Origin of the sequence: Candidatus Pantoea gossypiicola, from assembly GCF_008632075.1 — a bacterium.
Taxonomy (GTDB): Bacteria; Pseudomonadota; Gammaproteobacteria; order Enterobacterales; family Enterobacteriaceae; genus Pantoea; species Pantoea gossypiicola.
In genome coordinates this window covers 54,484-112,154 of the sequence record NZ_VWVM01000006.1, presented here as the reverse complement: position 1 = coordinate 112,154, position 57,671 = coordinate 54,484, and the positions used below count along the sequence as shown (strand labels likewise).

The window sequence follows — 57,671 nt, the reverse complement described above, 5'->3', positions numbered from 1 at the left end:
GGTCTGCGCGTGCCTGGCGCGTTTGACGCTTTCGAGCTGGGCGTGCGTGCCATTATCGGTCAGCAGGTAACGGTCAAAGCGGCCACCACGGTCAGCAGCCGTTTTGCCGCCGCCTTCGGCGAACCTTGCGAGACGCCTTTTGCCGATCTCACCCGTTACACCGCGCTTCCTGAACGTATCGCCGGACTGACGGTGGACGATGTTGCACCGATGGGCATTGTCAGCGCCGCGCGTTCCCGCGCCATCATCGCTTTTGCCGGCGCCTGCGCCAGCGGCGACCTGCGCCTCAGCGCCGCTCAGCAGCCTGACGAGGTGATAAAAAAGCTGATCAGCCTGCCGGGCATTGGTCCCTGGACTGCGCACTATATCGCGATGCGCGCCCTGCGCTGGCCAGATGCCTTTCCCAAGGAAGATATCGCCATCCGTAATAACCTGGGCGGGATGTCATCGAAAGAAGCGGAAGCGCGTTCGCAATCCTGGCGTCCCTGGCGCAGCTATGCGGTGATGCATATCTGGGAGAGCCTGGCAGTGGCGAAGGTGAAGAAAAAGGCGTGAGGATGAGTACAGGGCAACTCTCCCCGCAAAGCATAAGCAACAGCAAAACGAGCAGTTAATACGCTCAGAAGAAGAAAGCGTCCTGCGCAATTATCGCCAGCAGCGCTTTTAGATGGCTGAGAAAGCTAAATCAGCTTTAATCCTCCAGCAACAATTAAGCCCGATGCGCAGGGAACACGGTAAGAGGAGGAAAGCGTCCCGCGCCAGGACGGCGCGGGCCGAGCAGGTCATGGATGACGGCTTTTGCGTCTTTCCGATCTGACCGTGTTCTCTGCGCAGGCTGGATCTCTCAGCGAACTCAGCCAGACTTTGCCCACTACCTCAAACGCCAGTAACTTTATACATTTAACGTGAGCCAGATACCGCAGAAACGAAAAAAGCGCCCAAAGGGCGCTTCTTTCTTAATTGGTGGGTCATGCAGGATTGCCTGGCGATTCAGTCGAACCTGCTGCAGGTTCTCACCCTGCACGGTGAATACCGTGCCCTGAAAACGAAAAAAGCGCCTTAAAGGCGCTTCTTTCTTAATTGGTGGGTCGTGCAGGATTCGAACCTGCGACCAATTGATTAAAAGTCAACTGCTCTACCAACTGAGCTAACGACCCGCTGAGGGCTTACAACCGTTCAGCGCGACAGGCGGCTGAGATAAGATGGTGGGTCGTGCAGGATTCGAACCTGCGACCAATTGATTAAAAGTCAACTGCTCTACCAACTGAGCTAACGACCCATCTTAGGTTGTGAAGCAATGCTGAAGTCTTCTTCTTAAAACAGCGCGTTAAAAGCGCGTCTGAAGGAGATGGTGGGTCGTGCAGGATTCGAACCTGCGACCAATTGATTAAAAGTCAACTGCTCTACCAACTGAGCTAACGACCCATCTTCAGGCTTGCCAGACACTTTGCAATGTGCCCCGGCAACGGCGGCATATATTACTGATTTAGCGGGGTAGCGCAACTCTTATTTCTGCTAAATGCTTCAGTTGCTTACCTTTCATACGGCAAGACCAGAAATCACACGATATCTGGTCTGAACCGGACAAATTACAGGCTTGCCAGACGTTTCTGCGCCTGTTTAGCAGAGTCGGTGTCTGGATAAAGTTTGATCACCTGCTGGAAGACCGCTTTGGCTTTCGCCGTGTCTTTTTTCTCCTGCATGATGACACCCACTTTCAGCAACGCTTCTGCAGCTTTCGGCGACTTCGGATAATTCTTCACCACCGTGGCGTAATAATACGCCGCGTCGTCCTTTTTGCCTTTGTTGTAGTTCAGCTGACCCAGCCAGTAATTCGCATTCGGCTGATAGGTCGAATCCGGGTAACGTTTTACCCACGCCTGAAGCGCGCTGATCGCCTGGTCATACTGTTTCTTCTCCAGAATCAGCGCCACAGCCGCATTGTAATCGCTGTTAGCATCGCCGGTCTGCGCGGGTGCGCTCTCCGTGGATGCTGCTGCGCCTGCGGTGGCTGCTGCGCCGGTATCTGCTGCGGCATCGCTGCCTGCTGCCTGTTGCCCGCCGCTGCTGGCGCTGCTCAGGCTGTCAATCTGCTGGTAAAGCTGCTTCTGCCGCTCAACCACCTGATTCAACTGATACGAGTTTTGCTGGATTTGCCCACGCAGCGCGTCGATATCACGCTGGTTATCGCTCATCTGCTGCTGCAGTTGCTGCATCAGTTGTGCCTGGGCATTAGAGATTCGTTCAAGAGTGGTGACACGGTCTTCGACCGAGCCGGAGCCAACGCTACTGATTGACGCTTGGGCATTAGCGGCCCAGGGGGCCGCTACGCCAATCAGTAACGACAGACTCAACAGATGACGTCTGAAGTTACTAACCATGTGATTCTCTTAGTAGACCAGTACGGCACGACGGTTTTTAGAATACGCTGCTTCGTCATGACCCAGAACGGCTGGCTTCTCTTTACCGTAAGAAACGATAGACATCTGATCAGCCGACACGCCTTTACCCTGCAGGTACATTTTAACGGCATTAGCACGACGTTCGCCCAGGGCGATGTTGTATTCCGGCGTACCGCGCTCATCCGCGTGACCTTCGATGGTCACTTTGTATGATGGGTTGCTGCGCAGGAAAGTCGCGTGCTGATCCAGCATCTGTGCGTAATCAGACTGAACGTCATACTTGTCCAGGCCGAAGTACACGATGTTGTTCTGCTGCAGCTGCTGCATCTGCAGACGCGCCTGCTCGTCAGAAGACATGTTGCCGCCGTTACCGTTCATGCCAGAGTTTGCACCGTAAGCGCCATCAGCGCCCATGCCAGTCTGGTCATTGTTGTTGTTTTTGTGTGAGCTACAAGCCGCTACTGCCAGAACCGGCAGAGCCAGCATCAAACCCTTCAGCACTTTGTTCAGTTGCATTTCAAAAATCCCATTATTGTTTATTGTTTGCGATGTCTGAACGGTCAGACATTACAGATACGGCGACCAGGCAGGAAATTTGACCTGTCCATCAGTTGCCGGAAGACGCGCTTTGAAACGACCGTCGGTTGAAACCAACTGCAGCACGGAACCCATCCCCTGAGTAGAGCTATAGATTACCATTGTGCCGTTTGGTGCCAGGCTCGGCGTTTCATCCAGGAACGTGTCCGTTAACGTTTGAACGGCTCCCGTTTCCAGATCCTGTTTGGCGACGTGCTGTGAACCACCGCTGGTGCTAATCATCACCATGGATTTGCCATCGGTTGCGACATCCGAATCCTGGTTCTGACCACCTTCCCAGGTAATACGTTGTGGCGCGCCGCCATTAATTCCTACTTTATAAATCTGAGGTGCACCCGCCTGATCCGAGGTGTAAGCCAGAGTCTGGCTGTCCGGGAACCAGGTCGGTTCAGTACTATTATAACGACCATCCGTCACCTGACGCGTCTGACCTGAGGCCAGATCCATCACATAAATGTTCAGGCTGCCCGTTTTAGAGAGCGCGAAAGCGAGTTTAGAGCCATCTGGCGAAAACGCTGGTGCACCGTTGTGGCGTGGATAAGAGGCAACCTGACGGATAGCACCGTTAGACAGCGTCTGAATCACCAGCGCAGATTTACCGCTTTCAAAGGTTACGTAGGCCACTTTGCTGCCATCCGGAGACCAGGCTGGCGACATCAGTGGCTGTGGTGAACGGTGTACCACGAACTGATTGTAACCATCGTAGTCAGCGACGCGCAGCTCATACGGGAACTGACCGCCATTGGTCTGCACGACATAGGCGATGCGGGTACGGAAAGCGCCTTTAATGCCGGTCAGCTTCTGGAACGTTTCATCACTGGCCGTGTGGGCGGCATAACGCAGCCACTGTTTAGTCACTTTATACGAGTTCTGTGCCAGTACGGTACCTGGCGCAGCGCCGGTATCCACCAGCTGATAAGAAACCTGATAGCTGCCATCCGGGTTAGAGGCAACCTGTCCGACGACAACGGCATCAATGCCGAGCGCGCTCCAGGCGGCAGGCTGAACTTCCTGCGCACTGGCAGGCTGCTGTGGCAGACGCGAGCGATCCAGTGGATTAAATTTGCCACTGTTGCGCAGGTCAGCCGCTACGATGCCGCCGACATCTTCTGGCGCGGCACCTGCACCCGCCCATTTAAACGGCACCACGCCAATCGGGCGCGCGGTGTTGACACCCTGGGTGATCTCAATTCGAACTTCTGCATGCAGCATGGCTGCCCACAGCAGGATAAAAAAGCCTAACGTAACGCGAAGAGCTTGCTTCATTTTATCTCCCTTATCTGAACCTCAGTCCACGATAATTGGCACTGTTCCTGGAAACCACGAGTACAACTTAAGTACGGCAAGCTAAACATAGAACAACTTGCCGCCCGTTACTGCATTATTGCGGTTTAAAACGCATTGGGGCGTTTTTAAACACTTCGTAGACCGCCTGCGAAGGCGGCTTCGGAATACGTGCCTGTTTAGCGGCAGCAATCGCAGCCTGACAGAGCGCGGGATCGCCACCCTCTGACTTAACATCAATTAACAAGCCATCCGGCGCAAGTTTAATCCGCAAATCACAGGTTTTTCCGCGATACAGATCGGCATCGTAGAATCTGCTCTGAATCGCACTGACGACCTGTCCCATATAGGAGTTGATTTCCGCGCCTGTTGCGCCCGCTTTCTTCTGGTTTCCCTGCCCTGCTGCTGCGCCAGAGGTGCCGCTTTTCGGTGCATTTTTGCCGGAAGCGAGTCCACCCAGTAAATCATCGACATCGCTGTCGTTGGCGGCATCAGCGGCGGCTTTCGCTTTCGCATCTGCTTTGGCCTTAGCAGCAGCATCCGCTTTTGCTTTGGCTGCCGCATCGGCTTTGGCTTTTGCCGCGGCATCCGCTTTTGCTTTAGCAGCGGCTTCTGCTTTCTCTTTCGCCGCTTCTGCAGCTTTCTCTTTCGCTGCCTCGGCTGCTTTTTCTTTGGCTTCAGCCGCTTTCGCTTTTGCCTCCGCCGCCGCTTTCGCTTTGGCTTCTGCCGCCGCTTTCGCATCTGCTTCAGACTTTGCCTTCGCTTCCGCTACAGCTTTCTCTTTTGCCGCAGCGGCCGCGGCGGCTTTCGCCTGCTGATCAGCCTGCTTTTTTGCGTCTGCTGCGGCCTGCTTCGCCTGCTCAGCCGCGGCTTTTGCCTGTGCATCCGCCTGGGCTTTTGCATCTGCTTTGGCTTTGGCTGCGGCCGCTTCCGCCGTTTTCTGTTGCTCCTGAGCTTGTTTCGCGGCCTCTTCGGCGGCTTTCTGCTGCTCAGCCTGCTGTTTGGCCTCTTCTTTCGCCGTTTCCTGCGCGGCCAGACGCTCTTTTTCCAGCGCTTTCAGACGCTGCTGTTCAGCGGCCTGTTTCTGTTGCAGCTCTTCAGCCTGCTGCTGCGCCTGCTTTTTACGCTGCTGCTCAGCCCGCTGACTGTCACTCTGCTGATTCTGCTGACGATTGTACTGGCTGACGACGGCACCGGGATCGACCATCACTGCATCAATATCACTGCCACCGCCACCCGCACTGCTGGGGTCAACATGCTCATTAAACGAGCTCCATACCAGCAGCGCGATCAGCACGATATGCAGAATCACCGAAATGATTATCGCGCGCTTTAACTTCTCGTTTTGCTCGGTTGCCTTCGACACACTCGGTTCCCAAAAAACGGTTCGATTTTAAATCGGCTGCGTCATCAAACCGACAGATTTAACACCCGCCTGATGCAGCAGGTTGAGCGCTTTAATAATTTCATCGTAAGGCACCTCTTTCGCGCCCCCGATCAAAAAGACCGTCTTAGGATTCGCTTCCAGTCGACGCTGCGCTTCGCTGATCACCTGCTCAGGCGGGAGTTGGTCCATACGGTCGTGATCCACGACCAGGCTGTACTGCCCTACGCCCGCCACTTCGACAATTACCGGCGGATTATCATCGCTGGAAACCGTTTTAGAGTCGGTCGCATCAGGCAGATCCACTTCCACGCTCTGGGTAATAATGGGTGCCGTCGCCATGAAGATCAGCAACAGCACCAGCAGGACGTCCAGTAGCGGAACGATGTTGATTTCCGACTTCAGGTCGCGGCTTTTGCGACCACGTACTCTGGCCATCATTAACCTCTATTTACTTAGCGCTATCGCTGGAGAAAGCCTGGCGATGCAGGATGGCAGTGAACTCTTCCATAAAGTTGTCGTAGCCCTGCTCCAGTTTGTTCACGCGCTGGTTCAGACGGTTGTAGGCCATGACCGCCGGAATCGCGGCAAACAGACCGATAGCGGTCGCAATCAGTGCTTCAGCAATACCCGGTGCCACCATCTGCAGTGTCGCCTGCTTCACCGCGCCCAGCGCGATAAAGGCGTGCATAATTCCCCAGACGGTACCAAACAGACCGATGTAAGGACTGATTGAGCCGACCGTTCCCAGGAATGGAATATGGTTTTCCAGTGCTTCCAGCTCGCGGTTCATTGAGATACGCATAGCACGACTCGCCCCGTCAATGACCGCTTCCGGCGCATGATTATTGGCGCGATGCAGGCGGGCAAACTCTTTGAAGCCGGAATAGAAAATCTGCTCCGAGCCGCCCAGTTCTTCCCGGCGCTCCTGGCTCTCCTGATACAGGCGCGAGAGTTCGATGCCAGACCAGAATTTGTCTTCAAACGCCTCCGCTTCTCTTCCCGCCGCATTCAGAATACGTGTGCGCTGAATAATGATGGCCCAGGAGGCAATAGAAAAGCCGATCAAAATCAACATGATAAGTTTGACCAGAAGGCTCGCCTTCAGGAACAAATCAAGAATGTTCATGTCAGTCACTGCTTGAACTCCGCGACAATAGACTTGGGAAGCGCAATCGGCTTCATCAGATGTGGGTTAATGCAGGCAATCAGGACTTCTGCCTCATTGAGCACTTTGCCTTCAGTATTCACGATACGCTGCGTGAACGTCATGGTCGCCCGGGTCATTGATGTGACCTCACTCTGGATCTCCAGAAGGTCATCAAGACGCGCCGCCGCAAGATAGTCCACCGATATGCGCCGTACCACAAAAGCGATCTGCTGTTCTAACAGCGTCTGCTGATTGAAATGGTGCTGTCGCAACATTTCGGTACGTGCTCGTTCATAAAAAGCGATATAGCTGGCGTGATAAACCACACCACCGGCATCAGTATCTTCGTAGTAGACCCGAACCGGCCAGCGAAACAGCGTTGTACTCACTCTACATCCCGGCCTCGTTTTAAACGTTGCTACTATACGCAAGAGAATTGGGGTTGGGAATGGGTCGCCAGAGCCAGGCGAAAATAATTATCGCTCCGTAACAAACGGAACGATTTCAGAGAGATTTATTGACCCGGCGCTGACAAATATTCACTGACAGCGCGGGTAAGGCGGGGGATTAAAGGTAATAACGGTAAAGCGCAATAAATAACACCAGCAGAGCCGGTAACGGCGTAAACAGCGCCTGCCATCGGGTTTTCCGTGGCCGGAAACCCACACCGTGGATCACTCCGCAGCAGACCGCCCAGATCAGCACCAGCCCCTGCAGAGCAGGAAGCTGACCCGCCTGATTGGCAAAACGGGTCGGATCCCACATCACGCCGCCCGCCGTCAGCAGCGCCAGCAGCATTGAAAGGGCCCGTAACGAGCCCTTATCCATCAGATCATAGAGCATCCGAACTGGCGTGCGCATCAGTGCGTCTCATCCTGCGCTTCAACGTGTTCAATCGCCAGCGCGGTCACGATACCAAAGGCACAGGCCAGCAACGTGCCGAGAATCCAGGCAAAATACCACATGCGACATCTCCTTTATTAATAGAGTGAGTGACTGTTGCTTTCAATCTGCTCTTTGGTAATACGGCCAAACATCTTCCAGTAGCACCAGGTGGTGTAAATCAGAATGATTGGGACAAAGATAGCGGCGGCCACGGTCATGGTTTGCAGCGTCAGCAGACTGGACGTGGCGTCCCACATTGTCAGGCTGGTCCCCGGCACGGTGCTGGATGGCATGATGAACGGAAACATCGCAATACCCGCGGTCATGATGACGCAGGCCAGCGTCAGTGAGGAGAACAGGAACGCCCATGCGCCCTTCTCAACCCGCGAGCAGAGTACGGTTAGCAGCGGCAGCACCGAACCAAGCAGCGGGAACAGCCACAGTACAGGATGGTTCTGGAAGTTGATCATCCAGGCACCCGCTTCCCGCACGACAGTTTTTCCCAGTGGGTTCGAGGCGGCGAAGTGATCCATTGTGCTGGTCACCACATAGCCATCGATACCATATTTCACCCAGACACCCGCCAGGATGAAGCAAACCATCATCACCAGCGCGGCAAGTTGTGCAGCGGTACGCGAACGCAGATGCAGTTCGCCAGTAGTGCGCATCTGCAGGTAGGTTGCGCCCTGGGCCAGAATCATCGCCACACTGACCACACCCGCCAGCAGGCCAAACGGATTCAGCAGTTGGAAGAAGTTGCCGGTGTAGAACAGACGCAGATACTCATCGGCATGGAACGGCACACCCTGTAACAGGTTGCCAAAGGCCACGCCAATCACCAGCGGCGGCACGAAGCTGCCAATGAAAATGCCCCAGTCCCAGGCACCACGCCAGCGGTTATCTTCAATCTTCGAGCGGTAATCGAAACCGACCGGACGGAAGAACAGCGACGCGAGCACCAGAATCATCGCCACGTAAAAGCCGGAGAAGGCCGCCGCGTAAACCATCGGCCAGGCAGCAAATAGCGCGCCACCCGCGGTGATCAGCCAGACCTGGTTACCGTCCCAGTGCGGGGCGATACTGTTAATCATGATGCGACGTTCAGTATCGGTGCGGCCCAGAATGCGCGTCAGCATCCCGACGCCCATATCAAAACCATCTGCGACAGCAAAGCCAATCAGCAGCACGCCGATCAGTAGCCACCAGACAAAGCGCAGAACTTCATAATCAAACATGGTCGCTCTCCTTATCCCTGAACCGGCTGAGTGGTTGCCGTAATCTGCTCATGATGATAACGCCCGGTTTTCAGGCTGCTCGGCCCAAGGCGGGCGAATTTGAACATCAGGTACATCTCTGCCACCAGGAACAGCGTGTAGAGTCCGCAGATCAGGATCATCGAGAACAGCAGATCGCCAACAGTCAGCGAGGAGTTGGCCACCGCGGTTGGCAGGATTTCACCAATAGCCCAGGGCTGACGACCATACTCGGCTACGAACCAGCCTGACTCGACGGCAATCCAGGGTAAGGGAATACCAAACAGTGCCGCTTTAAGTAACCAGCGATTTTTGCCCACGCGATTGCGTATTACGCTCCAGAAGGAGAGTGTGATAATGCCCAGCAGCAGTACGCCACACAGCACCATAATACGGAACGCGAAATAGAGCGGCGCTACGCGCGGGATAGAGTCCTGCGTTGCCTGTTTAATCTGCGCTTCGGTCGCATCCGCCACGTTGTCGGTATAGCGCTTCAGCAGCAGACCATAACCGAGATCCTGCTTGTGGCTGTTGAACGCGTCACGCACTGCGGGATCCTGACTGCCGCTGCGCAGCTCATTCAGCAGGGTGTAGGCTTTCATGCCATTACGGATACGCACTTCATGCTGAGCCATCAGATCTTTCAGGCCGGTGACCGGCTTATCGATGGATCGGGTCGCGATCAGGCCCAGCAGCCACGGGATCTGCACGGCATATCGGTTCTCCTGCGTTGCCTGATCGGGCAGGCCAAACAGCGTAAATGAGGCGGGTGCTGGCTGGGTTTCCCACTCTGCTTCAATAGCGGCCAGCTTGGTTTTCTGCACGTCGCCCATTTCGTAGCCTGACTCATCGCCCAGCAGAATCACGGAGAGCACTGCCGCCATACCAAAGCTGGCCGCGATAGCGAACGAGCGTTTAGCAAAAGCAAGGTCACGCCCTTTCAGCATGTACCACGCGCTGATACCCAGAATGAACATCGCGCCGGTGGTGTAACCGGCCGCAACGGTGTGAACAAATTTCACCTGCGCCACCGGGTTCAGTACCAGCTCTGAGAAGCTGACCATTTCCATGCGCATGGTTTCGAAGTTGAATTCAGAGGCGATGGGGTTCTGCATCCAGCCGTTAGCGACCAGAATCCACAGCGCAGACATGTTCGAACCCAGCGCCACCAGCCAGGTCACCGCCATGTGCTGCACTTTACCCAGCCGATCCCAGCCAAAAAAGAACAGGCCGACAAAGGTCGATTCAAGGAAGAACGCCATCAGACCTTCAATGGCGAGCGGCGCGCCGAAGATATCGCCGACGTAGTGAGAGTAATATGACCAGTTTGTCCCGAACTGAAATTCCATGGTCAGGCCGGTGGCGACACCCAGCGCAAAGTTAATACCAAATAACTTGCCCCAGAACTTCGTCATATCTTTATAAATTTGTTTACCGCTCAGGACATAAACCGTTTCCATGATCGCCAGCAAAAACGCCATACCCAGCGTTAAAGGGACGAACAGAAAATGGTACATCGCCGTTAAGGCAAACTGTAACCGCGATAGCTCGACGATATCTAACATAAGGACTCCTTGCTCCTCGCTTTGTCTCCGTCACGCGCGCGATCAGAATCGAACGTAATCAGAGTCAGGAACGACTGTTTATTGATTCCAGTTTTTTTATTACCCGCAGAACAGATCTGTGAGCTGCCCGAACAGGCGAGTCGCGAATGAAGCAGCTCTGAAAATTTTCAATCCGCGCTTTCATTAACGCGTGCTTTAACAGGAGGAAAGCGGGTGTCATCCCAGGTTGAGCAGACGTTTGAAAATTTGTGTAAAAGGCTGGATTGATGCAGCGCAATTTACGCTCTTAGCGTTGCGCTTTGCCAGCGATATAGTTGGATATAAATCGTGATTAATTGATCTGGATTAACGCAATAAGTTTCCAGATAAAGTCAGGTGGGTTTCTTGTTAAGAGGATGTCATTAATGAAATAAGGTGCGGAAAAATAGTTTACCTTTGCTACTTTTTATTAACGAAACTAATACCAGAATGGTTATCTGACTTTGCCCTCTTCTCTTTAATTGTCTGAGTTATGTCTGTGCGTTACCGACATAAAAAAAGCCACCCGAAGGTGGCTTAGTCTCAGATGACGCCGACTTATTTGGCCGGTAATACGGCTTTAACCGCGTCACCGATGTCAGCCAGGCTGCGTACGGTCTTCACACCTGCCGCTTCCAGCGCAGCAAATTTCTCATCTGCTGTACCTTTACCACCGGCAATAATGGCACCCGCATGGCCCATGCGCTTGCCTTTCGGCGCAGTTACGCCAGCAATGTAGCCCACAACCGGCTTGGTCACGTGCTCTTTGATGAAGGCTGCGGCTTCTTCTTCTGCGCTACCACCGATTTCACCGATCATCACGATCGCTTCAGTCTGTGGATCATCCTGGAACATTTTCAGGATATCGATGAAGTTAGAGCCTGGAATCGGGTCACCACCGATGCCGACGCAGGTTGACTGACCATAGCCGATGTCAGTGGTCTGCTTAACCGCTTCATAGGTCAGGGTGCCTGAACGGGAAACGATACCGACGCGGCCGGGCTGGTGAATATGGCCCGGCATGATGCCGATCTTGCATTCGCCTGGTGTGATCACGCCCGGGCAGTTTGGACCGATCATCCGCACGCCCGCTTCATCCAGCTTCACTTTCACGGTCAGCATATCCAGCGTCGGGATACCTTCAGTGATGGTGATGATCAGTTTGATACCTGCTTCAATCGCTTCCAGGATGCCATCTTTACAGAAAGGTGCCGGAACGTAGATCACGGTGGCGGTTGCGCCAGTCGCTTCTACCGCTTCGCGTACGGTGTTGAACACCGGCAGGCCGAGATGCGTCGTGCCGCCTTTGCCTGGCGTCACACCGCCAACCAGCTGAGTGCCGTAAGCCAGCGCCTGCTCAGAATGAAAAGTCCCCTGGCCACCGGTGAAACCCTGGCAAATGACTTTCGTATTTTTGTCGATCAGAATGGACATTATTTACCCTCCGCGGCAGCAACAACACGCTGTGCGGCGTCTGTCAGGCTGGTTGCTGCAATGATGTTCAGACCGCTGTCCGCCAGTTTCTGGGCGCCCAGCTCGGCGTTGTTACCTTCCAGACGTACCACTACTGGCACGTTGACACCCACTTCAGCTACTGCGCCGATGATGCCGTCGGCAATCAGGTCACAGCGTACGATACCGCCGAAGATGTTAACGAAGACGGCTTTAACCGCATCGTCAGACAGGATGATTTTGAAGGCTTCTGTCACGCGCTCTTTCGTTGCGCCGCCGCCGACATCAAGGAAGTTGGCTGGCTGACCGCCATGGTGCTTAACGATGTCCATGGTGCCCATCGCCAGACCTGCGCCGTTAACCATACAGCCGATGTTGCCTTCCAGCGCAACATAATTCAGTTCCCACTGTGTTGCGTGCGCTTCACGGGGATCTTCCTGGCTTGGATCGCGCATTTCGCGCAGCTCTGGCTGGCGGAACAGGGCATTGCCATCGGCACCCAGTTTGCCGTCGAGGCAGATCAGATCGCCCTGTTTGGTGATAACCAGCGGGTTGATCTCAACCATCGCCAGATCGCGCTCCAGGAACAGCGTTGCCAGACCCATAAAGATCTTGGTGAACTGGCCAACCAGCTTACCGGTCAGGCCCAGTTTGAACGCCAGCTCGCGGCCCTGATAAGGCTGCGGACCAGTCAGTGGATCCAGTGCCATTTTATGGATCAGGTGCGGGGTCTCTTCCGCCACTTTTTCGATTTCCACGCCGCCTTCGGTTGAGGCCATGAAAATCACGCGACGCGTTGCGCGATCGACCACTGCGCCCAGGTAGAGCTCCTGATCGATGTCGGTTGCCGCTTCAACCAGAATCTGGTTTACCGGCTGGCCATTTGCGTCTGTCTGATAGGTCACCAGACGTTTGCCCAGCCAGTTTTCAGCAAAAGCACGGATATCTTCTTTGCTGTTAACCACTTTCACACCGCCCGCTTTACCGCGGCCACCGGCATGAACCTGACATTTAACTACCCACGGGCCTGCGCCAATTTTAGAGGCTGCTTCTTCCGCTTCACGTGGTGTAGTACAGGCGTAACCCGTTGGTGCCGGCATGCCATACCGTGCAAACAGTTGTTTCGCCTGGTATTCGTGTAAGTTCATGATGTTCTATCCATTCAGGTCTGAAAAGAGTAATGAGGTTGGGCGCACGCGAAGGTGCGCCCGGTGAAAATCAGACATCCAGCAGCAGACGTGCTGGATCTTCCAGCATCTCTTTCACTGCAACCAGATAACCCACAGATTCACGGCCATCGATCAGGCGGTGGTCGTAGGAGAGCGCCAGATACATCATTGGCAGCACCACAACCTGACCATTGACTGCCATCGGGCGATCTTTGATAGCGTGCATGCCCAGGATGGCGCTCTGCGGTGGGTTAATGATCGGGGTGGACATCAGGGAACCAAAGACGCCGCCATTGGTAATGGTGAAGTTACCGCCGGTCAGATCCTCAACTGTCAGCTTGCCGTCACGGCCTTTCACTGCCAGCTCTTTGATTTTCTTCTCGATGTCCGCCATGCTCAGCGCATCGACGTCACGCAGCACTGGCGTCACCAGACCGCGCGGCGTGGAGACCGCAATGCTGACGTCGAAGTAGTTGTGGTAAACCACATCTTCGCCATCGATAGAGGCGTTCACTTCCGGATAGCGTTTCAGCGCTTCAACGACCGCTTTCAGGTAGAAGGACATGAAGCCCAGACGCACACCGTGACGCTTCTCAAAAGCCTCACCATACTGCTTGCGCAGATCCATGATGGGCTTCATGTTGATTTCGTTGAAGGTGGTCAGCATCGCGGTGCTGTTTTTCGCTTCCAGCAGACGCTCAGCAACACGCTTACGCAGACGGGTCATCGGCACGCGTTTTTCGCTGCGATTCGCGATCGGCTGCGGCGCGGCAGCGGCTTCAGCGGCCGGTGCGGCAGCTTTGGTATCCTGCGGCTTGCTGGCAAGATGTTTTTCAACATCTTCACGGGTCAGACGTCCGCCCACACCGCTGCCTTTGATCTGCGAGGCATCCAGGTTGTGCTCAGCAATCAGACGGCGGATAGCCGGGCTGAGCGCATCGTTGCTCTCTTCTTCCAGCGACGCGGTCTGACGCTGAGCCGGAGTCGACTCTTTGCTTTCAGACTTCGCGCTGGTCTCTTTACCGGCGCTGTTGCCCTCTTTCAGGCGGCCCAGGATCTGGCGTGAAGTGACGGTGGCGCCCTCTTCTTCCAGTACGGCTTCCAGGATACCGTCAGCCGCCGCAGGCACTTCCAGCACCACTTTGTCGGTTTCGATTTCAACCAGCACTTCATCGCGAGTGACGGCATCGCCTGGTTTTTTGTGCCAGGTTGCCACTGAGGCATCGGCAACCGATTCAGGCAGGTCGGGAACGAGAATATCTACGCTACTCATTATCTTTCCTTTTAATTAATTAACGTTCAGCGCGTCATTAACCAGGTCTTGCTGCTGTTGTTGGTGTACGGACATGTAACCCACGGCCGGTGAGGCGGATGCCGGGCGGCCTGCATAACGTAAGGTCGCGCCGAACGGCACAACTTCACGGAAGTGATGCTGGCTGCAATACCAGGCGCCCTGATTCAGCGGCTCTTCCTGACACCAGACAAAATCCTGCACGTGAGAATACGCTTTTAATGCTTCCTGTACCGCCTGATGCGGGAAAGGATAGAGCTGCTCGATGCGCACGATGGCCACATCGGTCTGCTCGTTTTTACGACGCTGCTCCAGCAGGTCGTAATAGACTTTACCGGAACAGAGCACGACGCGTTTCACGCCCTGCGGATCGAGATTGTCAATTTCACCAATCGCCGGCTGGAAACTGCCGTTTGCCAGTTCATCCAGCGTCGAGATCGCCAGCGGATGACGCAGCAGTGATTTCGGTGACATCACAATCAGCGGACGACGCATACCGCGCAGCGCCTGACGACGCAGCATGTGGTAAACCTGCGCCGGGGTTGAAGGCACGCAGACCTGCATGTTCTGCTCAGCGCAGAGTTGCAGATAACGCTCCAGACGCGCAGAGGAGTGCTCCGGCCCCTGACCTTCATAGCCGTGCGGCAGCAGCATCACCAGACCACACATGCGGCCCCATTTCTGCTCACCGGAGCTGATGAACTGATCGATAACCACCTGTGCGCCGTTGGCGAAGTCACCAAACTGCGCTTCCCAGATGGTCAGGATGCGCGGTTCAGCCGTCGCGTAGCCATATTCAAAGGCCAGCACCGCCTCTTCGGACAGCACGGAGTCCCAGACCTTGAACTGGCCCTGACCACTGTGCACATGGTGCAGCGGGGTGTAGGTGGAGCCGTTCGCCTGGTTATGAATGACAGCGTGACGGTGGAAGAAGGTGCCGCGACCAGTATCTTCACCTGAGAGACGCACCGGAATGCCTTCATCGACCAGTGTGGCGTAGGCCAGGTTCTCTGCCCCGCCCCAGTCGAAGGCTTTTTCACCTTCGGCCATCAGGCGACGATCGTTGTAGATCTTGGCAACACGCGACTGTACCTCGACTTCTTCAGGCACCTGGCTGATACGCAGCGCCAGTTCCTTCAGACGTTTCATGTCGACCTGAGCCGGGTAAGGCTCATCCCACTCATGGTTCAGGTAAGGTGACCACGTAAAGGAGTGCAGACTCATCGGACGCCATTCCGGCACCACGCATTCGCCCGCATCCAGCGCATCACGGTAAAGATTGACCATTTCGGTCGCATCTTCCTGCGTGGCAACGGCTTCACCTTCCAGACGGTCGGCGTAGATTTTACGCGGCGTCGGGTGTTTTTTGATTTTCTGGTACATCAGCGGCTGGGTCGCGCTTGGCTCATCCGCCTCGTTGTGACCATGACGGCGATAGCAGACCAGATCGATAAACACATCGCGTTTGAAGGTGTTGCGATAGTCGAGCGCCAGACGGGTTACAAAGGCGACCGCTTCCGGGTCATCAGCGTTGACGTGGAAAATCGGTGCCAGCACCATTTTGCCGATGTCGGTGCAGTAAGGGGTTGAACGCGCATCTTTCGGGTTGGAGGTGGTGAAACCAACCTGGTTATTGATGACGATGCGAACCGTACCGCCCACTTCATAACCGCGTGCCTGTGACATATTCAGGGTTTCCTGAACCACGCCCTGGCCAATCACCGCCGCGTCACCATGGATGGTGATCGGTAAGACTTTATTGCTGGCAGGCTCGTCCAGACGATCCAGACGGGCACGCACTGAACCCATGACGACCGGGCTGACGATCTCCAGGTGTGACGGGTTAAACGCCAGCGCCAGGTGAACCAGGCCACCTTCGGTTTCCACGTCAGAAGAGAAGCCCATGTGGTACTTCACGTCACCGGTACCCAGATGCTCTTTATGCTTACCGGCGAACTCGTCGAACAGATCCTGCGGCTTTTTACCCAGCACGTTGATCAGTACGTTGAGACGACCACGGTGCGCCATACCCAGCACGACTTCACGGGTACCGCTCTTGCCGGCGTGACGGATCATTTCGCGCAGCATGGGCACCAGCGCATCGCCGCCTTCCAGCGAGAAGCGTTTGGCACCCGGGAATTTCGCCCCGAGATATTTTTCCAGCCCTTCTGCCGCGGTCAGCTCTTTCAGGAAACCTTTCTTCTCTTCGTTGCTGAACGCTGCACGGCCCGCTACAGACTCAAGACGCTGCTGGATCCAGCGCTTCTCATCGGTGTTGTTGATGTGCATATATTCTGCACCGATTGAGCCACAGTACGTCTGCGTCAGCGCGTCGAAGAGGTCGGCCAGCTTCATGGTCTCTTTACCGATGGCAAAAGAGCCTACGTTAAAGCTTTCCTGAAAATCAGCCTCGGTCAGGTCATGAAAAGCGGGATCAAGATCGGCGACCCGATCCTGTTTCCACAGGCCAAGCGGATCGAGATTGGCGTGCTGATGACCGCGAAAACGAAACGCGTTGATCAGCTGCAGCACTTTCACTTGCTTGGAGTTGGTTTCCGGATCGGAGACAGATGAGGTGTAACGAGATGCGTCTTTCGCCAGGCGACGGAAGTATTCACGTGTGGTGGAGTGAAACTGCTCAGGTTTCATTCCGGTGCCCGGTAACTGTTGGAACATCGAGCGCCACACTGCATCGACAGAGTCAGGATCGGTCAGGAAATCCTCATAGAGCTGCTCTATGTAAGACTGATTCGCGCCGGCCAGCCAGGAAGAGTCCAGCCAGGGCTTCATCGCGCTGTTCTGCATTGTGATCCCTTAAGCATTGCTATGCTTTTTTGAGGTTTCATTTGTTGCCGCTTTCGCGGTTTGCCGTAGTGAGTTCAGCGATACGAGCACTTTGCGCAGCGCGCGTGGCCCGTAAGGGAACCTTTGTAAACGTGGTCATCACCGCGCTTACAGAGGCTTCCGTTAAAACACCGGGAACCTGAGGTTCCCGGCAGAAACTGCTTATGCGCCGCGCTGTAGCAGCATCGACTTGATATGGCCGATGGCGCGCGTCGGGTTCAGCCCTTTCGGACAGACGCTCACACAGTTCATGATGCTATGGCAGCGGAATACGCTGAAAGCGTCATTCAGATTGTCGAGACGCGCATCCGTTTCGGTGTCGCGGCTGTCAATCAGGAAACGGTATGCCGCCAGCAGGCCGGCAGGACCGATGAACTTCTCAGGATTCCACCAGAATGATGGGCATGAGGTTGAGCAGCAGGCACAGAGAATACATTCGTACAGGCCATCCAGGTGCTCGCGCTCATCCGGTGACTGCAGATGCTCACGTGCTGGCGGATTTTCCCCATTATTCAACAGGAAAGGCTTAATTTTCTCATACTGCGCATAAAACTGGCTCATGTCTACGACCAGGTCACGCACAACGGGTAAACCTGGCAATGGACGGATAACGATTTTCTGTTTGCCGTTGCCCAGTGCCGAGACCGGCGTAATGCAGGCCAGTCCGTTTTTACCATTCATATTGAGGCCATCAGAGCCACAGACGCCTTCACGACACGAGCGACGAAACGCCAGCGTCGGATCTTTCTCTTTCAGGCGAATCAGCGCATCCAGCAGCATCATGTCGCGACCATCTTCCGACTCCAGGGTGTAATCCTGCATGCGCGGCTTGTCATCGACGTCCGGATTGTAGCGATAAATTGAAAACTCGAGTCTCATGATCGTCTCCGAAATTAGTAGGTACGCACTTTCGGCGGGAACGCCGCGCGCAGTTTCGGCTGCATGTTCACCTCACGGCGCGTCATGCTTTCGGTTTCCGGGACATAGAGACTGTGGCACAGCCAGTTTTCATCATCACGATCCGGGAAGTCGAAGCGACTGTGTGCACCGCGGCTCTCGGTGCGATAGTTAGCCGCTACCGCCGTGGCAAAAGCCGTCTCCATCAGGTTATCCAGCTCCAGACACTCAATGCGCTGGGTGTTGAAATCCGGTGAGCGGTCATCCAGACGCGCTGATTTCAGACGCTGGCGAATGTCTTTCAGCTCTTCCAGACCCTGCGCCATGGCGTCGCCTTCGCGGAATACAGAGAAATTGTTCTGCATGCAGCGTTGCAGCGCTTTACGAATCTCAACCGGATCTTCACCAGTGGTGTTGTTTTCCCAGCGGTTGAAGCGCGCCATCGCAACGGCGATTTCATCTTCCGTGGCGTCACGCAGTTCGCCCTGCTCCTGAATACTCTCCAGCAGATGCAGACCCGCTGCGCGGCCAAAGACCACCAAATCGAGCAGTGAGTTACCGCCCAGACGGTTGGCACCGTGTACCGATACGCAGGCAATTTCGCCGACAGCGAACAGACCAGGAATCACCACATCTTCACCCTGCTCATTCACACGCAGTGCCTGGCCGGTCACTTTGGTCGGAATACCGCCCATCATGTAGTGGCAGGTCGGAATAACCGGGATAGGTTCTTTGATTGGATCAGCATGAGCAAAGGTGCGTGACAGCTCGAGGATGCCAGGCAGACGTGACTCAAGCACCTCTTTACCCAGGTGATCGAGTTTCAGTTTGATGTGCGGGCCCCATGGACCGTCACAGCCGCGACCTTCACGGATTTCAATCATCATTGAGCGCGCAACGACGTCGCGGCCCGCCAGATCTTTAGCGTTTGGCGCATAACGCTCCATGAAGCGTTCGCCATGTTTGTTCAGCAGATAGCCGCCTTCACCACGGCAGCCCTCGGTGACCAGCACGCCCGCACCGGCAATACCGGTTGGGTGGAACTGCCACATCTCCATATCCTGCACCGGCACGCCCGCACGCAGTGCCATACCCACGCCGTCGCCAGTGTTGATGTGTGCATTGGTGGTGGACTGATAGATACGGCCCGCGCCGCCGGTGGCCAGAATGGTCGCTTTTGCTTTGAAATAGACGGTTTCGCCGGTTTCGATGCAGATAGCGGTACAACCCACCACTGCGCCATCGGCGTTTTTCACCAGATCCAGTGCATACCACTCAGAGAAGATGGTGGTTTTGTTTTTCAGGTTCTGCTGATAAAGGGTATGCAACAGGGCGTGGCCGGTACGGTCTGCTGCCGCTGCAGTTCGCGCCGCCTGCTCGCCGCCGAAGTTCTTCGACTGACCACCAAACGGACGCTGATAGACACGACCATCTTCCAGACGCGAGAATGGCAGACCCATGTGTTCCAGTTCCAGAATCGCTTCCGGGCCGGTTTTACACATATATTCAATCGCGTCCTGGTCACCGATATAGTCGGAACCTTTGACGGTGTCGTACATATGCCATTCCCAGTTATCTTCGTGGGTATTACCCAGCGCAACGGTGATACCGCCCTGCGCAGATACCGTGTGGGAACGGGTCGGGAAAACTTTGGATAACAGGGCACAGCTCTGGCCGCCCTGGGAGATTTGCAGTGCGGCCCGCATTCCTGCGCCACCTGCGCCGATCACCACGGCATCAAATTCTCTGATTGGCAAACTCATTTACACACCCCACACCACAACAAAGCCATAAATCGCATACCACAACAGCGCCACGACAATCACAAACTGCAGCAACAAGCGCGTTGACAGTGATTTAACGTAGTCTGTTAACACCTGCCACATCCCGATCCAGCCGTGAATCAGAATGGAGAACAGCGTCAGCAGCGTGAACACTTTGGTGAAGGCGGAGGCGAAGAAGCCACGCCACAGGTCATAAGTCAGCGTGTCTGTCATCACCACGAAACCGAGGATGTAGACGATGTAGAGCGTAATGAGAATTGCAGTTGCGCGCAGCAGCAGCCAGTCCTGAATGCCGTTGCGACCCAATGCGGATGCATTGCTTACCATACGAGGACTCCCGCCAGAATTGCCAGCACGACAGTGATCACAAAAGTCATATAAGCAGAACGCTTACCCACCTGCAGCGTTTCAGCCAGATAACCAAAATCCATCAACATATGACGAATCCCGCTCACCGCGTGATAGGCCAGCGCCGTTAAGATGCCCCACATGATGAACTTCGCGAAGAAGCCATCCATAATGGACGCAGCGTGCTGGAAACCTTCAGGAGAGGAGAGAGAGAGACCGAGTAGCCACAGCAGGATGCCAATGGCAACCAGGGTGATTACGCCGGAGACGCGGTGAAGAATGGATGATATTGCAGTAACGGGAAACCAGATCGTCGAGAGATCCAAGTTGACAGGTCTTTGTTTTTTCACGGTTTTGCCCACACAGCTCTTTTTTATTTTGCTTCCTCCGGACCTGAGGCGGAGTCTAATCACGACGCGTGGCAGACTTTAACCGTCACCAAACAAGCAACATCCAGTGTTAATTGACGCGGTAGTAAACGCTGGGTGGCTCCTGGTGTCAGGGTGTTCCGGAGACCTGCCTGGAGTATAGGAGGATCACATTCTGATTACAATTCCCCTACAAACTCTTTGGTATATTTTAGGTGGAACAGTGATCACACTCACGATTTTCACAATTGATACAATTTTAATTATCTGATTTGACAATAGTTCAACAATTCAGTTACAAACTAAGCCTGTAAATTCCTATGATGCACAAAAGTTATGGGGATACACTTTCCCCTAAGCGCAAGTTATGTAACATTGCGAATATGAGCTTTAAAAAGCATCAGGTTATTGGTTACCAAGAAGTTATGTCCTGACCGGATCTTTAACAACCGCGATATGCAGCATGTCCATGGCTCACCGGTTCCCGCTGGGAACGCGCCGCTCACTCTGTACCCTGCACCCGCTATATACCCGCAGAGTGATACTGTGTAGTTTTGCCAACCGCAACATGAACGCGTTTCAGGTGTCTAAAGATCCTTACCTACATAAGGCGCTATGGAGACGAAAATGACAGATAAAAAAGTAACGCTAACCCTGCAAGATGGAACATCTGTTGAACTGGACGTGCTGAAAGGTACGCTGGGCCAGGATGTGGTTGATGTCCGCGCTCTGGGTTCAAGTGGACTGTTCACCTTCGATCCCGGTTTTACGTCTACAGCGTCCTGCGAATCTGCCATCACTTTTATTGATGGTGACGAAGGTATTCTGCTGCACCGTGGTTTCCCGATTTCTCAGCTGGCGACCCATTCTAACTATCTGGAAGTCTGCTATATCCTGCTGAACGGCGAAGCGCCGGACCAGAAACAGTTTGATGAGTTCCGTACCACCGTTACCCGTCACACTATGATTCATGAGCAGATTACCCGCCTGTTCCACGGCTTCCGTCGTGACTCGCATCCAATGGCGGTAATGTGCGGCGTAACCGGCGCACTGGCTGCGTTTTACCACGATTCACTGGATGTAAACATTGAGCGCCACCGCGAAATCGCAGCATTCCGTCTGCTCTCTAAAATGCCGACCATGGCAGCGATGTGTTACAAATATTCTATTGGCCAGCCGTTTGTTTATCCGCGTAATGACCTCTCTTACGCCGGTAACTTCCTGCACATGATGTTCGCCACGCCGTGTGAAGAGTACAAAGTGAACCCGGTACTGGAACGCGCGATGGACCGCATCCTGATTCTGCATGCTGACCATGAGCAGAACGCTTCAACCTCTACCGTACGAACCGCCGGTTCAAGCGGCGCGAACCCGTTTGCCTGTATCGCCGCCGGGATCGCCTCCCTGTGGGGACCGGCGCACGGCGGTGCCAACGAAGCGACTCTGCGTATGCTGGAAGAGATCAGCACCGTTGAGCACATCCCGGAATTTGTTAAACGCGCTAAAGACAAGAATGATTCCTTCCGTCTGATGGGCTTTGGTCATCGCGTTTACAAGAACTACGATCCACGCGCGACAGTGATGCGTGATACCTGCCATGAAGTGCTGAATGAGCTGGGTATGAAAGATGACCTGCTGGAAGTGGCGATGGAGCTGGAACACATTGCGCTGAACGACCCGTACTTCATCGAGCGTAAACTCTATCCGAACGTGGACTTCTACTCCGGTATCATTCTGAAAGCGATGGGGATTCCTTCCTCAATGTTTACGGTGATCTTTGCGATGGCCCGTACCGTTGGCTGGATTGCCCACTGGAAAGAGATGCACGACGAAGGCATGAAGATTGCCCGTCCACGTCAGCTCTACACCGGTTATACCGAGCGCGAATTCAGCTCACAGCTGAAAAAGTAAGATTCGGTCGATAGCGGAGAGAAATCTCCGCTTGATGTGGTTATGACGCTGGGGCGCTTCGCTGGGATACTGCGCCTGCGCATGAAACACGGTCAGATCGGAAAGTCGCTTAAACCATCCCTGGCCGCTCGTCCCGCGCCATCCCTGGCGCGGGACGCTTTCCTCTTCTGACCGTGTTCCCCGCGCGTTAAGCTTCTTCGTAGCGGTTGGAATCACCCGGTTCGAAGTTTTTAGCCGTCTGATGTAAAAACATTTTTCGCTATAAACTTCATGCCCTTTCTATCTCTGACAACCCGGACACCAGTAAAAAGGCCGTGATGATAGCGTGCCCTTCTCAATCACTGTGCCACAGCGCCGGCATTTTTTGCCCTGCCGATGAAACACCTCAAACTGAAACGCTGCTTCCTCATGATATTTCTTCATGGTTCCACGCATCCGATAGGCATGACGTGGTACTGAAAGCAGTGCCTCGCTGAAAGCAGTCAGCTGATCGTCACTGAGATCCTGCGCCCGATGATTGGGCAGCAGCTGTGCCAGCCAGAGGATTTCAGCGCGCAGGTAGTTGCCCAGCCCGGCCAGAAATGCCTGATCCAGCAGCAGACCACTGAATTGCCGCCGCCGGAATCGGGGTGACAGCAGCCGCTCGTTCACCTCTTCCACGTTAAGCTGGCTGTTCAGCACATCCGGTCCGATGCGGGTCAGAAACGGATGCGCCGCCAGCGTATCTGCGTTGAGCAGTTCAATATCTGAGGCACTATAAAGCAGTATCGCTTTGCCCGCCGTCGCCAGCCGCACCCGCAACTGGCGTGTGGTATTCAGTTCGGTATCGGGTTTCACGATGCGCCAGACGCCATAAAGCTGGTTATGACTGTAGAGCGTCAGGCCATTGCTGAAATGCGTCAGCAGCGCTTTGCCTCGCGTCTCAATCGCCTGCACCTGCTCGCCAATCAGTGAGGGTTCGTAAGTCTTGAGCTGAGGAAACGCGAACCACGCCTCCGTTAACGGCTGACCCACAATGGCGGCTTCAAGCTTATCCGCCACGCGGCGAATTTCCGGTCCTTCAGGCATCGTTCTTCCTCTTAATGGGTGGCGCCGCCAGCCTGTTTAATATCTTCATCGGTCTCCAGCGTCACTTTTACGGCAATCTCCAGCGCCTGAATAATGGTCGCGGCCGCCATGCTCGGCGCACCAGGATGCTGCGCCGCCTGCTCAGGCAGATAAGGAATATGAATAAAGCCACCGCGCGCCGGACGCTCCTGCTGCGCCAGCCAGTGCAGCAGGCCATACATCACCCGGTTACAGGTGAAGGTGCCCGCCGTCTGCGAAACCGATGCGGGAATGCCTGCTTCACGCACTGCCGCCACAATCATTTTGATGGGCAGACGGGAAAAATAGGCTGCCGGGCCGCCAGCCACAATCGGTTCATCCACCGGCTGATGACCGGCGTTGTCCGGGATGCGGGCGTCATCGACATTGATACCGATACGTTCAACGGTAATGTCGCTGCGGCCGCCCGCCTGCCCTACCGACAGCACCGCATCCGGTTTGAGCTCTTCCAGCGCCTGGTTCAGCACGTTGAGCACCTCACTGAACACCACCGGCAGCTGGCGTATGACTATCGTCGCCCCGCCAATCTGTTTGCCTTCCAGCGCGCGCACCGCTTCCCAGGAGGGGTTAATCGTTTCACCGCCAAAGGGTTCAAAGGCGGTCATCAGGACAGTTTTCATGCAGCCTCACAGGAACATCAGGAAATAGAGCAGGAAAATGTTAACGATTAACAGTAGCACACCGGTTGGAATCTGAGCTTTGATGACGGCGTTACGGTCGGGCAGCTCCAGCAGCGCCGCCGGAACAATATTGAAGTTGGCCGCCATCGGCGTCATCAGCGTGCCGCAGTAACCGGAGAACATGCCAATCGCCGCCATCACCGCCGGATTCCCGCCGTGCTGCAATACCAGAATCGGAATGCCGACGCCTGCGGTAATAATCGGAAATGCGGCAAACGCGTTACCCATGATCATGGTTAACAGCGCCATTCCGACAGCATAAACGGTGACTGCGACAAATCGGTTATCGACCGCTAGCCAGGTTTCTGTCAAATGCGAAATGGCGCTGCCCACGCCCGCGCTGGTAAACAGCAGTCCCAGGGTGGCGAGGATCTGCGGCAGGATAAAGGCCCAGCCAATCGAATCCAGCAGACGGCGGGTCTCCTGCATCGACTGCACCGGTTTTTCATGGGTCAGTTTTAACGCCACCAGCCAGCCAATGACACAGCCGACCATCATTGAAAACAATGTCACCAGCGTGGCGTGATTTCCTGGACCGAACACCACATCCTGCAAACCGGGAACATGGTTAAACGCCAGCACGCCGACCACGGTCACGACCGGAATGGCCAGCGCAGGCAGAAACAGTTTGTTGCGCAGACGCAGCGCACTCGCCTGCTTCTCTTCATCGCTGCGCTGATGATAGCGACCCAGCCGGACACCCCCCAGACCGGCAATCAGCGCCATTACCACCACAATGACACCGATGGTGATATGCAGCATCCGGGTGCCCGCCGCGTCCGAGCCCATCAGGCTGTTCATCATCTGCGTCGTCCAGTCACCGACCAGAAACACCAGGCCATACAAGGCCCAGAACAGTCCGGTAGTAAATCGGCGTGGGTTCGCACTGTCACGCCATGAGAGAATAGCCACCACCAGCAGGATAATTCCCGCCAGCCACATCAGATATTGTTGCTGGAACATTACTGACCTCCTTTGGCTTTCAGCGCCTGGTTGTTCAGCAGCTGCAACTCACGCGCCAGCTGACGATCGAGTCGCACCAGACGTGCCGAGTGGATCAGGAACGCGGCTACAGCGGTCGGAATGCCCCATAACGCAATGTGCAGCGGTTCGGTCTGAATCCCGGCCGACTCCTGCATGAAGTTGTGCATAAAGATAATCGCACCAAACGCCACGAAGATATCCTCACCAAAGAACAGGCCGACGTTGTCGGTGGCTGCTGACATGGCTCGCAGCTTATGACGCAGTTCAGGTGTGAGCTCGCCATAACGGTTTTCCGTTGCCCCCTCTGCCATCGGGGCCAGCAACGGACGCACCATCTGCGGATGCCCACCCAGGCTGGTTAGTCCCAGCGCGGCGGTGATTTCACGTACAAACAGGTAGACGATCAGCAGACGTCCGGCGGTGGCCGTTTTAATCTGAGCGATCCACGCCTGTGCCCGCTCCTTCAGCCCGTGACGCTCCAGCAGGCCAATGACCGCCAGCGGCAGCAGCAGAATCAGCGGCAGGTTACGGGTGTTCAGAAAACCTGCGCCAAGCTTTTCCAGAATGTCCGTCAGCGGCATCATTGCCGCCAGACCGGTCACAAATCCGGCGACAATCACCACCAGCACCGGGTTAAAACGTAATACGAAGCCGACGACGATCGCGGCAATGCCAAGTAACGGCCAGAGATTCACTGCACTTTCCATGGATTCCCCCAGAGTCAAAAAAACCCGACATAAGCCGGGCTAAGTATGTTTATTCAGGCGCTGGTGACACGAATCTGCTGTTCGGCGAACGCATCACGCAACCGCTGGGCAAACTGCAGGGCGTGCGCGCCGTCACCATGTAAGCAGACGGTCTGTGCATTCACCGCCACCCATTCTCCACTGATACTTTTAACTTTGCCCTGCTGCACCATCGTCAGTGTCTGATCGATAGCCTGTTGTTCATCCTCAATCAACGCGCCCGGCTGGCTGCGCGGTACCAGCGCACCGGTGCTGAGATAGCCACGATCGGCAAAAACCTCTTCCCGCGTGCGTAAGCCATAGTGCGACGCGGCACGTATCGATTCGCTGTTCGCCAGTCCCACCACAATCAACTGGCTGTCGACGGCACGGATGGCGCGGGCAATGGCGTCTGCCAGCACAGGATCAGCCGCGGCCTGGTTATATAGCATGCCGTGCGGCTTAACGTGAACCAGCCGCGCACCCTCGCTTTCCGCCAGGCTTTTCAGCGCGCCAATCTGGTAGATCATCTGGGCATAGACCGTTTCCGGTGGCAGTTGCATGGCACTGCGGCCAAAGTTCTCCCGATCGGGAAAAGCAGGATGCGCGCCAATGGCGACGCCGGATGCCTGCGCCCAGCGCACCGACTGCAGCATGGTCTGCGCATCCCCTGCGTGAAAGCCACAGGCGATGTTGGCGGAACTCACCAGTTCAAGCAACGCCTGATCGCTGGCACAGCCTTCGCCCAGGTCGGCGTTTAAATCAATTTTCATGGAGTCCCCATTTCATCTGGTCCAGCGCGCGTTGCTGATGCTGACGTGCCAGCATCGATTCCGGCAGCGTACAGTGAATAAAGTGAATCGGCTCACCCAGGCGGATTTGCGCCAGATGGTAGAGATCGGCTTCGATGACGGAGGCGATACGCGGATAGCCGCCGGTGGTCTGGGCATCCGCCATCAGCACGATAGGCTGTCCGTTCGGCGGCACCTGAATCACACCCGGCATCACACCATGTGACAGCAGCTCACGCGGCCTTTCACGTTTAAGCTCACGCCCTTCCAGCCGATATCCCATACGGTTGCTTTGCGGGCTGAGTTTCCATGCGGTGCGCCAGAACGCCTGCTGCGCGTCGGGGCTGAACTCATGATACTCCGGGCCTGGCAGTGCGCGGATGCGATTGCCCCACAGCAGTTGCCTTACGCCGACTTTGCGGTCGAACTGATGCGTCGGTTTACCCAGCGGGATCTGATCGCCATCCCGTAAGGTGCGTCCCTGAAATCCACCAAATTTTGCTTTCAGATCGGTACTGGCTGAACCGAGCACCGCAGGGATGTCAAACCCCCCCTGCACTGCCAGATAGCTGCGCATACCGCGCTGCGGCATCGCCAGCGACAGGACCTGGCCGCGTTTCACTGGCGTGCGCCAGCCCGTCCAGACCGGCTGACCGTCCAGCTCCGCATGGCAGCCTGCGCCGGTCAGCGCGAACCAGCCGTCGCGGGTGAACTCCGCTTTGAACTGGCCCAGCACCAGCTCCAGCACCGCGCTGTCAGGCGCATTACCCACCAGCACATTGGCAGTGAACATCGCGGGATGATCCAGCACGCCACCGGGGCTGATGCCATACTGACGCCAGCCGTAGCGGCCCGCATCCTGAATGGTGGCGGCCAGCCCGGCGCGAAGAATGTTTAGCATACGCCCTCCTGTTGCGGCACGAAGCGAACCCTGTCACCGGGACGAAGCAGTGTGGGGGGCTGCTGCAGGGGATCAAACAGCGCGGTGTGCGTCTGGCCGATCAGTTGCCAGCCGCCGGGGGAAGCCAGCGGATAGACGCCCGTCTGGCTGCCGCCGATACCAACCGATCCGGCGGGTACCCTAACTCTTGGCTCCGCACGACGCGGTATGTGCAGACGCGGATCCAGGCCGCCCAGATAAGGGAAACCGGGCTGAAAGCCGACAAAAAACACTACATAGTCACTGCTGCTGTGCAGCTCAACCACCTGTCCGGGTGTCAGCGCGGCATGTTCCGCCACCACGGTCAGATCGGGGCCATGTTCGCCGCCGTAGATCACTGGGATCGCCACCAGACGTGACTCTGGCAACTGCGCTTCACTCTCTTCCCACCAGCGCTGAAGCCGCTCTATCGCATCCAGCGCACTCTGCTGGGGATCGCGCAGGATCAGGGTAATGTTGTTCATGCCGGGAATGACCTCCAGCACGCCCGCATCCGACTGCAGTCGCTGGTTCAGACCCCAGATACGCTGCTGACTCTCCAGTGAGACCGGCGGCTCCAACTCCAGCACGACAGCGCGTTCACCCAATAAATAACACCGTGCTCGTTGCAACAGCTACCTCCCGCCTGATTGAGATCGTGCCTGGCCAATCTGAGCGGATGCCCGAATCAGCCGATGGCTTATCTACTTAAAGCAAATAGTTATGCGAAAGTGGCAGGGATGTGTCAACAGATTTAGGTCCTGCGCAGGCGCGCAGGACAAGGGAGAGATCAGGCAGGATTAGGTATATCGATGAAGGTCACGTCAAGATTGTGGTGTTGTGCCAGCCACTCGCCCAGCGCTTTGACGCCGCCACGCTCGGTGGCGTGATGGCCTGCGGCAAAGAAATGCAGCCCCTGTTCGCGTGCGCTGTGAATGGTCTGTTCAGAGACTTCACCGGTGATGTAGGCATCAACGCCCGCAGCGGCGGCCTGGTCGATTAAGCCCTGTCCGCCACCGCTGCACCAGGCGATGCGACGGATCAGTGCTGGCGCGTGGTCACCACAATGCAGCGGTTCACGTCCCAGCTTATCGCTGATTCGCCGTGCCAGCTGTTCACCCGAAATCGGCTCAGCCAGCTCACCCCAGAACACCAGCGGCATGACTTCACCACGTACGTCGATATCCAGCAGTTTCGCCAGCTGGGCGTTGTTGCCCAGTTCTGAATGCGCATCAAGCGGCAGATGCCAGCCATAGAGATTAATATCATTCGCCAGTAGCGTCCGCAAGCGGCGGCGCTTCATGCCTTTAATCGCGGCCGGTTCACTTTTCCAGAAGTAGCCATGATGAACAATTATTGCATCGGCCTGACGTGCGACGGCCTCATCGAGCAGGGCCTGACAGGCCGTGACGCCGGTAATAATCGTTCTGACTTCGCTACGTCCCTCAACCTGCAAGCCGTTGGGGGCATAATCACTGAAGCTATGGCTGTCGAGGTGCTGATTGATCAGTGTTTCTAATTCGTAATGGTTCATTCAGGCTCCTTCAAGGCCTCAGGCGGCGCTTTTGGCGCGCTCAAAGGCGTCTAATGTCTTTTTACGGGCTGCCTTATGATCCACGATTGGTGCCGGATAATCGAGTTTCCTGTTGTTCTTTTCCGCCCAGAGATGAGGCTGGTGAATATGGCTGTCAGGGACGTCCGCCAGCTCTGGCAGATAGTGACGGATAAACTCGCCCTGCTCATCGAAGCGCTCGCCCTGCGTAGTCGGGTTAAAAATGCGGAAATAAGGTGCTGAATCTGTACCGGTGGAAGCCGCCCACTGCCAGCCACCGTTGTTTGCGGCCAGGTCACCATCAATCAGCTGTTGCATGAAATAGCGTTCACCTTCGCGCCAGTCGATCAGCAGATCTTTGACCAGGAAACTGGCGGTAATCATCCGTAAACGGTTGTGCATCCAGCCCAGCGCCTTCATCTGACGCATCGCAGCGTCGACAATCGGATAGCCGGTTTTTCCCGCTTTCCAGGCATCGAAATGCGCGTCGTCACGCTGCCATTCAACGTTACGCGTCCAGTCAATAAATGGCTTATGCCGACACAGTGCCGGATAGGCCACCAGCAGATGACGGTAGAACTCACGCCAGATCAGCTCGTTAAGCCAGGTAAATGCGCGACTGTTGTCCAGCGCATCGGGATGTTCATGCAGCACGCGATGCAGGCACTGACGTGGCGACAGCACGCCGGTCGACAGATAGACCGATAAACGACTGGTGGCGTCCAGTGCCGGAAGATCGCGTTTTGCGGGATAATCGATAACGGGTTGAGTGGCGAAATGACGCAACCGCTTCAGGGCGGCCGCTTCGCCTGCCGGAAACAGATTCTCGTCAAACGCTTCGGTCGGGCAGTCAAACGCAGGGATTGAGGTGGTTTTCAGCGGCGCACCGTCGCGCGGTTTAGGTGCAGGCACGCACTCCGGCAGACTCTGCTGCAAACGGCGGACAAAGGCTTTGCTGAACGGCGTGAAGACCTTATACATCGAGCGATCGCCACTCTGTATACTGCCAGGCGGCAGCAGCAGGCTGTCATCAAAGCCCTGACAAATCACGCCCGCATCGTCGAGACGCTTTTCCGCCTCTGCATCGCGCTGACGCTCGTTAACCTCATACTGATAGTTGTAGAAGAGCTGGTCGACCTGGTGCTTCTCACAGAACGCTGCCAGCGCATCAATACTGTCGCTGAAAGCGTGACACGCCTGATAGTGCAGCGCAATGCCGCGCTCAGCCAGCGCGTCCTGTACTTCCACCAGACTGGCGTGAATAAACGCCGCCTGCCTGGGTGACATGTCATGCTGCTGCCACTGTCCCGGCGTAGCAAGGAAAAGCGCAATCACTTTTGCCTTGCTGTCTCGACAGGCGGCGTGAAGTGCCAGATTATCGTTGATGCGTAAATCGTTACGCAGCCAGACCAGATGCGTGGTCATACGCCTCCTGAATTACTGTCCGTAGCGTAAGCACAAGGCTTCGGGATAGGGATCGAAATAGCGCTGCTGTGCCAGCCACGGATGCGGAAACTCGGCCATGTAGTGCTTAAGAATGGTAATGGGCACCAGCAGCGGTTGTGTACCCTGACGATAGCGGTCGATCAGCGTTGCCAGCTCCTGACGCTGCGGTGAGCTTAGCTGGCGGCGGAAGTAGCCCTGCACGTGCATCAGCACATTGGTGTGATTACGACGTGAGGCGGGACGTGACATCAGTGCCATCATGCGATTGCGGTACTCAAAGGCAAAGGCATCCAGCGAGTCCCACTGGCTCATCGAAGCAACAAAGGGTCCCAGCTCGCGATATTTCTCCTGCGAATGCGCCAGCATCATCAGTTTGTAGCGGCTGTGAAAGGCGATCAGCCCGTGACGGGTCAGGCCGCTTTCCCACATCTGATTAAATTCATGCAGTGCGCAGATACGGCCGATAAAGTTCTCACGCAGGGCGGGATCGTGCAGACGACCATCCTCTTCCAGCGGCAGCCAGGGCATCTCGCGCTGCAGGAATTCAGCAAAAATGCCGGTGCCCACTTTGCGGTTGTTGTTATTGTCAGGCTCGTAGACCCGCACGCGCTCCATCCCACAGCTGGGCGATTTGGCGCACAGGATGTAACCGGAGAGATGATGCAGCGATTTTACCCGCTCCGCAGACCAGTTACGCATCTGATCAGTAACTTCTTCGCCGCCGTCTTTGCTGAAGCAAAGATGCACCTCATCATCGCCCTGCTTTACCAGACGCAATGCCGGACGCGGCGTAGGCAGCCCGATCGCCATTTCAGGACAGATCGGCTCAAAGCGGACAAATGGCGTAAGATCTTCAGTCGCAAAAGTAAGACGCTTATGGCCACCATCAAACCTCACGCTATCGCCGAGCAGGCATGCACTGATTCCAACGGGGATTTTTTTGCTCATACTTGTACAACCTCCGAAATCTTGTAGAGGTTTAAGTGTAGCGCAAAATGGTCAGGAATAAAGGGGGAAAACGCGGTTCCGGACCGCTTATTCTCAGAAAAAACGCAAAAAAAAGCCCGGTCAGATGACCAGGCCTGTTTTGCGAGAGGGCTCGTTACCAGAATGCGCCACCGGCGGCTTCAGACTGCGCCAGCCAGACCGGCTTTGCGCTGGTCTTGCACCAGACGCGATGCAGGTAACTGTAGAAGCGTGCCCGATCCTGTCGAAACAGCATGACAGGCAGTGCCAGAACGCCGAGAAGAACCACCAGCGTACGGCGCGCGACTATTTTATAACGTGGATAAGCCTGATACATGGTTTCTCCTCCCGGTAAGGTAAAGTGTGCGAATGTGATCTGTGTTCAACTTTACGCCAGGTTGTGTAATTTTACTACTCATCTGACCACTTATTTATCGCCTTTTTTGCTGTTTAAGAATTAACCTGTAATTTAGTTACAGATACGTTATCGCCAGGTAACATCAGAGTTTAAATGCCCGAAAGATGAAGCGCGCGGACGGCAACATAAAATATTGATAAAGTAGCGCTTCGGCCCTCAATCAAGGCAGGTATTGCGTGACCACGGTTTTGATCGTTGAAGATGAAAAAGAGATCCGCCGCTTTGTCCGGCTGGCGCTGGAAAATGAAGATCTGAAGGTGTTTGACGCCGATACGCTGCAGCGCGGACTGATTGAAGCGGCGACCCGTAAGCCTGATTTAGTGATCCTCGATCTTGGCCTGCCGGATGGGGATGGCACCGATTTTATTCGCGATCTGCGCCAGTGGAGTGCCATACCGGTGATCGTGCTGTCGGCGCGCAGTGATGAGCAGGATAAGATCGCCGCACTGGATGCCGGGGCGGATGACTATCTGACCAAACCTTTTGGCATTGGCGAACTGCTGGCGCGCGTCCGTGTTGCACTGCGCCGTCATGGTAGCCAGCAGCCCGAAGCCAGAATTCATTTTGCTGACGTCAGCGTCGATTTTGCCGCACGACGGGTACAGCGCGGCGGCAATGAGATTCACCTCACGCCGATTGAGTTTCGTCTGTTGAGCATTCTGCTGAATAATGCAGGAAAGGTGCTGACGCAGCGGCAGCTGCTGAGCCAGGTCTGGGGGCCCAATGCGGTGGAGCACAGCCACTATCTGCGCATTTATATGGGGCATCTGCGCCAGAAGCTGGAGGCGAATCCGACCCAACCGGCCCATCTGCTGACCGAAACCGGGATCGGCTATCGCTTTATGCCATGAAAAAAGGCGCCAGAGGCGCCTTCTGATAATGACAGAATCGGGTAGGTATCGCTGTAAGACGGAGCCTGCTCAGGGAACAGGGTCAGATCGGAAAGACGCAAAACCGTCATCCCTGACTGCTCGGCCCGCGCGGTTACGCACCTCATCCCTGAGGTGCGCCCGTTACCGGGCCAACGCGTTGCGTTGTTCAAAAACGCTCCCGGCGTTTTTGTCCATGGCGTGGGACGCTTTCCTCTTCTGACCCTGTCCCCCGCGCATCAGGTTAATCCGCTGCGGCAAGATATGCCCTGATGTGAGTAAGGGAGCAGTCTGAGGCGCCCGCGGCGCCTTTTCGTTGCCCGACGGATCAGGCGTTTTTCAGCACTTCGCTGACAATCTCTACCGCTTCTTTCTCAATCTGCGCGCGGTGTTCTGCGCCCAGGAAGCTTTCACAGTAGATTTTGTAAGCGTCTTCGGTGCCTGACGGACGGGCCGCAAACCAGCCATTCTCCGTCATCACTTTCAGACCACCGATTGAAGCGCCGTTACCTGGTGCTGCCGTCAGACGCGCGGTGATAGGATCACCCGCCAGCGTATCTGCGCTCACCATCTCTGGTGACAGCTTCGACAGTGCGGCTTTCTGCGCTGAAGTGGCGGATGCCTGCAGACGGTTGTAGCTTGGTGCACCGAAGCGCGCGGCCAGCTCATCATAGTGCTGCTGCGGGTTTTTACCGGTCACGGCAGTAATTTCAGCCGCCAGCAGACACATGATGATGCCATCTTTGTCCGTTGACCATGGCGTGCCGTCGAAACGCAGGAATGAAGCACCCGCGCTCTCTTCACCGCCAAAACCAAAGCTGCCGTCATACAGACCATCAACAAACCACTTGAAGCCGACCGGCACTTCCACCAGCTTGCGACCAATGTCATTAACCACACGGTCAATCATGGCGCTGGACACCAGCGTTTTACCCACGGCAACATCCTGGCCCCACTGTGGACGGTGCTGGAACAGGTAGTTGATCGCCACAGCCAGATAGTGGTTTGGATTCATCAGACCCGCCGGGGTCACAATGCCGTGACGGTCATAATCGGGATCGTTGCCAAACGCCAGATCAAACTTGTCACGGTAGGCCAGCAGACCTGCCATGGCGCTTTCAGACGAGCAGTCCATGCGCACCACGCCATCTTTATCCAGATGCATAAAGCGGAAAGTCTGATCGACCGCGTCATTGACCAGCGTCAGATCCAGCTTGTAGTGTTCCGCAATGCGCTGCCAGTAGGCGATACCGGAACCACCAAGCGGATCAACGCCCAGCTTCAGGCCCGCTTTCTGGATCGCCGGGAAATCGATAATCTCTGCCAGACCTTCAACGTAAGGCTGAATCAAATCTTTCTCAACCACATGACCACTCGCCAGTGCCTGTTCCAGCGGCAGACGTTTCACCTCTTTCAGCCCATCTTTGATCAGCTGATTGGCGCGATCTTCCACCACTTTGGTAACGTTGGTATCAGCCGGTCCGCCATTAGGTGGGTTGTACTTGATGCCGCCATCTTCCGGTGGGTTATGGGACGGCGTAATCACGATGCCGTCAGCCAGCGGGCCACCCGATTTGTTGTGCTCAAGGATCGCATTTGAGATGGCAGGGGTCGGCGTATAGCCATTGTCCTGCTGCACAATCACATCAACGCCGTTCGCTGCCAGCACTTCCAGCACCGACAGGATCGCCGGCTCAGAGAGCGCATGCGTATCTTTACCAACGTAGCAAGGCCCGGTGATGCCGTTCTTTTTACGTTCTTCAGCAATTGCCTGAGCGATAGCCAGAATGTGCATCTCGTTGAAGCTTTGACGCCCTGCACTGCCGCGATGGCCAGAGGTGCCAAATTTCACCGCGTGTTCCGGGTTCGCCACATCGGGCTGCAGGACATAATATTGTGACGTTAATTGTGCAACGTTAATCAAATCGCTCTGCTGGGCGGGTTGCCCGGCACGTGGGTGATTGGCCATTGGCGCTGCTCCCTGACGCTTAAGTTTTAGATGGTGCCGCAAACTTTCTCGGTCAGTTCCGCAGGGAACTGCATCGAGAGCATGATGTGTTCGACCATGCTGCATTTACGACCAGTATTGGTGTTGGTGATCACCCAGTACGGCGTGCCGGGCACATGCTTCGGCTTAGTATGGGTGCCATTCTGTAACAGCGTATGCTCATCACCGGCAAAATAGACGCGGGTGCGGCCCTGCAGCGATGCAGTCGCCTCAGCAAAGGCTGCGGTATCAAGACGATAGAGCGTTGACAAGATAAGCATAAAGCGATTCACCGCCCGCTTCTGCTCCGCATATTCATCGGAAAGCAGCAGCTCACGCACCGCGCGGACACGATCCTGCGGGCGCGAACCCACGGCCGCAGACTGAGACTCTTTCGCTGCCTCTTTTGAAGCTGGCTGAGCAGGCGAAGCGGGTGCAGTCTGACCAGCAGTGAACTTCAGCATACGACGCAGAATGTCGGATGCGCTTTCACCAATGTGTTGCGTGTGGCTGGCAATATAACGGTAGAGCTCTTCGTCAACTTCGATCGTTTTCATCTTATTCCGTACGGTTCTTTCTCATGACAGAACCACCTGTTTCCTGAAAAGCTCTGAGTATAGTCAGGCAATTCAAAGGATGTGCGGGTTCTAACATCAGGATTATAAAGTTAAATTCAGGCGGGTTGTTAGCAATCAAACGGTTTACGGGCAAAAGTCAGAATATGTCCTAATGCCGCCGGAACCGGCGCGCCTGAAAAGGTGAAACCATGATAACCTAAGCACAGGTCTCAAACTTAAGAACTTTGCTATGATTTTGAACGCCCGTCTGCAAACTGAACAATCCCCTGCTGATTCCCTGCCCATCCTGTTAATCCACGGTCTGTTTGGCAGTCTGGATAACCTTGGCGTGCTGGCGCGCGGGCTGAAAGATGCCGGGCCGCTGCTGCAGGTTGATGTCCGCAACCACGGACTCTCACCACGATCTGACGAGATGAACTACGCTGTAATGGCGCAGGACATGGTCGATACGCTGGATGCGCACGGCATTGAACGCGTCGCGGTGATCGGTCACTCAATGGGCGGCAAGATCGCCATGACCATGAGCGCGCTGGCACCGGACCGCATTGCGCGGCTGGTAATGATCGATATCGCCCCGGTCGACTACCAGACCCGCCGCCATGACGAGATCTTTGCCGGCATTCGTGCTGTAACCGACGCAGGCGTCTCATCCCGCAGTGAGGCGGCGACGATTATGCGCACGCTTATAGATGAAGAAGGGGTGATTCAGTTCCTGCTGAAGTCATTTCAGGCGGGCGAGTGGCGCTTCAACGTTCCGGTGCTATGGGATAACTACACCACGATTTCAGGCTGGCAGCCGGTTCCGGCCTGGGATCACCCGGCGCTGTTTATTCGCGGTGGCGACTCAGGCTATCTGGATAACCGCTACCGTGATGCGCTGCTGCAGCAGTTCCCGGCCGCGCAGGCACATGTTATTGGTGGCGCGGGACATTGGGTTCACGCAGAGAAACCCGATGCCGTTTTGCGCAGTGTCCGTCGCTTTTTTGCGCTTTAAAAGCAAATAGATGGCGGCAAAGGTTTAGGATTGGCGTCCGGAGTAAGCGTGAAGTATGATGGCGCGCTAAAATTTTGCCGCGCGTTCGTTTTGCTGCGGCAATGGCCAATAATTTATAATCTGCGCGGTGAGTGACTGGCGCCCGCCCCCATTCAGTTTTACTAAGCCATGGCAAAAGAACAGACTGACCGCACGACGCTCGATCTCTTTGCTGATGAGCGCCGCCCTGGTCGCCCCAAAACCAGTCCGCTTTCGCGTGATGAACAACTGCGCATTAACAAGCGCAATCAGCTTAAACGTGACAAAGGGCGCGGACTTCGTCGTGTCGAACTGAAAATGAACAGTGAAGCCGTCGATGCGCTCAACACGCTGGCAGAACAGCGCAATCTCAGCCGCAGCGAACTGATCGAACAGATGCTGCTGGCACAGCTCAAACTGGATTAATGCGGGCAAAACGCACGCAGGAGCAAATGTCAGGGCTTTAACCGTTCACCGGTTTTCTCTCGTCTGCTATTATTCGCTGAAATGTGCTGCGGCACACATCTCATTATCAGGATTTAAGAGGTTATTTTACTCATGGCACTCGTAGGCATCTTCTTTGGCAGCGATACCGGCAATACCGAAAACATTGCAAAAATGATCCAGAAACAGCTGGGTACAGACGTTGCAGAAGTGCATGACATCGCGAAAAGCACAAAAGAAGATCTGGAAGCGTTTGATATCCTGCTGCTGGGCATTCCGACCTGGTACTATGGTGAAGCGCAGTGCGACTGGGATGACTTTTTCCCGACGCTGGAAGAGATCGATTTCAACGGCAAGCTGGTTGCGCTGTTTGGCTGCGGCGATCAGGAAGATTACGCGGAGTACTTCTGTGATGCGATGGGCACGATCCGTGACATCATTGAGCCGCACGGTGCCGTAATTGTAGGCCACTGGCCAACTGAAGGTTATCACTTCGAGGCCTCAAAAGGGCTGGCCGATGATACCCACTTCCTGGGTCTGGCCATTGATGAAGATCGTCAGCCTGAGCTGACTAACCAGCGTGTAGAGCAATGGGTTAAGCAGATTTCTGATGAACTGCAGCTGAAAGATATCCTCGAAGCCTGATCCTGTACGACTCAATGTGAGCGCCAGCTCACATTGAGGCAATGGAAATTCCTATAGAAATAATAGCCACATTTTTTTAACTTTCTCCGTTTAATCTGTAGAATACCCGCATCGATCTTCCGCTTATTTTTTCAGTCGGCAAGACTAAGCGATGTACCAACAGACATCTGCCAGAATCCTCCCCGGCCCGGTGACCTATCCCCCACAGCCCGTGATGATTCAGGCACGCCCTCTGGTTTTCATTTCATCGCTTCAGTTCTATAATGAGACGCAAATGAGAATGAGCGCAGATCGACATTCAAGGCGACAAGCCACAAAAGTGAATATAGTGACAGGACAAAATCCGCATGACTGACAACAACACCGCATTAAAGAAGGCTGGCCTGAAAGTGACGCTGCCCAGACTGAAAATTCTGGAAGTGCTTCAGGAACCTGAGTGCCATCACGTCAGTGCGGAAGATTTGTACAAACGCCTGATCGACATCGGCGAAGAGATTGGCCTGGCTACCGTTTACCGTGTTCTGAACCAGTTCGATGATGCTGGTATCGTGACCCGTCATAACTTTGAAGGCGGCAAATCTGTCTTCGAACTGACGCAGCAGCATCACCACGATCATCTGATCTGCCTGGATTGCGGCAAAGTTATTGAGTTCAGCGATGAGTCGATCGAAACGCGTCAGCGTGAAATCGCCACCCGTCATGGCATCAAGCTGACCAACCACAGCCTCTATCTCTATGGACACTGTACGCTGGGCGATTGCCGGGAAGACGAAACCCTGCACGACCAGTAACGCGGCCTGAAATAAAAAAACCGGTGAATTCACCGGTTTTTTTTCGTCTGTCTTCGGCTGTTGTATCAGGCCACCAGCGTCTCCTGCAGATAGCGCCAGCGTGGAATAGAGCTGCTGCAGTCCAGTATCGCCAGCGAGATACGGCTCTGATTATTGCCATTCATCATCTGCATTTCGCGATACTGTACGGTGATCTCTTTTTCATGATGAGAGAGGATGACGTGTTCGCAGGTGACAATGCGCATCCCTTCGCGCTGTCCTTGCAGCTGCCGGAAAAGCGCCTCGACCTCGTTCAGATTGCACTCTCTGCCCTTTGGAGTCACCATGCGAAACTCAGGATGAAAATAGGACATCAGCAGCTCAAAACTGTCGTCAGATCCGGCAGGCTGGTTAAAAATACGTTCAATGAGCTGATGTAAAACGACCACACTGTTTCTGGCTTCCTGGGCGAGAACTGTCATTTTTTTTCCTTCTGTAACCCGCTTTGCAACCTCTGAGAGCGCATAGCCTACCTGAAAGCGGATAATTCACACCCGGAAATTGATTAATTTTTTTAAACTCAGATTTCTCTCACAATGCAGCATTTAATCGGTTGCGGTTAGGTCAGAATAAATGTCGGCAATGATTAAAATCAGGACAACAAAAAAGGGCGATAAGTCGCCCTTTTGTCATTTTATGAGGTCAGCCTCAAAAAAATTTATTCGCCAGTTTTCGCCCAGGTATCACGAAGACCGACGGTGCGGTTAAACACCAGTTGCGATGGCGTAGAGTAAACGCTGTCGGCGCAGAAATAACCTTCACGCTCAAACTGGAACGGCGTGGTCGGTTCCACATCGCGCAGGCTCGGCTCCACAAAGCCCTGTTTGATCGCCAGTGACTCAGGGTTAATTACTGCCAGGAAGTCCTCTGCCGCGCCCGGATTTGGCACACTGAACAGACGATCATACAGGCGGAACTCTGCTGGCTGCGCGTGATCCGCAGATACCCAGTGAATGACCCCTTTGACCTTACGGCCATCGGCAGGATCTTTGCTCAGCGTATCTGTGTCGCTGGTACAGTAGATGCAGGTGATGTTGCCCGCTTCATCTTTAGCGACGCGCTCAGCACGAATGACATAGGCATTGCGCAGGCGAACTTCTTTGCCCAGTACCAGGCGCTTATATTGCTTGTTCGCCTCTTCGCGGAAATCGGCACGGTCGATCCAGATCTCGCGGCTGAACGGCACTTCACGCGTACCCATCTCCGGTTTACCCGGATGATTTGGCATGGTGATGATTTCGTTATGGCCTGCTGGCAGGTTTTCGATCACCACTTTCAGCGGGTCCAACACCGCCATAGCACGTGGCGCATTCTCATTCAGGTCATCACGGATACAGGACTCCAGCGAGGCCATCTCCACAATATTATCCTGTTTGGTGACGCCAATACGACGGCAGAACTCGCGGATAGATGCTGCGGTGTAACCACGACGACGCAGACCTGAAACGGTCAGCATGCGCGGATCGTCCCAGCCTTCTACGTGCTTCTCGGTCACCAGCTGAGTGAGTTTGCGTTTCGACATCACCGCATACTCCAGATTCAGGCGCGAGAATTCATACTGACGCGGATGGACCGGAATGGTGATGTTATCCAGCACCCAGTCATAGAGTCGGCGGTTGTCCTGGAACTCCAGCGTACACAGCGAGTGCGTAATGCCTTCCAGCGCATCAGAGATGCAGTGGGTAAAGTCATACATCGGGTAGATGCACCACTTGTTGCCGGTCTGGTGGTGTTCCGCAAACTTGATGCGATAAAGCACCGGATCACGCATCACGATGAAATTAGAGGCCATGTCGATTTTAGCGCGCAGACAGGCAGTGCCTTCGGCAAACTCACCGTTTCGCATTTTCTCAAACAGCGCCAGGTTCTCTTCCACGCTGCGATCGCGATAAGGGCTGTTTTTGCCCGGCTCTTTCAGGGTGCCGCGATATTCGCGAATCTGATCCGGACTCAGCTCATCAACGTAGGCGAGACCTTTAGAAATCAGCTCGATGGCATAGTCATAAAGCTGATCAAAATAGTTTGATGAGTAACAGACCTCACCGCTCCACTCAAAACCCAGCCACTGGACGTCACGCTTGATGGATTCAACAAATTCCACATCCTCTTTAACCGGATTGGTATCGTCGAAACGCAGGTTGCATTGCCCCTGATAATCCTGGGCGATGCCAAAATTCAGACAGATCGATTTCGCATGACCAATATGCAGATAGCCATTGGGCTCCGGCGGAAAACGGGTATGCACGCTGCTGTGCTTACCGCTCGCCAAATCTTCGTCAATGATCTGACGAATAAAGTTAGTTGGGCGGGCTTCAGCCTCACTCATCTCAAAAATCCTCAATACGAATAACGGGTGATTTGTACCACGAAGTAACGGAGTATGATCCACAAAGCGTCTGAGGGAAACAACCGTTTGTTAAGCCTTTAAAACAAAAAAGGCAGGAATCGCTTCCTGCCTGTGGGGTTCTGTTGCGGGGATTAGCTTTTCACTTCATACAGCGGCGTTTCACCTGCCACCACCTGACCGCGGGCCAGTAATGTCAGACCGGCGAAATCATCGCTGTTGCTGACAACCACCGGACTCACCATCGAGCGGGCATTGGCGTTGAGGAATTCAAGGTCCATTTCCAGCACAGGTTGACCGGCGACCACCGTGGCCCCCTCTTCAACCAGGCGGGTAAAGCCTTTACCTTCCAGCGCCACGGTATCCAGTCCCATGTGCACCACAATCTCTACACCATTCTCCGTTTCCAGACAGAAGGCGTGATTGGTGTTGAAGATTTTCACCAGCGTACCGGCAATCGGAGCCACGACCCATTTGTCGCTGGGTTTGATCGCCAGACCATCGCCTACCGCCTTGCTGGCAAAGGCTTCATCCGGCACATCATCCAGCGCCACGACGTCACCGGTTACCGGTGCCAGCAATGTCGCGATGACTCGCTTCTCACTGTTCAGCACGGCCTGCGGCTTGACGTCAGGCTCCACTGGCGCATTGCTGGTAGCTGCTGCGACCGGACCCTTGGTCAGCACTTTTTTCATCGCCGAGGCAATGCTTTCGGCCTGGGTACCTACAATGATCTGCACGCTCTGCTTATTAAGACGGATCACCCCGGATGCACCCAGACGCTTCGCAACCCCCTCATTGACCTGAGCAGAATCATTCACGTTAAGACGCAGGCGGGTAATACAGGCATCGATGCTGGTTAAGTTGGCTGAGCCACCCACCGCACCGATATAACGGCGCGCCAGCGATTCAGTGGCCGTTTCATCATTGTCAGTTTTATCAACGTTAACGTCATAACCATCACTTTCATCACCTGCAACCGCCAGCTCACGACCCGGTGTCATCAGGTTGAACTTTTTGATGGTGAAGCGGAACACCACGTAGTAGATAACAAAGAAGACCAGGCCCTGCGGAATCAGCATGTACCAGTGTGTTGCCAACGGGTTACGGGTCGACAGCACCATATCCACCAGCCCGGCGCTGAAACCAAATCCAGCAATCCAGTGCATGCTGGCAGCGATAAAGACCGCGATGCCGGTCAGGACGGCGTGGATGAGATAGAGCACTGGCGCCACGAACATGAAGGAGAATTCCAGCGGTTCGGTGATACCGGTAAAGAAAGCAGCAAACGCTGCAGCCAGCATGATACTACCCACTTTGACACGGTTCTCTGGACGGGCACAGTGGTAGATAGCCAGCGCAGCACCCGGCAGACCAAACATCATAATCGGGAAGAAGCCAGCCTGATAACGACCAGTAATGCCCACGGTTGCCGAACCATCTGCCAGTGACTGCGCACCGCCCAGGAATTTAGGAATGTCATTAATGCCGGCAACATCAAACCAGAACACCGAGTTCAGAGCATGATGCAGGCCGACAGGAATTAGCAGGCGGTTGAAGAAGGCGTAGATACCGGCGCCGGCAGAGCCGAGCTTCTGGATATGTTCACCAAAATTAACCAGACCATTAAACACCACGGGCCAGATATACATCAGGATAAAAGCAACAAAGATCATCAGGAACGAGACGAGAATTGGTACCAGCCGGCGTCCGCTGAAGAAGGAAAGCGCTTTAGGCAGCTCGACATGGCTGAAGCGGTTATAGATCTCTGCCGACAGAATACCGACAAGGATGCCGACAAACTGGTTTTCAATTTTGCCAAAGGCAGCTGGCACCTGATCCAAAGGAATTTTCTGAATCATTGACACTGCCGCTGGTGAGCAGAGCGTGGTGACCACCAGAAAGCCGACATAGCCAGTCAGCGCAGCGGCACCATCTTTATCTTTTGACATGCCATAGGCAATACCGATCGCGAACAGCACCGACATGTGCTCAATGATTGCCGCACCCGACTTGATCAGCAATGCAGCCAGCGCATTATCTGCGCCCCAGCTGACTGGATCAAGATAGTAACCCACCCCCATTAATATCGCTGCTGCTGGCAGGGTTGCTACCGGCACCATCAGTGCGCGCCCCACCTTCTGTAAATAACCTAACATACCCCTTCCCCCTATGAACCTGACTTGTCGCTTTGCGCCGCTTAATGTTGTTATGTCAGCTGCAAAGATCGTTAATACACTGCATATCACGCAGCGAAGTGTAATGATAAATTAATTCGCCTCGCAAATTAAAACCCTGGCAAATGTGACTTTTATCACTAAAAAACATCATGTCACACGGCATCATCTGGCTATCACCATAAACTTATTTTATGATCCGAAATATTGAATTACGCTCCGCCCGTAGCGAGAATAGACAATCTGCTCAGGCTGATGACTAACGCAACGGTTTAGCGATCCCCTTTCCATTTTTAATTGAGGTGAAACATGAGACTGATTCCATTAGCAACGCCAACCCAGGTAGGTAAATGGGCCGCCCGACATATTGTTAACCGCATCAATGCGTTTAACCCGACGGCGGACAGACCTTTTGTTCTGGGTCTGCCAACCGGCGGCACGCCACTGGAGGCGTACAAGCACCTGATTGAGATGCACAAAGCGGGCCAGGTCAGTTTTAAACATGTCGTGACCTTCAATATGGATGAATATGTCGGTCTGCCAAAAGAGCATCCTGAAAGCTATCACAGCTTTATGTATCGCAATTTCTTCGATCACGTTGATATTCAACCGGAAAATATCAACCTGCTGAATGGTAATGCGCCCGATATTGACGCAGAATGTCGTCAGTACGAAGAGAAAATTCGCGCACTGGGTAAAATTCACCTGTTTATGGGCGGCGTCGGCAACGACGGTCATATCGCCTTTAACGAACCGGCGTCTTCACTGGCTTCCCGTACCCGCATTAAAACCCTGACCCATGATACCCGCGTAGCGAACTCGCGCTTCTTTAATGGCGACGTTGATCAGGTACCTAAATATGCGCTGACGGTCGGTGTTGGCACGCTGCTGGATGCTGAAGAAGTGATGATTCTGGTTACCGGCCATGTTAAAGCACAGGCACTGCAGGCAGCGGTTGAAGGTAATGTTAACCATATGTGGACCATCAGTTGCCTGCAGCTGCATGCGAAATCGGTGGTGGTCTGTGATGAGCCAGCCACTATGGAACTGAAAGTGAAAACCGTGAAATATTTCCGCGAAATGGAAGCGGAAAATATGAAAGGCGTGTAACAGAATAGTGTCCTGCCCTGCTGTTACGTTAAGTGACAGCAGGCCAGGAAGGGAGAAGAGAGATGTACGCATTAGTAAACGGTCGGATCTACAGCGGCCATGAGATTCTGGATAATCACGCCGTCGTGGTGGCAAACGGGCACATTGCGCGCGTCTGCCCGCGTGAATCGCTGTCGGCTGATATTGAGCAGCGCGATATGGCGGGTGCGATTATTGCGCCGGGTTTTATCGATCTGCAGCTCAATGGCTGCGGTGGGGTACAGTTCAATGACAGCCTGGATGCGCTCAGCATTGAGACGCTGGAAACGATGCAGCGCGCCAATGAAAAGTCTGGCTGCACCAGCTTTTTACCGACGCTGATCACCAGCAGCGACGCGCTGATGAAGCGGGCGATTGAAACCATGCGCGCTTACCTGCAGAAACATCAGCATCAGGCATTGGGTCTGCATCTGGAAGGCCCGTGGCTGAGCAAAGCGAAAAAAGGCACCCACGATCCGGCACTGATTCGCCTGCCGGATGCGGCGATGGTGCAGTATCTTTGCGACAACGCAGACGTCATCACCAAAGTTACCCTGGCACCTGAAAACGCAGGCAGCGACGTAATTCGTCAATTAACCGACGCCGGAATCATTGTCTCAGCGGGTCACTCGAATGCGACCTATGAAGAGGCGAAAGCGGGTTTTTCTGCTGGCGTGAGTTTCGCAACCCACCTCTACAATGCTATGCCGACCTTTGCAGGACGTGAACCCGGGCTTATCGGTGCGCTGTTTGATTCGCCTGATGTATACTGCGGCATTATTGCGGATGGTTTACATGTACATTACGCTAACGTGCGCAATGCAAAACGCATTAAAGGCGACAAACTGGTGCTGGTAACCGATGCCACCGCACCGGCTGGCGCTGACATCAGCGAGTTTATTTTTGCTGGCAAAACAATCTATTATCGTGACGGCCTCTGTGTTGACGAAAACGGCACACTCAGTGGTTCGGCCCTGACGATGATTGAAGCAGTACAAAACAGCGTCGAGCATGTCGGCATCGCACTGGACGAAGCGTTACGCATGGCATCACTTTACCCGGCACGGGCGATGGGCGTGGAAAGACAGTTGGGCTCGATCGAAGCAGGAAAAATCGCGAACCTGACTGTGTTTACGCGCGACTTTAAAATCATTAAGACGTTAGTCAACGGAGACGACGTCCTGAGCGAGTAAGCACTGAATGACCACTGGCGGCCAGTCACAAATAGGAAATGTCGATCTTGTTAAGCAACTTAATAGCGCAGCGGTTTACCGGCTGATTGATCAACAGGGGCCGATATCGCGCATTCAGATTGCCGAACTCAGCCAGCTCGCCCCCGCCAGCGTCACCAAAATTACCCGCCAGTTGATTGAGCGCGGCCTGATCAAAGAGGTAGACCAGCAGGCGTCTACCGGTGGTCGCCGCGCTATCTCGATTATCACTGAAACCCGTCACTTCCATACCATCGGGGTTCGCCTCGGCCGCAACGATGCCACCCTGACCCTGTTCGACCTCAGCGGTAAGTCGCTGGCGCAGGAGGATTATGCGCTGCCGGAACGCACCCAGGAGACACTGGAGCATGCGCTGTTTAACGCCATCAGCGGCTTCATCGGGCAGCACCAGCGTAAAATACGCGAGCTGATCGCGATTTCCGTTATCCTGCCGGGCCTGGTTGACCCGATTAACGGCGTGATCCGTTATATGCCGCACATCTCTGTCAGCCACTGGCCGCTGGTCGCCAGTCTGAAAAAGCGGTTCAACGTCACCAGCTTTGTGGGGCACGATATTCGCAGTCTGGCGCTGGCCGAGCACTATTTCGGTGCAAGCCGCGACTGTGCTGACTCAATCCTGGTGCGCTTACACCGCGGCACCGGTGCCGGCATTATTGCCAACGGCCATATTTTCCTCGGCAGCAACGGTAACGTCGGCGAAATCGGCCATATCCAGGTTGACCCGCTTGGCGAGCGCTGTCACTGCGGTAACTTTGGCTGCCTGGAAACCATTGCCGCTAACGGTGCCATTGAGAATCGTGTGCGGCATCTGCTGAATCAGGGCTATCCCAGCGTACTGACGCTGGAGGCATGCCAGATGTCCCACATCTGCAAAGCGGCCAATCAGGGTGATGCGCTGGCCTGCGAAGTGGTCGAACAGGTAGGCCGGTATCTCGGCAAAGCGATTGCCATCGCGATTAACCTGTTTAATCCACAAAAAGTGGTGCTGGCGGGCGAGATTACGGAAGCAGAAAAAGTGCTGCTGCCCGCGATTGAAGGCTGCATCAACACCCAGGCGTTAGAAGCCTTTCGTAAAAATCTGCCGGTCGTGCGTTCGACCGTGGATCACCGTTCTGCGATCGGCGCATTTGCGCTGGCTAAACGTGCCATGCTTAACGGCATTCTGCTGCAACATCTTCTGGAAGACTAAGCTAACCCGCTGTTGTGGCGGGCCACATCGGATCTGACTATGACCATTAAAAGCGTAATTTGTGATATCGATGGCGTGCTGATGCACGACAACACGGCCGTTCCTGGCGCACAGGAATTTTTACAACGCATTCTGGCCAAAGAGATGCCGCTGGTGGTGCTGACGAACTATCCCTCGCAGACCGAGCAGGATCTGGCTAACCGCTTTGCTTCGGCTGGTGTCGAGGTTCCTGAATCCGTTTTCTACACCTCGGCCATGGCTACCGCCGACTTCCTGCGTCGTCAGGAGGGCAAAAAGGCGTATGTCATTGGTGAAGGCGCGCTGATTCATGAGCTTTATAAAGCGGGCTTTACCATTACGGATGTGAATCCCGATTTTGTCATTGTCGGGGAGACGCGTTCATTCAACTGGGACATGATGCACAAAGCGGCCTTCTTCGTGGCTAACGGCGCGCGCTTTATCGCCACCAACCCCGATACGCACGCGCGCGGCTTTATACCCGCCTGTGGTGCGCTCTGCGCCGGGATTGAGAAGATATCAGGCCGTAGCCCGTTTGTGGTGGGCAAACCCAGCCCCTACATCATGCGCGCCGCGCTGAATAAAATGCAGGCCCACTCGGAAGAGACGGTCATTGTGGGTGATAACCTGCGAACCGATATTCTCGCCGGTTTCCAGGCAGGTCTGGAAACGGTACTGGTGCTGTCAGGCGTCTCGACGCTGAGTGATATCGATGCCATGCCGTTCCGTCCGGACTGGATCTACCCTTCTGTTGCCGATATTGATCTGTTCTGATTCATTTTTCTTATGACGCATCCGGTTAATCTGTGATGCGTCCCCCTTTTTTTGCATGGCTCCCGCCTACTTTCACTGCTTGTTTTTTACTCACAAACGCCATTTCATTGCCGATCCAATAACAAAACAACATTAAAATTATCGTTTATTCAATTTTATTGCCATGTGAGCAATATTTTTATCAGTAAATCACGATTTCTCTTGCATTGAATGCACCAAATAGCGCATTTTCTTATCTATCACGCAGCGTCAGGCTGCCGGACAAACGCAAAAGATAACATCGCCGTAAGGTGAGATCAGGAGTCAGTTATGTGTTCAATTTTTGGTGTGCTGGATCTGAAAACCGATCCTGTTGAGCTGCGCAAAAAAGCGCTGGAATGTTCACGCTTAATGCGTCATCGCGGCCCGGACTGGTCAGGCGTCTATGCAGATGACACGGCTATTCTGGCGCATGAACGCCTCTCAATTGTTGACGTTAACAACGGCGCACAGCCACTGTACAACGCCGATCACACCCACGTACTGGCCGTTAACGGCGAAATTTACAACCATCAGGCGCTGCGCGCTGAGCTCAGCGATCGCTATGAATTTCAGACCGGTTCTGACTGTGAAGTGATTCTGGCGCTCTATCAGGAGAAAGGTGTCGATTTCCTTGATGAGCTGGAAGGCATGTTCGCCTTTATCCTCTATGACAGCGTTAAGAAATCGTATCTGATTGGCCGCGACCATATCGGCATCATCCCGCTTTATATGGGTAACGATGAACACGGCAACCTGTTTGTTGCGTCAGAAATGAAAGCGCTGGTACCAGCCTGCCGTTCAATCAAAGAGTTCCCGCCAGGAAGCTACCTCTCCAGCACTGATGGCGAAATCCGTCGTTACTGGCAGCGTGACTGGATGGAGTACAAAAACGTTGAGCACAACACCACCGATGCGGCTGGCCTGAAGCATGCGCTGGAAGAGTCGGTGAAAAGCCACCTGATGTCAGATGTGCCTTACGGTGTGCTGCTGTCAGGCGGTCTGGACTCCTCCATCATTTCCGCCGTGACCAAGCGTTTTGCGGCAAAGCGTGTTGAAGACCAGGATAAAAGTGACGCGTGGTGGCCGCAGCTACACTCCTTCGCGGTCGGGCTGGAAGGTTCACCTGATTTAAAAGCAGCAAAATCTGTCGCGGAACATCTGGGCACCGTGCACCACGAAATCCATTTCACCGTGCAGGAAGGTCTGGATGCGATTCGCGATGTGATTTATCACATTGAAACCTATGACGTCACGACCATTCGCGCCTCTACGCCGATGTACTTAATGTCGCGTAAAATAAAAGCAATGGGCATTAAGATGGTGCTGTCGGGCGAAGGCGCAGATGAAGTGTTTGGCGGCTATCTCTACTTCCATAAAGCGCCAAACGCCAAAGAGTTCCACGAAGAAAACGTGCGTAAACTGCAGGCGCTGCATATGTTCGACTGTGCCCGTGCCAACAAAGCGATGTCCGCCTGGGGCGTTGAAGCCCGCGTACCCTTCCTGGATAAAAAATTCCTGGATGTGGCCATGCGTATCAACCCTGCCGACAAAATGTGTGGCAGCAACGGTAAAATGGAGAAACACATTCTGCGTGAATGCTTCTCCTCATACCTGCCTGAGAGCGTAGCGTGGCGTCAGAAAGAGCAGTTCTCTGATGGTGTGGGTTACAGCTGGATCGACTCACTCAAGGAAGTGGCCGCGAAACAAATCAGTGACCAGCAGCTGGCAACCGCCCATTTCCGCTTCCCGTTCAACACGCCGGGTTCGAAAGAAGCTTATCTCTATCGTGAAATCTTCGAAGAGCTGTTCCCGTTAGCCAGTGCGGCAGAGTGTGTGCCTGGCGGTCCATCCGTTGCCTGTTCTTCAGCCAAAGCAATTGAGTGGGATGAAGCGTTTAAAAACATGGACGATCCTTCCGGACGTGCCGTGGGTGTGCATCAGTCAGCCTATAAATAACCTGACATAAAGCCACCAGAATGGGCCTGTTATGGCCCATTTTTTTTACGATTAGCGTTGTATTCACTGAAAAATTGCCGAATAAACCGCCAGGCTGGTTATAAGCCAGTCAAACAGCGATTATCTGGCAAAAAACGGTAAAAAACTTGTTGACGCTGTCTGGTCAACTCCGCATAATGCGCCCCGCAACGCCGATGAAGGTAACGCGAAAAAAAGATGGCTACGTAGCTCAGCTGGTTAGAGCACAGCACTCATAATGCTGGGGTCACAGGTTCGATTCCCGTCGTAGCCACCATCTTTTTTTGCGGGAGTGGCGAAATTGGTAGACGCACCAGATTTAGGTTCTGGCGCCGCAAGGTGTGCGAGTTCAAGTCTCGCCTCCCGCACCATTTCATTATTCGGCAGCGTGGATGGGATATCGCCAAGCGGTAAGGCACCGGTTTTTGATACCGGCATTCCCTGGTTCGAATCCAGGTATCCCAGCCAATTTCGATGATTCTCGTGTGCTGAGAACGGACGAATGGGATATCGCCAAGCGGTAAGGCACCGGTTTTTGATACCGGCATTCCCTGGTTCGAATCCAGGTATCCCAGCCACCATTGAAATGCAGTACAATTTGGCTACGTAGCTCAGCTGGTTAGAGCACAGCACTCATAATGCTGGGGTCACAGGTTCGATTCCCGTCGTAGCCACCATATAATTGGGGTGTCGCCAAGCGGTAAGGCACTGGTTTCTGATACCAGCATTCCGGGGTTCGAATCCCTGCACCCCAGCCATACAAAGACAATTTGAAAAACCCATTATTGGGGTGTCGCCAAGCGGTAAGGCACTGGTTTCTGATACCAGCATTCCGGGGTTCGAATCCCTGCACCCCAGCCAAATTGCACAACCAGGCCCGCTTTTGCGGGCTTTGTTGTTTTTGTCCCTTCTCCACCATCCAGATTACTGGCCCGCCCTGCGGCGAGCCTCAATGCGCATTGGGTTATAAACCCAGCGCATAGCGCAATACCTGCCGCTTCAGTACGCCAGAATGTTCAGCGGCAATCAGTCCGAGATTTCGCGCAAGCCTCAGCGGTGCCAGCTGGTTGCTGAAGGCAAAATAAAAGAGATCCATCCCGCCCTGCATCAGCAGATTGTCTTTGCGACGCTGCCGGTGATAGCGCTGCAATACCCGCTCTGAGGCCCAGTCCTCCGCCGCATCGCGTGCGCTCACCAGCACATCAATCAACGCATCAATATCGCGATAGCCCAGATTCACGCCCTGCCCGGCTAGCGGATTAATGGTATGCGCGGCATCGCCGACCAGCGCCAGCCCTGGAAGGACATAACGTGAAGCATGACGGCGCACCAGCGGGAAGCCGCCCGCCGCATGGGCTTTAAACCGTCCCAACCGCGCCGGGAAGTGGCTGGCAATTTCTTTCTCCAGCTGAGCTATCGGCATCGCCTGAAGCTGACGCACTCTTGCGGGCGCGTCATACCAGACCAGCGAGGCCCGGTTACCATACAGCGGCAAAAAGGCGCGTGGTCCCTGAGGCGTAAAGTGCTGCCAGGTCGCATCCCCTGCCGGATGATCGCAGGTCACGCTGATCAGTAAACAGGACTGCGCATAGCTCCAGCCATGAATCCCGATTCCGGCCATCTGCCGCACCTGCGAGTTTGCGCCATCTGCACCCATCACCAGCCGGGTATGCAAAGCCATGCCGTCGTTAAGATCGACGCGCCAGCCGCCATTTTCTGGCTGCAGGTTTTCCAGCGTGGCCGGGCAATAGCAGGTCACGCCCAGCGACTGCATCTCCTCCCATAACGCCCGCTGAAGCACGCTGTTCTCGACCATAAAGCCCAGTTCAGGCAAGCCCAGCGAGGCTGCATCAAAACTCACCTGTGCGGTCTGCCACTCCCAGGTTTCCAGCCTGCGATAGGGCGCACTGCGCATTGCTTCGACCCGCGGCCAGACATTGAGCTGCTTCAGCAACGCCACCGAGGAAGATCCGATCGCTGAAATTCGCAGATCGGGATCGCTGTCGGCATCAAACGGCGCGGGTTCGGCACGCTCAATCACCGCCACGCGAAAATGTTGCTGTGTCAGACCACAGGCCAGCGCAGCACCGACCATACCACCGCCGACAATCACGACATCAAACTGATTACCCTGCATTGCTTAACTCCCTCTCTTATTCCCGCCAGCCTGCGCATCGCGGGTCTGAATAGAGCAAAGTGTACCGGAAAACCCGATGGCTGGCAGAAAAGCCCTCAGGCTGGTCACCACAGCATCAAAGCATTACAATATGCGCCCCGCACTTCACTGCACTGAATCAATGGCTAGCGCGATGACAAAAAAACTGCATATCAAAACCTGGGGATGTCAGATGAATGAGTATGATTCATCCAAGATGTCTGATCTGCTGAACAGTACGCACGGCTATACGCTGACTGAGGTCCCTGAAGAGGCGGATATCCTGTTACTTAACACCTGCTCCATTCGTGAGAAAGCGCAGGAAAAGGTGTTTCACCTGCTGGGACGCTGGAGAAAACTCAAAGAGCGCAACCCGGATGTGATCATTGGCGTGGGTGGCTGTGTGGCGTCGCAGGAAGGCGATCACATTCGTCAGCGTGCCCCCTGCGTGGATATTGTGTTTGGTCCGCAGACGCTGCACCGCCTGCCGGAGATGATCAACACCGTGCGCGGTACCAAAAGCCCGGTAGTCGACATCAGCTTCCCGGAAATTGAGAAATTTGACCGTCTGCCGGAACCGCGTGCAGAAGGCCCGACAGCCTTTGTCTCCATTATGGAAGGCTGCAACAAATATTGTACTTTCTGCGTGGTGCCTTACACCCGTGGTGAGGAAGTGAGCCGTCCCAGCGATGATATTCTGCTGGAGATCGCCCAGCTGGCGGCGCAGGGCGTGCGTGAAGTTAACCTGCTGGGTCAGAACGTCAACGCTTATCGTGGTGCCACCTTTGATGGTGAGATCTGTACCTTCGCTGAGCTGCTGCGCCTGGTCGCCGCAATCGACGGCATCGACCGCATTCGCTTCACCACCAGCCACCCGATTGAGTTCACCGATGACATCATTGATGTCTATCGCGATACCCCGGAGCTGGTGAGTTTCCTGCATCTGCCGGTTCAGAGCGGCTCAGACCGTATTCTGACGCTGATGAAGCGCGCGCATACCGCGCTGGAGTATAAGGCGATTATCCGTAAGCTGCGCGCGGCTCGCCCGGATATTGAGATCAGCTCCGACTTCATCATCGGCTTCCCGGGTGAAACCCAGCAGGATTTCGAGCAGACCATGAAGCTCATCGCCGACATCAATTTCGACGTCAGCTTCAGCTTTGTCTATTCTGCGCGTCCCGGTACGCCCGCAGCTGACCTGCCGGATGATGTCAGTGAAGAGGAGAAAAAGCAGCGTCTGTGGATCCTGCAGGACCGCATTAACCAGCAGGCGCAGGCAATCAGTCGCCGCATGCTCGGCACCGTGCAGCGTATTCTGGTGGAAGGCATCTCCCGCAAGAACGTCATGGAAGTCTCTGGCCGTACCGAAAACAACCGCGTAGTCAATTTTGAAGGCACGCCTGAGATGATTGGCCGCTTTGTGGATGTTGAAATTGTTGATGTCTACACCAACTCGCTGCGCGGCAGGCTGGTACGTACTGAAGAAGAGATGGGCCTGCGTATGGTGCAAAGCCCGGCTTCCGTGATTGCCCGTACCCGCAAAGAAAACGACATCGGCGTGGGTCTGTTCCAGCCGTGATACCTGCTATATTGTGCGGCAGCGCGCATTGCGTTGCTGCCAGGTTCACACCACGACACTTGGTTTCTGAAAGTGCCGCCCAAATATCTCCCCTTAAGCTTGCGCCCAGGCGTTACGGCATAAATAATTTCGTTATGGTGCATCCGGTTAAGCCCAACGGTGCGTCAGACACATCCCATAACTGGCCCTGAGTGACCCAAAGGATTCGTTTGAATATCGAAACTCGTGAAATCGCCCTTGAACCGGCTGATAACCGTCGTCTGATGAGCCTGTGTGGGCCTTTCGACGATAATGTGAAACAGCTTGAGCGTCGTCTGGGCATTGAGATCAATCGTCGCGACAACGTCTTTAAGCTGGTAGGACGCCCACTTTGCGTCAATGCTGCCGCAGATATTCTCAAGACCTTGTATGTTGATACCGCGCCAATGCGTGGTGAGATCCCGGATATCGAGCCAGACCAGATTCACCTGGCGATCAAAGAGAGCCGGGTACTGGAGCAAACCGCCGAAAGCGTGCCGGAATACGGTAAAGCGGTCAATATTAAGACCAAGCGTGGTGTGATCAAACCGCGCACGCCAAATCAGGCCCAGTACATCGCGAATGTGCTCGACCACGACATTACCTTTGGTGTCGGCCCGGCCGGTACCGGTAAAACCTATCTGGCGGTGGCCGCGGCCGTGGATGCGCTGGAACGTCAGGAAATTCGCCGCATCATGCTGACCCGCCCTGCCGTCGAAGCGGGTGAAAAGCTCGGCTTCCTGCCAGGCGACCTGAGTCAGAAAGTCGACCCTTATCTGCGTCCGCTCTACGATGCGCTGTTTGAAATGCTCGGCTTCGAGCGCGTTGAAAAGCTGATGGAGCGTAACGTTATTGAAGTTGCCCCGCTGGCTTACATGCGCGGTCGTACCCTGAACGATGCGTTCATCATTCTTGATGAGAGCCAGAACACCACTATCGAGCAGATGAAGATGTTTCTGACGCGCATCGGCTTTAACTCCAAAGCGGTGATTACCGGTGACGTTACCCAGATCGATCTGCCGCGTCACGTCAAGTCGGGTCTGCGTCATGCTATCGAGGTGCTGGCAGACGTGGAAGAGATCAGCTTTAACTTCTTCCACAGCGAAGATGTGGTGCGCCATCCAGTGGTTGCCCGCATTGTCACCGCTTATGAAGCCTGGGAAGCCGCCGATCAGACCCGCCGTGACCAGCAGGCCGAAGAGCGTAAACGTGAAGCGCTGGCAGCACAGAGCGCCACGCAGGAGAGCAAATGAGCGAGGTGATTCTCGACCTGCAGGTCGCCTGTGATAACACCGCTGATTTGCCTGAAGAAAGCCAGTTTCACCGCTGGCTCTCAGCGGCTGTCACCCCTTTCCAGCCTGAAAGCGAAGTCACAGTACGTCTGGTTGATGAAGCGGAAAGTCATGAGCTTAATCTGACTTATCGTGGCAAAGATAAGCCGACTAACGTCCTGTCCTTCCCGTTTGAAGCGCCGCCGGGCATTGAGCTGCCGCTGCTGGGCGATCTGATCATCTGCCGTCAGGTGGTTGAGCAGGAAGCGGCAGAGCAGGGAAAAAGCGTTGAAGCCCACTGGGCACACATGGTGGTACACGGTACGCTCCACCTGCTGGGTTACGACCATATTGAAGACGATGAAGCTGACGAAATGGAAGGACTGGAGACCGAGATAATGCTTGCTCTTGGGTATCCTGATCCGTACATTTCGGAGAAAGAAGACGCCTGAATCCTGAATTCAGGCTATCCGGCTGTCAGCACGGTTTGCTGACAGCACCTGTTCCTCACCAGAGAGATCTTTAAAAACCGCCATGAGCGACGACCATTCTCAAAACAGCGATGCACCCAGTAGTAAAAAGGGATTTTTCTCCCTGTTAATCAACCAACTCTTTCACGGTGAACCTAAAAACCGTGATGAGCTCCTGGAGCTGATCCGCGACTCAAATAATAAAGAGCTGATTGACCAGGACACCCGCGACATGCTCGAAGGGGTTCTGGATATTGCGGAGCAGCGCGTGCGTGACATCATGATCCCGCGCTCGCAAATGATCACCCTGAAACGTAATCAGAGCCTCCAGGAGTGTCTGGATGTCATTATCGACTCCGCGCACTCCCGCTTCCCGGTGATCAGCGAAGACAAAGATCATGTGGAAGGGATTCTGATGGCGAAAGACCTGCTGCCGTTTATGAGCAGTGAATCAGAGCCGTTCAGCATCGAGAAAGTGCTGCGTCCTGCGGTGGTGGTGCCTGAAAGTAAGCGTGTCGACCGGATGCTGAAAGAGTTCCGCTCCCAGCGTTACCACATGGCGATTGTTATTGATGAGTTTGGTGGTGTTTCCGGTCTGGTCACCATCGAAGATATTCTCGAGCTGATCGTGGGTGAGATTGAAGATGAGTATGACGATGAAGAAGATCGTGATATCCGTCAGCTCAATCGCCACACCTTCACGGTGCGCGCACTGACCGCCATTGAAGATTTCAATGAGGTGTTTGGCACGCAGTTCAGTGATGATGAAGTCGATACCATTGGTGGTCTGGTCATGCAGGGCTTCGGCCATCTGCCCGCACGTGGTGAAAGCATTGAGATTGAGGGTTACCAGTTCAAGGTGGCGATGGCTGACAGTCGCCGCATCATCCAGGTTCACGTGACTATCCCGGAAAATTCGCCACAACCCCAACTGGAAGACGAATAAGTCTATGGCATTAGCCTCACTCTACCCGCGCCAGCGGGTTCGCCTGCTGCTGGCTTTAATAACGGGTGCACTGGGTACCCTCGCCTTCTCTCCTTACGATTTCTGGCCTGCCGCTCTGCTCTCGCTGTGCGGCTTACAGCTGCTGACTCTGAACCGCACAAGCCCGCAGGCCACTGCGATCGGCTTTGTGTGGGGCGTGGGTCTGTTCGGCAGCGGTATTAACTGGGTCTATGTCAGTGTTGCCACCTTTGGCGGCATGCCTGGTCCGGTCAATGTCTTTATCGTGGCGCTGCTGGCGGCGTATCTGGCGGTCTACCCGGCGCTGTTTGCGGGCGTACTGAATCGCCTCTGGCCGCGCACGACGTTGTGGCGTCTGGCGCTGGCAGCACCGGCATTGTGGCAGATCACTGAGTTTCTGCGCGGCTGGGTGTTGACCGGTTTCCCGTGGCTGCAGTTTGGTTACAGCCAGATTGACGGTCCGTTAAAAGGCCTGGCCCCGCTGGCGGGTGTCGAGACCCTGACTTTCCTGCTGATGGTCGTCGCTGGCCTGCTGGCTTATGCCATGCAGCAGCGCAATGTCAGAAGCCTGGTGGCGGCGTTATTGCTGCTGGCCCTGCCGTGGCCGCTGCGCTACATCCAGTGGGTTCAGCCAATGCCTGAGCGCGCCGTCGACGTGGCGCTGGTGCAGGGGAATATCCCGCAGTCGATGAAGTGGGATCCACAGCAGTTGCTCACTACCCTGCGCATCTATAACGGTCTCAGTCAGCCCCTGATGGGCAAAGCGCCGATCATTATCTGGCCTGAATCGGCGATTACCGATCTGGAAAGCAATCAGCAGCCTTTCCTGCGTTCGCTGGATGACGAACTGCGTGAACGCGGCAGCTCACTGGTCACCGGCATCGTCGACTCACGGCTGGAGCAGAATCGTTATCACGACTACAACACGGTGATCGTGCTGGGCGGCAAAACCCCGTACAACTACTTCAGCGGCAATCGTTACCAGAAGAATCATCTGGTACCGTTTGGCGAATTTGTGCCGCTGGCCGATCTGTTGCGGCCGCTGGCCCCGTTCTTCGATCTGCCGATGTCAGCCTTCAGCCGTGGCAACTATCTCCAGCCGCAACTCAGCGTGGCGGGCTATAACCTGACCACCGCCATCTGTTATGAGATCGTGCTGGGTGAGCAGGTGCGGGCTAACTTCCATCCCGACACCAGTTTCCTGCTGACCGTTTCGAACGATGCCTGGTTTGGTCACTCTATCGGACCGTGGCAGCACTTCCAGATGGCGAGAATGCGGGCGCTGGAGCTGGGACGTCCGCTGTTGCGCAGCACCAACAATGGTGTGACGGCGGTAGTGAATGCCAGCGGTGATGTGGAGGCAATGCTGCCGCAGTTTACCCGCGATGTGCTGACCAGCAAGGTCACGCCGACGCAGGGGGAAACCCCGTATGCGCGGGCGGGTATCTGGCCAGTCTGGTCACTGACGCTGCTGGCAGCGCTGTTAGCCCTGCTGCGCCGACGCCGATAACCTGTCTGATCCTTAAAGGCGAAGCCCAGGCTTCGCTTTTTTCTTTACTGCCCCCGGTATATCTCACTCCCCAGACCACATACTCTGCTGCCTTTCTCGCCCTGTACTGCTTTCTGGCACGATGATTGCAGAATGTTTCACTGTTTTTCGCCGACAGGCGGATTGCAGGCGCTGATGCCAGGCCGTTTGCACCAAAACAGTCGCCTCTGCTGCACCGTAAACGCGCAGAGCAAGATATTTGCCTTTTTTTGGTGCGGATTGCCTCGCAAAAAAGAAACTTTTTTGTTTCATT

General features: G+C 54.9%; 54 protein-coding genes and 10 tRNA genes (1 of these 64 running past the window's edge). 24 read left to right on the top strand and 40 right to left on the bottom strand.

What is annotated here, in order from left to right; translation table 11 throughout:
* A protein-coding gene (locus tag F3I20_RS09785) for an AlkA N-terminal domain-containing protein (RefSeq protein ID WP_150012261.1) crosses the window boundary here: on the top strand, window positions 1–555 show its 3' end. It extends 921 nt beyond the left edge of the window; the window shows 555 of its 1,476 coding nt (coding positions 922–1,476); its start codon lies off the left edge, out of view; it ends in the stop codon at window positions 553–555.
* A 526-nt stretch (window positions 556–1,081) separates the two neighbouring features.
* Here the strand turns inward: F3I20_RS09785 and F3I20_RS09780 are convergent.
* From F3I20_RS09780 to sdhC, 22 genes are all read right to left on the bottom strand, one after another.
* A tRNA-Lys gene (locus F3I20_RS09780) sits at window positions 1,082–1,157 on the bottom strand.
* A 46-nt stretch (window positions 1,158–1,203) separates the two neighbouring features.
* Window positions 1,204–1,279: transfer RNA gene (locus F3I20_RS09775), tRNA-Lys, on the bottom strand.
* 70 nt (window positions 1,280–1,349) lie between these two features.
* Window positions 1,350–1,425: transfer RNA gene (locus F3I20_RS09770), tRNA-Lys, on the bottom strand.
* A gap of 164 nt (window positions 1,426–1,589) precedes the next feature.
* A complete protein-coding gene (gene cpoB / locus F3I20_RS09765; RefSeq protein WP_150012263.1) occupies window positions 1,590–2,381 on the bottom strand; it encodes a cell division protein CpoB in 792 nt (263 codons plus the stop codon).
* Between the two features lie 9 nt (window positions 2,382–2,390).
* Window positions 2,391–2,918, bottom strand: coding sequence for a peptidoglycan-associated lipoprotein Pal (pal, locus tag F3I20_RS09760; protein ID WP_003853135.1), 528 nt, complete (start codon window positions 2,916–2,918; stop codon window positions 2,391–2,393).
* Window positions 2,919–2,969: 51 nt separating this feature from the next.
* On the bottom strand, window positions 2,970–4,265 hold the full coding sequence (tolB, locus tag F3I20_RS09755) for a Tol-Pal system beta propeller repeat protein TolB (protein ID WP_150012265.1): 1,296 nt from the start codon (window positions 4,263–4,265) through the stop codon (window positions 2,970–2,972).
* A 115-nt stretch (window positions 4,266–4,380) separates the two neighbouring features.
* Complete coding sequence (gene tolA, locus F3I20_RS09750) at window positions 4,381–5,649, bottom strand: cell envelope integrity protein TolA (RefSeq protein WP_150037215.1); 1,269 nt, start codon at window positions 5,647–5,649, stop codon at window positions 4,381–4,383.
* Window positions 5,650–5,676: 27 nt separating this feature from the next.
* A complete protein-coding gene (tolR, locus tag F3I20_RS09745; RefSeq protein WP_013357153.1) occupies window positions 5,677–6,105 on the bottom strand; it encodes a colicin uptake protein TolR in 429 nt (142 codons plus the stop codon).
* A 13-nt stretch (window positions 6,106–6,118) separates the two neighbouring features.
* Window positions 6,119–6,805 carry a Tol-Pal system protein TolQ gene (gene tolQ / locus F3I20_RS09740; RefSeq protein ID WP_003853142.1) on the bottom strand — a complete coding sequence of 229 codons (687 nt, stop codon included), beginning with the start codon at window positions 6,803–6,805 and terminating at the stop codon, window positions 6,119–6,121.
* Window positions 6,802–7,206 (bottom strand): tol-pal system-associated acyl-CoA thioesterase, encoded by a 405-nt coding sequence (ybgC, locus tag F3I20_RS09735; protein ID WP_010260759.1) that lies wholly within the window; start codon window positions 7,204–7,206, stop codon window positions 6,802–6,804. The genes tolQ and ybgC overlap by 4 nt, the downstream gene beginning before the upstream one ends.
* A gap of 178 nt (window positions 7,207–7,384) precedes the next feature.
* Window positions 7,385–7,678 (bottom strand): cyd operon protein YbgE, encoded by a 294-nt coding sequence (ybgE, locus tag F3I20_RS09730; protein ID WP_150037216.1) that lies wholly within the window; start codon window positions 7,676–7,678, stop codon window positions 7,385–7,387.
* Window positions 7,678–7,782, bottom strand: a complete 105-nt coding sequence (gene cydX, locus F3I20_RS09725) for a cytochrome bd-I oxidase subunit CydX (protein WP_013357150.1) — start codon at window positions 7,780–7,782, stop codon at window positions 7,678–7,680. Before cydX ends, ybgE begins: the two co-directional genes overlap by 1 nt.
* Before the next feature lie 15 nt (window positions 7,783–7,797).
* A complete protein-coding gene (cydB, locus tag F3I20_RS09720) occupies window positions 7,798–8,937 on the bottom strand; it encodes a cytochrome d ubiquinol oxidase subunit II (protein ID WP_150037217.1) in 1,140 nt (379 codons plus the stop codon).
* An 11-nt stretch (window positions 8,938–8,948) separates the two neighbouring features.
* Window positions 8,949–10,520, bottom strand: coding sequence for a cytochrome ubiquinol oxidase subunit I (cydA, locus tag F3I20_RS09715; protein ID WP_061061929.1), 1,572 nt, complete (start codon window positions 10,518–10,520; stop codon window positions 8,949–8,951).
* Between the two features lie 576 nt (window positions 10,521–11,096).
* Window positions 11,097–11,972 carry a succinate--CoA ligase subunit alpha gene (sucD, locus tag F3I20_RS09710; protein WP_013357147.1) on the bottom strand — a complete coding sequence of 292 codons (876 nt, stop codon included), beginning with the start codon at window positions 11,970–11,972 and terminating at the stop codon, window positions 11,097–11,099.
* A complete protein-coding gene (gene sucC / locus F3I20_RS09705; protein WP_009091408.1) occupies window positions 11,972–13,138 on the bottom strand; it encodes an ADP-forming succinate--CoA ligase subunit beta in 1,167 nt (388 codons plus the stop codon). Before sucC ends, sucD begins: the two co-directional genes overlap by 1 nt.
* A 70-nt stretch (window positions 13,139–13,208) precedes the next feature.
* A complete protein-coding gene (gene odhB, locus F3I20_RS09700) occupies window positions 13,209–14,432 on the bottom strand; it encodes a 2-oxoglutarate dehydrogenase complex dihydrolipoyllysine-residue succinyltransferase (RefSeq protein WP_009091410.1) in 1,224 nt (407 codons plus the stop codon).
* Window positions 14,433–14,447: 15 nt separating this feature from the next.
* Complete coding sequence (gene sucA, locus F3I20_RS09695) at window positions 14,448–17,255, bottom strand: 2-oxoglutarate dehydrogenase E1 component (protein ID WP_150037218.1); 2,808 nt, start codon at window positions 17,253–17,255, stop codon at window positions 14,448–14,450.
* 201 nt (window positions 17,256–17,456) lie between these two features.
* On the bottom strand, window positions 17,457–18,173 hold the full coding sequence (locus tag F3I20_RS09690) for a succinate dehydrogenase iron-sulfur subunit (RefSeq protein ID WP_013357144.1): 717 nt from the start codon (window positions 18,171–18,173) through the stop codon (window positions 17,457–17,459).
* 14 nt (window positions 18,174–18,187) lie between these two features.
* Window positions 18,188–19,954: a succinate dehydrogenase flavoprotein subunit gene (sdhA, locus tag F3I20_RS09685; protein ID WP_150012277.1), complete on the bottom strand. Its 1,767-nt coding sequence runs from the start codon at window positions 19,952–19,954 to the stop codon at window positions 18,188–18,190.
* The gene (sdhD, locus tag F3I20_RS09680) at window positions 19,955–20,302 is read right to left on the bottom strand and encodes a succinate dehydrogenase membrane anchor subunit (RefSeq protein WP_150037219.1); all 348 of its coding nucleotides are present in this window, start codon (window positions 20,300–20,302) and stop codon (window positions 19,955–19,957) included. It abuts the gene before it with no gap.
* Window positions 20,296–20,685, bottom strand: coding sequence for a succinate dehydrogenase cytochrome b556 subunit (gene sdhC, locus F3I20_RS09675; RefSeq protein ID WP_150037220.1), 390 nt, complete (start codon window positions 20,683–20,685; stop codon window positions 20,296–20,298). The genes sdhD and sdhC overlap by 7 nt, the downstream gene beginning before the upstream one ends.
* Window positions 20,686–21,318: 633 nt before the next feature.
* Here sdhC and F3I20_RS09670 point away from each other — a divergent pair.
* On the top strand, window positions 21,319–22,602 hold the full coding sequence (locus tag F3I20_RS09670; protein ID WP_013357141.1) for a citrate synthase: 1,284 nt from the start codon (window positions 21,319–21,321) through the stop codon (window positions 22,600–22,602).
* Window positions 22,603–22,881: 279 nt separating this feature from the next.
* On the opposite strand, the gene nei is transcribed toward F3I20_RS09670, so the two are convergent.
* From nei to F3I20_RS09615, 11 genes are all read right to left on the bottom strand, one after another.
* Window positions 22,882–23,670 (bottom strand): endonuclease VIII, encoded by a 789-nt coding sequence (nei, locus tag F3I20_RS09665; RefSeq protein ID WP_150037221.1) that lies wholly within the window; start codon window positions 23,668–23,670, stop codon window positions 22,882–22,884.
* 11 nt (window positions 23,671–23,681) lie between these two features.
* Window positions 23,682–24,329: a pyroglutamyl-peptidase I gene (pcp, locus tag F3I20_RS09660; RefSeq protein WP_150037222.1), complete on the bottom strand. Its 648-nt coding sequence runs from the start codon at window positions 24,327–24,329 to the stop codon at window positions 23,682–23,684.
* Between the two features lie 6 nt (window positions 24,330–24,335).
* Entirely contained in the window at window positions 24,336–25,352 is a 1,017-nt protein-coding gene (locus F3I20_RS09655; RefSeq protein ID WP_150012285.1) for a DUF979 domain-containing protein, read from the bottom strand.
* Complete coding sequence (locus tag F3I20_RS09650; RefSeq protein ID WP_150012287.1) at window positions 25,352–26,080, bottom strand: DUF969 domain-containing protein; 729 nt, start codon at window positions 26,078–26,080, stop codon at window positions 25,352–25,354. The genes F3I20_RS09655 and F3I20_RS09650 overlap by 1 nt, the downstream gene beginning before the upstream one ends.
* A 53-nt stretch (window positions 26,081–26,133) precedes the next feature.
* The gene (gene pxpA, locus F3I20_RS09645) at window positions 26,134–26,871 is read right to left on the bottom strand and encodes a 5-oxoprolinase subunit PxpA (protein ID WP_150012289.1); all 738 of its coding nucleotides are present in this window, start codon (window positions 26,869–26,871) and stop codon (window positions 26,134–26,136) included.
* Entirely contained in the window at window positions 26,861–27,790 is a 930-nt protein-coding gene (gene pxpC / locus F3I20_RS09640) for a 5-oxoprolinase subunit PxpC (RefSeq protein ID WP_150037223.1), read from the bottom strand. The genes pxpA and pxpC overlap by 11 nt, the downstream gene beginning before the upstream one ends.
* A complete protein-coding gene (gene pxpB / locus F3I20_RS09635) occupies window positions 27,784–28,440 on the bottom strand; it encodes a 5-oxoprolinase subunit PxpB (RefSeq protein ID WP_150012293.1) in 657 nt (218 codons plus the stop codon). Before pxpB ends, pxpC begins: the two co-directional genes overlap by 7 nt.
* 158 nt (window positions 28,441–28,598) lie before the next feature.
* Complete coding sequence (locus tag F3I20_RS09630; protein ID WP_150037224.1) at window positions 28,599–29,342, bottom strand: type 2 GTP cyclohydrolase I; 744 nt, start codon at window positions 29,340–29,342, stop codon at window positions 28,599–28,601.
* Between the two features lie 18 nt (window positions 29,343–29,360).
* Window positions 29,361–30,785, bottom strand: coding sequence for a deoxyribodipyrimidine photo-lyase (gene phrB / locus F3I20_RS09625; protein WP_150037225.1), 1,425 nt, complete (start codon window positions 30,783–30,785; stop codon window positions 29,361–29,363).
* A 12-nt stretch (window positions 30,786–30,797) separates the two neighbouring features.
* The gene (locus tag F3I20_RS09620; protein ID WP_150012299.1) at window positions 30,798–31,754 is read right to left on the bottom strand and encodes a YbgA family protein; all 957 of its coding nucleotides are present in this window, start codon (window positions 31,752–31,754) and stop codon (window positions 30,798–30,800) included.
* 154 nt (window positions 31,755–31,908) lie between these two features.
* The gene (locus tag F3I20_RS09615; protein WP_150012301.1) at window positions 31,909–32,109 is read right to left on the bottom strand and encodes a DUF2517 family protein; all 201 of its coding nucleotides are present in this window, start codon (window positions 32,107–32,109) and stop codon (window positions 31,909–31,911) included.
* A gap of 257 nt (window positions 32,110–32,366) precedes the next feature.
* Here F3I20_RS09615 and kdpE point away from each other — a divergent pair, with 257 nt between their 5' ends.
* Entirely contained in the window at window positions 32,367–33,041 is a 675-nt protein-coding gene (kdpE, locus tag F3I20_RS09610; RefSeq protein ID WP_150037226.1) for a two-component system response regulator KdpE, read from the top strand.
* 346 nt (window positions 33,042–33,387) lie between these two features.
* Here the strand turns inward: kdpE and pgm are convergent, their stop codons facing one another.
* Together pgm and seqA are read right to left on the bottom strand one after the other, a co-directional pair.
* Window positions 33,388–35,028 carry a phosphoglucomutase (alpha-D-glucose-1,6-bisphosphate-dependent) gene (pgm, locus tag F3I20_RS09605; protein WP_009091443.1) on the bottom strand — a complete coding sequence of 547 codons (1,641 nt, stop codon included), beginning with the start codon at window positions 35,026–35,028 and terminating at the stop codon, window positions 33,388–33,390.
* A 26-nt stretch (window positions 35,029–35,054) separates the two neighbouring features.
* Entirely contained in the window at window positions 35,055–35,603 is a 549-nt protein-coding gene (gene seqA, locus F3I20_RS09600) for a replication initiation negative regulator SeqA (protein WP_150012305.1), read from the bottom strand.
* Between the two features lie 250 nt (window positions 35,604–35,853).
* On the opposite strand from seqA, the gene ybfF reads away from it, so the two are divergent.
* From ybfF to fur, 4 genes are all read left to right on the top strand, one after another.
* Window positions 35,854–36,618 (top strand): esterase, encoded by a 765-nt coding sequence (gene ybfF, locus F3I20_RS09595; protein WP_150012307.1) that lies wholly within the window; start codon window positions 35,854–35,856, stop codon window positions 36,616–36,618.
* Between the two features lie 168 nt (window positions 36,619–36,786).
* Window positions 36,787–37,062, top strand: a complete 276-nt coding sequence (gene ybfE / locus F3I20_RS09590; RefSeq protein ID WP_003852811.1) for a LexA regulated protein — start codon at window positions 36,787–36,789, stop codon at window positions 37,060–37,062.
* Window positions 37,063–37,194: 132 nt separating this feature from the next.
* Window positions 37,195–37,725, top strand: a complete 531-nt coding sequence (fldA, locus tag F3I20_RS09585) for a flavodoxin FldA (protein ID WP_013357124.1) — start codon at window positions 37,195–37,197, stop codon at window positions 37,723–37,725.
* 347 nt (window positions 37,726–38,072) lie between these two features.
* Window positions 38,073–38,516, top strand: coding sequence for a ferric iron uptake transcriptional regulator (gene fur / locus F3I20_RS09580; RefSeq protein WP_009091454.1), 444 nt, complete (start codon window positions 38,073–38,075; stop codon window positions 38,514–38,516).
* Between the two features lie 65 nt (window positions 38,517–38,581).
* Here the strand turns inward: fur and F3I20_RS09575 are convergent, their stop codons facing one another.
* The 3 genes from F3I20_RS09575 to nagE form a co-directional block, all read right to left on the bottom strand.
* Window positions 38,582–38,977, bottom strand: coding sequence for a hypothetical protein (locus F3I20_RS09575; RefSeq protein ID WP_150037227.1), 396 nt, complete (start codon window positions 38,975–38,977; stop codon window positions 38,582–38,584).
* Window positions 38,978–39,213: 236 nt separating this feature from the next.
* The gene (glnS, locus tag F3I20_RS09570) at window positions 39,214–40,881 is read right to left on the bottom strand and encodes a glutamine--tRNA ligase (protein WP_150037228.1); all 1,668 of its coding nucleotides are present in this window, start codon (window positions 40,879–40,881) and stop codon (window positions 39,214–39,216) included.
* Window positions 40,882–41,033: 152 nt separating this feature from the next.
* Window positions 41,034–43,058, bottom strand: a complete 2,025-nt coding sequence (gene nagE / locus F3I20_RS09565; RefSeq protein ID WP_150012315.1) for an N-acetylglucosamine-specific PTS transporter subunit IIBC — start codon at window positions 43,056–43,058, stop codon at window positions 41,034–41,036.
* Between the two features lie 327 nt (window positions 43,059–43,385).
* On the opposite strand from nagE, the gene nagB reads away from it, so the two are divergent.
* The 12 genes from nagB (at window position 43,386) to F3I20_RS09505 (ending at window position 50,273) form a co-directional block, all read left to right on the top strand.
* On the top strand, window positions 43,386–44,186 hold the full coding sequence (gene nagB / locus F3I20_RS09560) for a glucosamine-6-phosphate deaminase (protein ID WP_033751778.1): 801 nt from the start codon (window positions 43,386–43,388) through the stop codon (window positions 44,184–44,186).
* A 62-nt stretch (window positions 44,187–44,248) separates the two neighbouring features.
* Window positions 44,249–45,397, top strand: a complete 1,149-nt coding sequence (gene nagA / locus F3I20_RS09555; RefSeq protein ID WP_150012317.1) for an N-acetylglucosamine-6-phosphate deacetylase — start codon at window positions 44,249–44,251, stop codon at window positions 45,395–45,397.
* A gap of 7 nt (window positions 45,398–45,404) precedes the next feature.
* On the top strand, window positions 45,405–46,625 hold the full coding sequence (gene nagC / locus F3I20_RS09550) for a DNA-binding transcriptional regulator NagC (protein ID WP_150037229.1): 1,221 nt from the start codon (window positions 45,405–45,407) through the stop codon (window positions 46,623–46,625).
* A gap of 39 nt (window positions 46,626–46,664) precedes the next feature.
* A complete protein-coding gene (locus tag F3I20_RS09545; protein ID WP_013357117.1) occupies window positions 46,665–47,417 on the top strand; it encodes an HAD-IIA family hydrolase in 753 nt (250 codons plus the stop codon).
* Between the two features lie 309 nt (window positions 47,418–47,726).
* Complete coding sequence (asnB, locus tag F3I20_RS09540) at window positions 47,727–49,394, top strand: asparagine synthase B (RefSeq protein ID WP_150012321.1); 1,668 nt, start codon at window positions 47,727–47,729, stop codon at window positions 49,392–49,394.
* Window positions 49,395–49,612: 218 nt separating this feature from the next.
* Window positions 49,613–49,689, top strand: a tRNA-Met gene (locus tag F3I20_RS09535).
* Between the two features lie 9 nt (window positions 49,690–49,698).
* Window positions 49,699–49,783, top strand: a tRNA-Leu gene (locus F3I20_RS09530).
* A 22-nt stretch (window positions 49,784–49,805) separates the two neighbouring features.
* Window positions 49,806–49,880, top strand: a tRNA-Gln gene (locus F3I20_RS09525).
* A gap of 35 nt (window positions 49,881–49,915) precedes the next feature.
* Window positions 49,916–49,990: transfer RNA gene (locus F3I20_RS09520), tRNA-Gln, on the top strand.
* 22 nt (window positions 49,991–50,012) lie between these two features.
* Window positions 50,013–50,089 (top strand) — tRNA-Met (locus F3I20_RS09515).
* Between the two features lie 6 nt (window positions 50,090–50,095).
* Window positions 50,096–50,170, top strand: a tRNA-Gln gene (locus tag F3I20_RS09510).
* 28 nt (window positions 50,171–50,198) lie between these two features.
* Window positions 50,199–50,273, top strand: a tRNA-Gln gene (locus tag F3I20_RS09505).
* Between the two features lie 103 nt (window positions 50,274–50,376).
* Here F3I20_RS09505 and ubiF read toward each other — a convergent pair.
* Entirely contained in the window at window positions 50,377–51,549 is a 1,173-nt protein-coding gene (gene ubiF, locus F3I20_RS09500; protein ID WP_150012323.1) for a 3-demethoxyubiquinol 3-hydroxylase, read from the bottom strand.
* 172 nt (window positions 51,550–51,721) lie between these two features.
* On the opposite strand from ubiF, the gene miaB reads away from it, so the two are divergent.
* The 5 genes from miaB to lnt all read left to right on the top strand — a co-directional run bounded on the left by miaB (window position 51,722) and on the right by lnt (window position 57,379).
* Window positions 51,722–53,146 carry a tRNA (N6-isopentenyl adenosine(37)-C2)-methylthiotransferase MiaB gene (miaB, locus tag F3I20_RS09495; RefSeq protein WP_150012325.1) on the top strand — a complete coding sequence of 475 codons (1,425 nt, stop codon included), beginning with the start codon at window positions 51,722–51,724 and terminating at the stop codon, window positions 53,144–53,146.
* A 209-nt stretch (window positions 53,147–53,355) separates the two neighbouring features.
* On the top strand, window positions 53,356–54,417 hold the full coding sequence (locus tag F3I20_RS09490; RefSeq protein ID WP_013357113.1) for a PhoH family protein: 1,062 nt from the start codon (window positions 53,356–53,358) through the stop codon (window positions 54,415–54,417).
* Window positions 54,414–54,887 carry an rRNA maturation RNase YbeY gene (gene ybeY / locus F3I20_RS09485; RefSeq protein ID WP_150012327.1) on the top strand — a complete coding sequence of 158 codons (474 nt, stop codon included), beginning with the start codon at window positions 54,414–54,416 and terminating at the stop codon, window positions 54,885–54,887. Before F3I20_RS09490 ends, ybeY begins: the two co-directional genes overlap by 4 nt.
* 82 nt (window positions 54,888–54,969) lie before the next feature.
* Window positions 54,970–55,851 (top strand): CNNM family magnesium/cobalt transport protein CorC, encoded by an 882-nt coding sequence (corC, locus tag F3I20_RS09480; RefSeq protein WP_150012329.1) that lies wholly within the window; start codon window positions 54,970–54,972, stop codon window positions 55,849–55,851.
* A 4-nt stretch (window positions 55,852–55,855) separates the two neighbouring features.
* The gene (lnt, locus tag F3I20_RS09475; RefSeq protein ID WP_150037230.1) at window positions 55,856–57,379 is read left to right on the top strand and encodes an apolipoprotein N-acyltransferase; all 1,524 of its coding nucleotides are present in this window, start codon (window positions 55,856–55,858) and stop codon (window positions 57,377–57,379) included.
* A 63-nt stretch (window positions 57,380–57,442) separates the two neighbouring features.
* Here lnt and F3I20_RS09470 read toward each other — a convergent pair whose 3' ends face one another.
* Entirely contained in the window at window positions 57,443–57,670 is a 228-nt protein-coding gene (locus F3I20_RS09470; RefSeq protein ID WP_150037231.1) for a hypothetical protein, read from the bottom strand.
* Between the last annotated feature and the right edge of the window lies 1 nt (window position 57,671).

Coding starts and splice junctions, on each gene's coding strand:
- cydB (WP_150037217.1), bottom strand. CDS start 8,937: ATGTTTGATTATGAAGTTCTGCGCTTTGTCTGGTGGCTACTGATCGGC.
- nagB (WP_033751778.1), top strand. CDS start 43,386: ATGAGACTGATTCCATTAGCAACGCCAACCCAGGTAGGTAAATGGGCC.
- tolR (WP_013357153.1), bottom strand. CDS start 6,105: ATGGCCAGAGTACGTGGTCGCAAAAGCCGCGACCTGAAGTCGGAAATC.
- F3I20_RS09690 (WP_013357144.1), bottom strand. CDS start 18,173: ATGAGACTCGAGTTTTCAATTTATCGCTACAATCCGGACGTCGATGAC.
- nagA (WP_150012317.1), top strand. CDS start 44,249: ATGTACGCATTAGTAAACGGTCGGATCTACAGCGGCCATGAGATTCTG.
- ybgE (WP_150037216.1), bottom strand. CDS start 7,678: ATGCGCACGCCAGTTCGGATGCTCTATGATCTGATGGATAAGGGCTCG.
- lnt (WP_150037230.1), top strand. CDS start 55,856: ATGGCATTAGCCTCACTCTACCCGCGCCAGCGGGTTCGCCTGCTGCTG.
- pgm (WP_009091443.1), bottom strand. CDS start 35,028: ATGGCCAATCACCCACGTGCCGGGCAACCCGCCCAGCAGAGCGATTTG.
- cpoB (WP_150012263.1), bottom strand. CDS start 2,381: ATGGTTAGTAACTTCAGACGTCATCTGTTGAGTCTGTCGTTACTGATT.
- F3I20_RS09630 (WP_150037224.1), bottom strand. CDS start 29,342: ATGAACCATTACGAATTAGAAACACTGATCAATCAGCACCTCGACAGC.
- F3I20_RS09620 (WP_150012299.1), bottom strand. CDS start 31,754: ATGAGCAAAAAAATCCCCGTTGGAATCAGTGCATGCCTGCTCGGCGAT.
- pxpC (WP_150037223.1), bottom strand. CDS start 27,790: ATGCTAAACATTCTTCGCGCCGGGCTGGCCGCCACCATTCAGGATGCG.
- sucD (WP_013357147.1), bottom strand. CDS start 11,972: ATGTCCATTCTGATCGACAAAAATACGAAAGTCATTTGCCAGGGTTTC.
- nagC (WP_150037229.1), top strand. CDS start 45,405: ATGACCACTGGCGGCCAGTCACAAATAGGAAATGTCGATCTTGTTAAG.
- pxpA (WP_150012289.1), bottom strand. CDS start 26,871: ATGAAAATTGATTTAAACGCCGACCTGGGCGAAGGCTGTGCCAGCGAT.
- sucA (WP_150037218.1), bottom strand. CDS start 17,255: ATGCAGAACAGCGCGATGAAGCCCTGGCTGGACTCTTCCTGGCTGGCC.
- odhB (WP_009091410.1), bottom strand. CDS start 14,432: ATGAGTAGCGTAGATATTCTCGTTCCCGACCTGCCTGAATCGGTTGCC.
- ubiF (WP_150012323.1), bottom strand. CDS start 51,549: ATGCAGGGTAATCAGTTTGATGTCGTGATTGTCGGCGGTGGTATGGTC.
- nei (WP_150037221.1), bottom strand. CDS start 23,670: ATGCCTGAAGGACCGGAAATTCGCCGCGTGGCGGATAAGCTTGAAGCC.
- sdhD (WP_150037219.1), bottom strand. CDS start 20,302: ATGGTAAGCAATGCATCCGCATTGGGTCGCAACGGCATTCAGGACTGG.
- sucC (WP_009091408.1), bottom strand. CDS start 13,138: ATGAACTTACACGAATACCAGGCGAAACAACTGTTTGCACGGTATGGC.
- miaB (WP_150012325.1), top strand. CDS start 51,722: ATGACAAAAAAACTGCATATCAAAACCTGGGGATGTCAGATGAATGAG.
- seqA (WP_150012305.1), bottom strand. CDS start 35,603: ATGAAAACGATCGAAGTTGACGAAGAGCTCTACCGTTATATTGCCAGC.
- phrB (WP_150037225.1), bottom strand. CDS start 30,785: ATGACCACGCATCTGGTCTGGCTGCGTAACGATTTACGCATCAACGAT.
- F3I20_RS09615 (WP_150012301.1), bottom strand. CDS start 32,109: ATGTATCAGGCTTATCCACGTTATAAAATAGTCGCGCGCCGTACGCTG.
- ybeY (WP_150012327.1), top strand. CDS start 54,414: ATGAGCGAGGTGATTCTCGACCTGCAGGTCGCCTGTGATAACACCGCT.
- ybfF (WP_150012307.1), top strand. CDS start 35,854: ATGATTTTGAACGCCCGTCTGCAAACTGAACAATCCCCTGCTGATTCC.
- asnB (WP_150012321.1), top strand. CDS start 47,727: ATGTGTTCAATTTTTGGTGTGCTGGATCTGAAAACCGATCCTGTTGAG.
- F3I20_RS09470 (WP_150037231.1), bottom strand. CDS start 57,670: ATGAAACAAAAAAGTTTCTTTTTTGCGAGGCAATCCGCACCAAAAAAA.
- pcp (WP_150037222.1), bottom strand. CDS start 24,329: ATGAAAACTGTCCTGATGACCGCCTTTGAACCCTTTGGCGGTGAAACG.
- cydA (WP_061061929.1), bottom strand. CDS start 10,520: ATGTTAGATATCGTCGAGCTATCGCGGTTACAGTTTGCCTTAACGGCG.
- nagE (WP_150012315.1), bottom strand. CDS start 43,058: ATGTTAGGTTATTTACAGAAGGTGGGGCGCGCACTGATGGTGCCGGTA.
- sdhA (WP_150012277.1), bottom strand. CDS start 19,954: ATGAGTTTGCCAATCAGAGAATTTGATGCCGTGGTGATCGGCGCAGGT.
- cydX (WP_013357150.1), bottom strand. CDS start 7,782: ATGTGGTATTTTGCCTGGATTCTCGGCACGTTGCTGGCCTGTGCCTTT.
- F3I20_RS09575 (WP_150037227.1), bottom strand. CDS start 38,977: ATGACAGTTCTCGCCCAGGAAGCCAGAAACAGTGTGGTCGTTTTACAT.
- pal (WP_003853135.1), bottom strand. CDS start 2,918: ATGCAACTGAACAAAGTGCTGAAGGGTTTGATGCTGGCTCTGCCGGTT.
- glnS (WP_150037228.1), bottom strand. CDS start 40,881: ATGAGTGAGGCTGAAGCCCGCCCAACTAACTTTATTCGTCAGATCATT.
- corC (WP_150012329.1), top strand. CDS start 54,970: ATGAGCGACGACCATTCTCAAAACAGCGATGCACCCAGTAGTAAAAAG.
- ybfE (WP_003852811.1), top strand. CDS start 36,787: ATGGCAAAAGAACAGACTGACCGCACGACGCTCGATCTCTTTGCTGAT.
- F3I20_RS09545 (WP_013357117.1), top strand. CDS start 46,665: ATGACCATTAAAAGCGTAATTTGTGATATCGATGGCGTGCTGATGCAC.
- tolB (WP_150012265.1), bottom strand. CDS start 4,265: ATGAAGCAAGCTCTTCGCGTTACGTTAGGCTTTTTTATCCTGCTGTGG.
- fldA (WP_013357124.1), top strand. CDS start 37,195: ATGGCACTCGTAGGCATCTTCTTTGGCAGCGATACCGGCAATACCGAA.
- F3I20_RS09650 (WP_150012287.1), bottom strand. CDS start 26,080: ATGGAAAGTGCAGTGAATCTCTGGCCGTTACTTGGCATTGCCGCGATC.
- fur (WP_009091454.1), top strand. CDS start 38,073: ATGACTGACAACAACACCGCATTAAAGAAGGCTGGCCTGAAAGTGACG.
- F3I20_RS09655 (WP_150012285.1), bottom strand. CDS start 25,352: ATGTTCCAGCAACAATATCTGATGTGGCTGGCGGGAATTATCCTGCTG.
- F3I20_RS09670 (WP_013357141.1), top strand. CDS start 21,319: ATGACAGATAAAAAAGTAACGCTAACCCTGCAAGATGGAACATCTGTT.